Source organism: Bacillus sp. SIMBA_154, from assembly GCF_046536015.1.
Taxonomy (GTDB): Bacteria; Bacillota; Bacilli; order Bacillales; family Bacillaceae; genus Bacillus; species Bacillus pumilus_P.
Window position 1 is genome coordinate 1 of the sequence record NZ_JAWJBV010000021.1, and the last position, 54083, is coordinate 54083.

Sequence of the window (54083 nt, forward strand, 5' to 3'; positions counted from 1 at the left end):
TCAATACATTTCATTCTTCATACATACGTTAAAAATAAAAAAGATTGTAGAAAAACATGAGTTTCTCTACAATCTGACAGCCGCCCTATGAGCGGCTGTTTTTTTGTTTCATCACACCCTCTTCTGCTTCCGCCTGAATCACTCCCGCAGGAGGCATCTGAAGCATGATGAGTATAGGAATCAGTATAGTTACTTGTCGTTGAACTGTGATGTGCAGAATGCTTAGAAGATGTACGTTTATCCTTTGGTGTTAGAATGTGGGCAATGAATGCTCCTAAAGAAGCCAATATGATCATGACAACAAACATAAAAGAACCCATAATGCATCCCTCCTCTTGTTTCCTATATGATAATAGGCAAAAGTAATTGCCTGGGGTGGGGAATCCATGCTATCTCTACGTCAGGAGGAGCTCCTGAAACGATTGATGCAAGCGGAACAAGAACTGACAAGTGAAGAAATGGCCCGCGTGATTGGGGTCACATCAAGAACAATCTGAACAGATGTGAAAGCGCTTAAATTAATATTAGAAGAACATGGAGCAGTACTTCAGATGAAACGCGGGGCAGGGTATATATTGAACGTCGAGGATTATGGGGCATTTCGTACATTTTTGAAAAAGTCGATGAGAGAAAGAAATGAGAAAAAGGAACAGGTGATTCCGATTCAGCCTGAGGACCGCGTGGCTTATTTACTGAAAAGACTGCTTCTGTCAGACGACTATATCAAATTAGATGGATTGGCAGAGGAATTATTTGTGAGTGAATCCACAGTGAAAAATGATCTGAAAGCAGTCAGGCACTTGTTTTCATTACATGGACTTTCTGTATCTCATCGCCCTAAATATGGACTGCGGCTGACAGGGGATGAAATGAAATTAAGATATTGTATGGCAGAGCATGTGTTTCAGCAGGAGCATCCGAACCCTGCGCTGTTACCTGAAGAAACGTAACAATTGATTCAGGATATGGTGCGCAGATGGCTTAAGGAAAAAGAGAGCGTGGAGATCCATGAAGATGAGATCGGGTATTTGGCGCTCCATATAGTGGCTGCGATAGAGCGGACAAACTAGCAAATGAATCTTGAGCAATCGGAGGAGAGGCGGATGATGTGATTAGAGGAAATGCAGGGAGCAGCCTTTCAAATCATTGCCCATGCAGGTGAGGCGAGAAGCCATTATGTAGAAGCGATTCGTCTCGCAAGAGCAGATGATTTTGAAAAAGCGCAGCAGTTGATCGAAAAAGGGGAGGAAGCGTTTCGAAGCATCCATCACCTGCACTTGTCGCTCATTCAAAAAGAGGCGGCAGGTGAACAGCTTCCCTTTTCTTTACTGCTGATACATGCAGAAGATCAAATGCTCACAACAGAGACCATTCATCTGCTCGCCATTGAGATGATCGAAATGTGTAAAAAAATGAACACCCTTTCAAAATAGATGTCAGCTATTAACCAATTTCTGTTATAATCATTCGGTAGATAGAGAGAAAGCAGGATTGGTGAATGAAAAAAACATGTATGTTGATTGCGGTTGGTCTTCTGGTGCTGCTCATTTCGGGCTGTATGGGAAAGAAGGAGCAAGCGGAAGGAAACCAGCAAGTAGTCAAAGAGGAAAAGGGTCAATTAGCAAAAGAAACAAAACAGATTCATCAGAAAGAAGCGACTGTGATAGATACACAAAACTGGATTGAGCAAAAGGAGCCGGTTGAGCTTCCGATCTTGATGTATCACAGCATCTCCAGCGGCAACTCATTACGTGTGCCAAAGAGCGAGTTTGCGGCTCATATGAAATGGCTGAGGGACAACGACTATGTCACGCTGTCGCCGGAAGAGGCATATCGCGTCTTCACAACAAATACGAAGCCAAGTGAAAAGTGTGTCCTGATTACATTTGACGATGGATATACGGACAACTACACAAAGGCATTTCCGATTTTAAAGCAATACGGGATGAAAGCAACGATTTTTATGATTGAGCAATCCATTGGCCGTCCGCATCACTTAACAGATGATCAAATGGATGAAATGATGGCACATGGACTATCCATTGAGAGTCATACGATTCACCATTTAGAGCTCAATCGTTTATCAAAGAAGCAGCAGGAAGAGGAATTAAAAGGGTCAAAGGCATTCTTTGATCAGCGATTTTCTCAGCGTACGAGAATGGTCAGCTATCCGGTTGGGCGCTATAACGAAGACACGCTGAAGCTGGCGAAGGAAGCTGGATATCAGATGGCTGTCACCACTGAACCAGGACATGCGAAAAAAGAACAAGGCATGATGTCCTTACACCGCCTTCGCATTTCACCGGGACTTTCACCCGAAAGCTTTGGCAGGCTGGTAGAGGGGAATTCGTAGAGGTCAGATCACAGATGTTTCATGTGAAACATTTTACGACAAGTTTCACGGATTGAATAAAACTTGTTTTGGGATTTGGATAGATTAATGCAATATAAGGAATCAGCTTTTTAATATACTGATTCTTTTTTTATTTAACTAAATAAGGTCTTACAGTTGCCAATAGAAAGTAGGAGGGTATAGAAGAAAAGTACAAGTCACACTTTTATGTTATATAGATTGTTGTTCAGTCTATTTGATAAATTGAACCACAAAAAAGCTGTATCATTTATTTTAAACATTGTGCAGGAAGGAAAAATAAATTTACCTCACTCTAATTTGAAATTACTGCAACTAACAAAAAAATTAAAATTCTGCACAGTCCTTAGAGATTTACACAGAATGTTTAAAATATATTCAGTATCAATCATTTAAAATGACACATTAAGGTTAAAAAAATATGCTTATCTATGGTAACAAATTGTTACTTATGGTAACATGTAGTTGCACAAGTTTTTTGTTCAACTCGGACTAAGTTGAACTAGTTTTCAAACTGAAGCACGAGAGCTTCAAGGTGAATTTCTTGAACGTTCACCATATAACTGAAAAGAAATTTAATTTGGGCACTCGGCTGACTACCGTGTGCTTTTTCTATGTATAAATTTTTAATTTGAGGAATACACTGAAATAATATGAAAAAAATAAAGTAGCCCTCCAAAAAACAGAAACGAGATAGAACCAGCATTACCTTGACTAGGGGTAATGAAGGTGCCACTTTATTTTTCATGATAATCTTAAGGGTTAATTCAGAACGGTCTCTTATCTATAATCCATACGATGAACTGGACTAGAGTTCGGATTGAATTTAAGATAAGAAACCAAAGCTTGTACTTGCAGGTACAAGCTTCTTTCTTTTTGTTCTTGCGTCTCTCAACGCGTGAACGCACAAGTTTTGTTCTCAAACTGACCCCTCCTTTCTCGGCATAAAAACACCTTTAGTATGGAAGGGGGGAGGACTATCGCTTGCTTCACGTTTCTATGTATATTTTACCAGCTTTTCTACCAAATGACGAATAGCATCTTATTGTTTCTTCTCTGTATTTCTTTCACGATTTATCAAAAAACTCCATATGTGTTTTCTCTTGTTTGTAATAATCTATTCGATCTTTCAAGGTTCCTGTATGATACTCAAATTTATGTCCGTCAGGGTCCGTGAAGTAAATCGATCTCTGATCTCTTTCGTCTCTCGGACGGCCTGGTAAGATGTTGACATTCAAATCTTTTAGTTTGTGATACATGTGATCAACATCCTCTTCATCAATTGAAAAGGCGATGTGTGTGTAAGAGTGATGTATGTCTTGACGAGGGATATCTTTTTCAACATTGAGGGCAAGCCATAGCCCGTTCAAATCAAAGTAAGCTGTATTTTTCCCTTTTACTAATAATGTTGCGTCAAAAACTTGTGTGTAAAAATCAATAGATGCCTCTAAATCTGAAACAGAAAATAATAAATGATTGATTCCTTTCATTGACAACCTATTCACCTCAAAAATAAATCATTTGCAAAAAGCTTGTAGACCAAATCTACAAGCTTTTTTGTTTATTGATAAACGGGATAGCCAGTTATTTTGATATCTTTCCCCAGCTGTTCAATGGCGAGTTGATCCAGTTCAATTGCGTCACTCATGAGGCGTATGCCTTCGCCTCCGAAAAAGGAAGGAGAGAGTCGTCCGCCAATGAGCTTAGGTGCCATGTAGATGACCAATTTATCTACAAGCTGCAGCTCTAAAAATGAGGCGTTGACTTGGCCGCCGCCCTCAATCATGAGGGAGGAGACATTTCTTTCTCCAAGCACTTGAAGTACTTCTTGTAAAGGCACTCGCGTGTCGCCGTCTGTCATAAAGACGCTGACGCCAGCTGCTTCTAAAGCCGCTCGTTTTTCCTCATCTGCTTGCTTTGTTGTAAAAATCCATGTAGGTGCCAGCTGATCAGTGACGATCTTTGCCGTCAGTGGTGTCGAAAGCTTAGAATCTAGGACAATTCGAATTGGATGATGACCATTTGGAATCCGCGCGGTTAATGAAGGATCGTCATGAATGACGGTTTGAGCACCAACCAAAATCGCATCATTGATACTGCGGATGTGGTGAGCGTCATAACGGGAAATTTCTGACGTAATCCACTTGCTGTCAGACGTAACAAAAGCAATTTTTCCATCTAGGGTGATGCCCGCTTTGAGCGTCACGAAAGGCGTTTTTTTCGTAATAAAGTGGTTAAACACTTCATTCATGAGAATGGATTCCTGTTCAAGTACGCCCGTGATGACTTGGATACCTGCGTCTTGTAAAATGGCAATCCCACGGCCAGCGACAAGCGGGTTCGGATCAAGTGCTGCTACGACAACGGTTTCGACACCGGCTCTGACAAGTGCTTCAGCGCAAGGGCCTGTGCGGCCATGGTGGGAACAAGGCTCTAGGGTCACATAAATCGTGGCTCCTTTTGCCTTGTCTCCTGCCATTTTGAGTGCATGAATTTCAGCATGTGGTTCGCCGGCCTTCATGTGAGCACCGACTCCAACAATTTCATTATCGCGGACAATCACAGCCCCGACGAGCGGATTCGGTGATGTCTGTCCTTTCATGGCACGTGCATTTTCTAGGGCTAGATTCATATATCGCTCATGATGTGGCAATCGTATGCACCTCTTGATCCGCCTTCATGTGGCCTGAGCGGTTAATTTTTGTCTGCAAGTATTTTTCGTTGAATTCAGAGACGTCACCCCAAAGCGGAATGCGTCCAGAAAGAGAAAGACCTGCATGACTGATGGCATCTGTCTTTTTCGGATTATTGGTAATGAGTCTTACTGGCTTTGTACGAAGTGTTTGAAGAACGGCAATGGCTTCTTCATATTGACGCGTATCATCTTCGAAACCAAGCGCTTCATTTGCTTCCACTGTATCATAGCCGTTCTCTTGAAGGATGTAAGCCATGGCTTTACTGAAAAGGCCAATGCCGCGCCCTTCATGGTTGGCTAAATAAAACAGGGCACCTGCTCCATTGTCCTCAATCATTCGCATGGACTGCTTCAATTGGAAACCGCAGTCGCAGCGCTTGCTTCCGAAAATATCGCCAGTGTGGCAAATGGAATGCATGCGGATAAAGGCTTCATCAGCGTGCTCGAAATCCCCATACACAAGAACGCTTGATTGCTGATGATCGGCAAGCTCACGGGATGAGAGGCTTTCAATTAAAGCTTCATCTGACAATGGCTCTAACCCATCGTCTTTTAACCATGAATACCAGTTGAACATCACGGTTCTGCCGTCTAAATTCACTGGCAGTTTAATGGGTCCAGTGATATATATATATCCGTCTTCTTGCTGTACTCGTTTGATTTTATCTTTTAAAATGGCTGTTTTAAGATCTGTGTGTTTGTCCATATTCTGCACCTTCTTTTTTATCTGTTTCTTCAATCTGTAAACGAACGAGAACGCCAAATGGATCAACAAATTCGTTACTTTTTCCTGTCGTTTTGACAGCAACGCCTGCTTTTGTCAGACGTTCGACGACGGATTGTCTGTCCGCTTCTTCAGGGAAAACCAGTGTATAGCTTCTAATTCCTGAAAAACGTGGATCAATGGCTCCTTTTCTCCCGCGTCCCCATGCATTAAAGGCAAGGTGATGATGGTACACACCAGCAGCGACAAATAAACTTGCTTGGGGAGCCATTCGGATATGAAAACCGAGCGTGTTCACATAAAAGGAATCAGCTTCTTCTGGGTTAAGATGGAAATGCAAGTGTCCCATGACTGTATCAGCAGGGAGTCCTTCCCAGGTGGAATCAGCGGCTTCTTGCAGGAGACCATCTCCATCAAGCGGTGCATTTCCGCCACCTTTCAGTTCTCCATGCTCACCTACCCAAACGTCCTCAGGGCGATCAGCATAAATTTCTACGCCAATGCCGTCAGGATCACTTAAATAAATGGCTTCACTGAAAAAGTGATCGCTTGCTCCAATTAAAGGATAGCCTTTTTTGATCACATGTGCCAGCCATGTGCCCAGGTTTTTTCTGGTAGGTAATAAAACAGCAAAATGATAAAGTCCTGGCTCATGATTAGGTTTCTCCTTCAGCTGTGCATCTTCTTTTAACAAAAGGATCGGTTCCTTTGCATTGCTGCCAAGAGTGACGGCGGAATCCGTCTGTTCTAATATAGTAAACCCTAAAATGTCTGTATAAAAAGGTAAAGAACGCTCAAAGTTGGACACATGTAATTCTGTTACACCCAATCTTAGCTGCTCAATTGTCTTCAAGCTGGTCAGCTCCTTCATGATATATGCATCGGCATGTTCAAATGTTTTTGAAAATCTATAAAAATGTATACCTTGTTACTTTTAGTAACTAAAATATATAATAGTTAGTGACTTATTTCAAGTAATTAATTGTGTTATAATGAAAAAAAGAGAGAAAGGCAGGAGGGAGTAAGTATGGCTCAAGTGGACGGCTGCCCAATTACAGATGCCATGGAAATTCTAGGCAAGAAGTGGGTGATTCTCATCATCAATCAGCTTCTCACAGGGCCCAAGCGTTTTTGTCAGCTTGAAAATGAAATGAACATCAGCGGAAGATTATTATCAGAAAGGCTGAAGGATTTAGAAGCTGAAGGGCTCGTTGAGAAAAAAGTATACCCCGACATTCCGGTGCGGATTGAATATAAATTAACAGCGCAAGGGAAGAAAATCGAACCGATTATTCGTGAAATGTACGCATGGTCTTTAGAGCGAAAAAACAGCAAAAAAGGGGAACATGTCCCTTCCTAATCGATTTCGATCAGGTGCACCTGATCGAAATTTTTTTTTGTGATTTTCCAGAAATCTAAGACAATAGTATGAAAAATGATGTTGACAATAAATTCATCCATCATATAATATCAAGGAGAAGAGGGTTCTTTTCCCTGTAATGGAATGGAGGTTATGCCATGGTATTATGAATGGGACAGATTGCCTAAAATAAATATCGATCCATCATTTGGAAGCAGACATCTTTGACTTTTTGGAAGTAAAGATTTATTTTTTCAACACAATTGATAATGATTATCATAATCATCTATAAGTGTGATCTCAACACTTATGAAGGTTATTTTTTTTATTGTCTATTGAGAATAATTATCAATATCAATTAGGAGGGTTCACATGAAAGCACTTCGTCCAACGTCACACGTATTATTATTCTTTAGCTTTGTTCTATTATTTGCTTTAGCTCCGGTTAGCTCTGCCTCAGCAGCAGGCTTAGCAGATGGTCAATATTCAGCGCAATATGTGGTATGGAAGGCAGATAGCGATTCGACTTCAACAGCGAATACGTATTTTGAAAAACCAGCCAAGCTTGTCGTGAAGGATGGGAAAATCAAAGCGCAAGTCACGTTAACCAATAGCTCTTGGATCACAAGCTTTAAAACACTGGATCAAGGTGTTTACAAAGATACGAAGGTGATCAGTACGAACACAGCTGCCAATAAAAGAACGGTAGAATTCAATGTGTCCAGTCTGACAGAAGTCGTACCAGCAAAAGTGAGTGTGACTGTGCCGGTCATCGGATATACAGGCAATTATGACATTCGCCTCAAGTTTGATGCAGCAACTGTTCAATAAAAAGGGAGGAAATTCGCTTGATGAAAAAATGGATAAGGCTTCCAGCCTTCATAGCCGCTTTTTTATTGGCACTCATACTGCCTTTTTCAAATGCACAGGCTGCCTCTTTAAATGATGGTACATACTCCGTCAACTATACTGTGCTGAAGGCTGAAGGAAATGCGGTCTCAATGGCAAATGATTACTGGCTGAAGCCGGCTAAAGTGATCGTGAAAAATGGAAAGCTGACAGTGCAAATGACCATTAAAAATAGCAGCTGGGTGACGGAATTTAAAGTTCCGGGAAATGGCGGCTATGTCGATACAACGGTTCTTTCAACGAATAAAAAAGCCAATACAAGGCTCGTTCAATTCCAAGCACATAGCTTGTCTAAACCAATCAAGTCAAAAATTCATGTCACTGTAAAATCTGCTGACTATGATCATAATTATACAATTCAGCTGAAATTCGATGAAAGCAGCATCAAGGCACTTTCTTCTAACAGCTCAAACGAAACAGCGGGTGCAGCAGAAAGCCAGCAATCATCAAAGGAATCAACCAAAAAATCTGATTCATCCACTCATACGAAACAAGAAGAGAATCCGCAAACTGGTGATACAAGCCAGACGGGTTGGCTCCTTGTGCTTGTCTTATGTTCAGGCGGGTTTTTAGCAAGAAAGTGGATCATCAAGCATTAACGGAAGGAAGTGTCACCTTTTGAAACGTCTTTTTCATCTAAAGGCAGCCATTCTGCTCGTTTTATTCAGTTTGTTGACTGCGTTTCAGATTCCTCAAGGAACGGCTCAAGCGGCATCATTCGTTGATGGTGAATACACAGTTGGATTCACTATTTTAAAAAATGGCAGCACAGAAGCGTCCATGATGGATACTTATACAGAAAAGCCAGCTAAGCTGATCGTGGAAAATGGCAAGACGACAGCCTATGTCACGCTGAAGCAAAGCAAAGAAATCACAGATTTCAAGGTCGAACAAAATGGCGCTCTCGTCACCACTGAAACGGTCAGTGAGGATGAAACAGCCAATACACGTGTGATCAAATTTGATGTAGCCGACTTATCAGCAAAATTAAACGGCTGGGTCAAAATTTACTGGGATTTAGGCGGTTTTATTTATGACGAAGCGTATGACGTACAGCTCGCATTCGATCAAAGCAGTCTAACACTCGTCACGCCTGCAAAGCCAGACGATAACGAAACAAAACCAGATGATCAAAATGGCACAAAGCCAGACGATAGCGAAACAAAACCAGATGATCAAAATGGCACAAAGCCAGACGATAACGAAACAAAACCAGATGATCAAAACGGTACAAAGCCAGATGATTCTGCGCAAAATCAATTAAAAGATGGTGTGTATCGTGTCAATTACAGTGTGCTAAAAGGGGATGAGGACGAGGCATCTCGGATGAACCAATACTTCTCACATCCTGCATCCTTAACCGTCAAAAACGGAAAGCAAACCATTTCCTTTACGGTGAAGGACAATACGTCTGTTGCTTCTTTGAAAACAGAGAAAAACGGCTCTTATCAAGAAGTGAAGACCGTCAGCACAGATCAAGCAAAGAACACAAGAGTCGTCTCATTTGATGTGGCTGATTTGAAAAAAGCGGTTAAAGGAAAAGTACACATTGTGGTGGCAGCTGCTAATTATGACCAAACCTACGATATTCGTTTTCAATTTGATTCAAAGAGTATCTCTCCACTTAAGGACGGTCAGGTAGAGGAAGTAACACCAGCCACTCCAGAAACACCAAAACCAAATACACCAGCACCAGAAACAAATAACGGTGGAGCTGGTCAAGAGACAGCTCAGCTAAAAGATGGTGTATACAAGCTTCCTTTTTCAATGAAGAAAGCAGACAAGGATGAGCCTTCTCGTATGAACGATTACGTCGTGAGCCCTGCGACATTGGTGGTGAAAAATGGCCGCCATTTCGTTTCATATACAGTGAAGAACAGCTCAGCCATCACATCCTTCCAAGTAGGGACAGGCGGGAAATATGAAGAGACTCTTGTCGCAAAAACAGATCAAAAAGCAGATACACGAGTGATTCAATATGAAGCAAAAAGTTTAAGAGGTGACCAGGCAGCACGTGTGAAAATTGACATTCCAGCTGCGAATTACCATGAGCAGTACGATGTCAAACTTATCTATGACACGAAAGGAATCGCACATGGTGAAGGCAGCGGGATTGCGACGGTTATCGGAGACGATGAGAGTATCGGCTTTGTCAAAAATCCAAATGATCACGATTCTCAAACGAATCAGCTTGTGAATCTGGCACCAGAGGAAACGGGCGCAGAGCAGATGACATTTACGCCATCAGATGACCAAACCAAGTCTGAGACAGGCCAGCTGAATCCGAAAACAGGAGATCCCTCTCTTCTCTGGGTGTATATTCTTTTATTCGGCGGGTCGTTATTCGTGCTCGTGAGGAAGTATCAAACTAAGGAAAGATAGATGGTTTATTTTAAGTGAGATGCGCCTTTCAACTCGGCGCATCCACTCTCTTTTTTCGAAAGGAGGCTTCTGTTTTTGAAGCATCGAATGTCACGTTCCCTGATCGCTGCTTTAAGTGTGTGCGTGATCTTGTCGGGGTGCTCACAGTCGGCTGAAAGCTCAGCGAAAGGCAAGAAAAGCGCGGAATCAAATGCGCGGATTGTGGCAACGACTGTAGCTGCTGTGGAGATCATGGATGCTTTAGAGGTGGATCTTGTCGGGGTGCCAACAAGTCAAAAATCCTTGCCAGCTCGTTACAAAGGACTGCCAGAAGTCGGCAATCCAATGAGCCCGGACATGGAAATCATCCAATCACTTCAACCGACAGATGTCCTGTCTGTCACGACCCTTCAATATGATTTAGAGACACCCTTTCAACAAGCAGGTGTCCCTGCCACATACTTAAATCTTGAAAGCCTGGACAACATGGAGAAGGCCATCACGAAGCTTGGTGATCAGTATGACAGAAAGAAACAAGCCAAACGCATTGTGTCTGACTTTGAGCAAAAAAAGAAAGACATACAAGAGAGGACGAAGGGAAAGCGCAAACCGTCCGTTCTGATTCTGCTTGGTGTACCAGGCAGTTATTTGGTGGCGACAGAGAATTCATATATCGGTGATCTTGTGCGTATCGCAGGAGGAGAGAACATTGTCAAAGGTGAAAAAATGGAGTATTTGGCATCCAATACAGAGTATTTACAAAAAGCCAATCCAGATATCATTCTCCGGGCCGCACATGGGATGCCAGATGAAGTCGTCCGCATGTTTGATCAAGAATTCAAAACAAATGACATCTGGAAGCATTTTAACGCGGTAAAACAAGACCGGGTGTACGACCTAGAAGAAAGCTTATTCGGGACAACAGGCAATTTAAAGGCAGCAGAGGCATTAGAGGAATTGACACGTATGTTGTATCCGTCATAAGCGGCGAATCTTAATGATAAAAGGACGTTCAAGATGAAAAAAACAGGGATTTTATTTCTGATAGTCAGTCTCTTACTGGTTGGCGTTTTTATTTATTCTGCCATTACTGGGAGTATTCATGTCACTCCGATTGAATTATTGGAAGGGCTCATCACCGGTCAACATGCACAGGTAGAAATCATTAAAGATTTGAGAATCCCCCGCATGCTCATCGCGATGTTTACAGGGGCAGCCTTATCTGTCTCCGGTGTACTATTGCAGTCGGTCATGAGGAATCCATTAGCTGATGCCGGTGTCATTGGTATTTCATCAGGAGCCAGCTTCTTTTCTTTAATGGCGATTACAGCGCTTCCTCAATTTTATTTCTACTCTCCTTTATTTTCGGTATTAGGCGGGGCCATTGCATGTTTTCTTGTATACGTTCTGTCTTGGAAGGGTGGTTTGAGCCCAATCCGTATGATTTTGGTTGGGATCGCCATCAATGCCATGTTTACAGGGATGGCAGAAGCATTTGTTACCATTTGCAGCTATTTCAATATCACGATGAATCAGTCAGGTCAGTCGAATCTCACGATGAAAACGTGGGGAGATGTCCGTTTAATCGGCGTCTATGGCATCGTTGGCCTTGTCGTTGCACTTTTCTTTAGCAGATGGTGTAACCTCTTGGCTCTTCAGGATAAGACGGCGAAAAATTTAGGATTGCGTGTGACCAGAATGCGCCTTTTGATTTCAATGACTGCGGTTTTACTAGCAGCGGTGACAGCTGCGGTAGCGGGCGTGATTGCCTTTGTCGGCTTGCTCATTCCGCACATTTCAAGAAGGCTTGTCGGCTCGGATCACCGGGTACTGATTCCATTTTCTGCGTTAAGTGGGGCTTTGCTCATTTTGACAGCTGATACGCTTGGCAGAACGCTTGTAGCGCCAAATGAAATCCCTGCTTCTACGATCATGGCCGTCATTGGCGGGCCGTTTCTTATCTTTTTATTAAGAAGGGGGGACCGTCTCCATGGACATTCGTGAGGTGTCATTCTCCTATGACCAGCAGAAGAGCATCGTTCAATCGGTCACAACACAGATTGAACAGGGGAAAATCACAACCATTATCGGTCCAAATGGCTCGGGAAAATCCACGCTGCTTTCCTTGATGGCGAATAATCATTGTCCCAATAAAGGACAGATTCACTTAGATGGCCAAGAGCTGAGTGCGTTCAAGCCAAAGGAATTGGCAAAAAAGCTCGCTGTCGTTCATCAGCAAAATGAAGCGCCGCTTGATTTAACGATCGAACGGGTCGTGGCATTTGGGAGAACGCCGTACCAGACGATGCGCGGGGGTGACAAGGAAGAGGATGAGAGAGCGATTGAGTGGGCGCTGTCCAGTACAAAGCTAACGGAAAAACGAAAAGTGCCGCTCGCCTCACTATCAGGTGGGGAACGGCAGCGTGTATGGATTGCAATGGCACTTGCGCAAAAAACACCGATCCTTTTCCTAGATGAACCGACAACTTATTTGGATATTTACTATCAATTTGACATTCTTGAGCTCATTCGAGAGCTCAATGTTGTGCATGGATTAACGATTGTCATGGTGCTGCACGATATGAATCAGGCTGTTCGCTACAGCGATGTCATCATTGCGATGAAGGATGGACAGATCATCAGTGAAGGACAGCCGAACGATGTGTTAACTGAAGAGATGGTGCGGCACATTTATCATGTGTCCGTCACGATTAGACAGGATGCAGAAACAGGGATGTACATCGTGCCTGTTGGTATATAAGCTGTGCAAAAAGCAGGTGAGACAGTGTGAAACGAGGAAAACGGCTTTGGCAGCGGATGCTGACGATCGTCTGTTTAGGTGTATTCATTTATAGCGGTACGGCCATCGGCTTAGAACTCTTCGGCTATTATCAAAATCGTCAAGTGCTTGCAAAGGCCCAGACGATGTATGGACAAGAAGAAATGAATGAAAAGCGGGAACCGGGAAAGATTCGTACGTCATTTGATGAGCTGCGAAAGGTGAATGACGACATTGTCGGCTGGATCAATATGAAGGGCACAATGATTCAATACCCGATTGTTCAATCACGCGATAATGCATTCTACTTAACTCGCAATTATTTAAAGAACGATACCCGGGCAGGCAGTATCTTTATGGATTATCGAAACGACGTCTTACATGAAAGTCCAAATACAGTGGTGTATGGCCATCGGATGAGGGATGGATCAATGTTCGCTGGACTCACAAACTATCTAAAAAGGGATTTTTTCGATGAGCACCGGACATTTCAGTACGATACGCTGTATCAAAGCTACGAAGCGGAGATTTTTGCTGTGTATGAAACGACGGTTGACTTCGATTATATTCAAACCGATTTTCAGGATATTGGCGAATATGCGCACTACTTGCAAGCCGTGCGTAAGAAGTCGATCTATCAAACGAAGACAGACGTGTCCACGGATGACCTGATCCTCACCTTATCGACCTGTGATCATGTGCTTGCACCTAAAAGCGGGCGTCTCGTGGTACAGGCAAAGCTAAAGAAAGTTTACTAGAAAAGGAGAGACAGACGGTTGAAATTTTCACATGTGATCGTGGCGGGACTCGTTTTGATGCTTCTCCTCGGAGGATGCAGTCAAGCAGCACCGGTAGAGAAAGGGAGCACGCAAGGAGCGCTGAAGATAAAGGATTTTGCCGGCAGAACGTTGTCGTTTGATGAATCACCTCAGCGTATCGTCTCGTTATCGACTGGAGACATGAGCATTATTTATGCCTTAGGCGGTGAGGTTGTCGGCCGTCCAACGACCGAGTTACCAGACAAGTTACAGAAGGCAAAGTCCGTACAAACGATTGGCACAACGCATCAATATGATGTAGAGCTGCTCACGAGTTTAAAGCCTGATGTTGTGCTTGGGAATGAACAATTAAACAGTAAGGACATCTCTACGATAGAAGGAATTGGTTCACAGCTTCTTTTGACAAGCGCCAATTCAGTGAAGGATATTCAGCGTCAAATTTCGTTATTTGGTGATTTGCTTGAAAAGCAGCAAAAGGCAAAAGCACTCAATGAACAAATCGATCAGCGGAAAAAGCAGGTCAAGCCGCCTAAGAAAAAAGTGAAAACACTCGTTGTGTACGGTGCTCCCGGCACATATATGGCGGCACTTCCTCATTCCTTAAGCGGGGATTTGCTGCACATCGCTGGGGGTGCGAACATTGCTGAGAATGAACCGGCGCTCGAAAAATTCCCTCAATACGCTCAAATCAATGCAGAAAAGGTCATCGAAGCCGATCCTGATCTCATTCTGCTGATGACACACAGCAATCCAGAAGATGTGAAAGCGGGCTTTATGAGCGAAATGAAACAGAATGCGGCATGGCACGATGTGTCAGCTGTCAAAAATGGACACGTCGAGATTTTGCCTAGTGATCTATTTGGTACGAATCCAGGCGCAGAAGTGATAAGAGCGATTGATGAACTAGAGAAGAGATTGAAGCGATTGTCATCATGAAAATGAATGCCGAGTTAGATTTTCAAAAAAGACAGTCTAGACGAAAGTGGCTTATACCGGGACTGCTTCTCGCTTTAGGTGTGGGTGCATGTCTAGGACTTGCATTAGGTTCTATTCAATTATCGCTGCCGGATCTGATCGCTGCTTTGACGGAATCAGGGCAGCCTGTCCATGAAAAAATCGTGATGGATTTACGGCTGCCGCGTGTTCTGATTGGTTTCATCGTTGGGGCCTGTCTCGCAGCATCAGGGGCGATTTTACAAGGGGTCGTCCGAAATCCGCTCGCTGACCCCGGCATCATTGGTGTTACAGCCGGCGGGGGCTTAGCTGCTGTACTCAGCATGATTGTTTTCCCGCAATTTACGTATTTGACTCCAGCCGCAGCCTTTCTTGGCGCTTTATTAGCGGCACTCGTTGTGTATGTGCTGTCATTTGACCAAGGCGTTTCACCGCTGAAATTGATTTTGGCGGGAGTGGCAGTCAATGCCCTGCTTGGTGCGGTCATGAACGGGTTTATGGTGCTTTATAGTGAGCGGGTGCAGGCTGTTCTGCCTTTTTTATCAGGTGGATTAAACGGGCGGAGCTGGCATCATCTTAGCTTTGTGTCGCCATATGCGCTGGCTGGGTTGTGTCTTTGTTTTTTTGCAATCAAGCCGGCAAATCTTCTCCTGCTTGGCGATGAATCGGCTCAGCTATTGGGCCTGAGAGTAGAGAGAACCCGGTTTTTCTTAATTGCGCTGGCGGCGCTTTTAGCTGGTGCGGCTGTAAGCGTGAGCGGTTTAATTGGGTTTGTCGGGCTTGTCGTTCCTCATTTTATCCGTCTTTTAATTGGAGATGATTACCGGTATCTGCTGCCGATTTCGATGCTGGGCGGGGGCGTACTTGTGGTTTTTGCAGATACAGCGGCACGGGTCTGGTTTACACCGGTTGAATTGCCTGTCGGTATATTGCTAGCCTGCATCGGTGCACCTTTCTTCCTCTATTTATTAAAAAAGAAAGGGAGGGGTTAAGTTGGATGTGATTGCAATGGATGACGTGAGTCTCAGTCAAGGGGGCTTTCGGCTGTCGTCAATCTCAGCCGCTGTTCCTAAGGGAAGTGTGACCGGAATCATTGGACCAAATGGGTCAGGGAAGTCGACTTTTATCAAAGCGGCCGCACGCCTCACGTCGATAGAAAGCGGCATGATTTACATTCACGATATACCGCAAAAAGAGATGACGGCGCAGGAAATTGCAAAGGAGATCGCTGTTCTCATGCAGACGAGAACGGCCATCCCATCGATGACAGTGCGTGAGCTGATCGCACTTGGACGGAGTCCGCATCGTTCGATCTGGAAAAAGAGCTCGAAGACAGATCATGAAGCGATTGAGTGGGCGCTTGATGTGACGAACAGCCGCGGCAATGAAAACAGGATGCTGCATACATTGTCAGGTGGAGAAAGGCAAAAGGCGTATATTGCGATGGCGCTTGCTCAGAAAACAGAGACCATTATTCTGGATGAACCCACAACTTATTTAGATATTGCACATCAGCTTGAATTATTAGAGCTGCTTAAACAGCTGAATCAGACGCATGGAATCACCATTTTAATGGTTCTTCATGACCTGCAGCAGGCAGCAAAGTATTGTGACCGCCTCATTGCGATGAAGCGTGGTCACGTGCATCAAATAGGGGCACCAACAGAAGTATTAACAGAAGACTTTTTCAAAGAGGTCTTTGGGATTCAGGCAGAGGTTCACTTGAACGGAGAGCATCCGCTCATCATCCCAATCGCTTCGATCCAACAACAAAAGGGAGATGAAAAGAACATGATCATTGTAAACAACCAAGTAAGAGTAGAAAAAGGCAGTGCCGACCATCTCGTCAAACGATTTAACAAGCAGGGACAAGTAGAATTCATGGAAGGGTTTTTAGGCATGGAAGTATGGGTCACACAGCAGACAACAGATTATGATGAAGTGACCATTCATACCCGCTGGAACCGTAAGGAGGACTTTGTGAACTGGACAAAATCTCAGGCGTTTGGTGATACGCACGCTCATGGAAAAGCGAAACCTGAAGGACTATTAAAAAACAAAATTACGTACTATGAAGTACAAGTGACAAGACCAGCTTTACAGAAAAAAGCCTAAATGTCATTACAGCGCTGCCGCCGAGGTGCAGCGCTATTTTTTTTGCAGATTTTTTCTTTCCGTCACATAATTTTGACAAAGTATTCAAACAACTGACACAATACCACCCAATTTTTAGGTAAAATTTACTTTATTTTTGAAGCGTATGGGTGTAAAGTACAGGTATAAATAACTAACCGAATGAAATTCAAGAGTAAATTTTCACCGAGTGAACCGTTTCAAACAGGCTATTAATTGTGAACCATTGAACAAGTAGTGAAATTTTTGTGAAATGGTGAGCATAAAGATCTCGAATCATTCGGCATGTGAAAGTAAGGGAGGATGTAAGGCTGTGAGTGAGCTGTTTTTAGCAAGATTTCAATTTGCTTCAACGACATTATTTCATTTTATTTTTGTTCCTATGTCTATAGGTTTGGTGTTTATCGTCGCATTGATGCAGACCCTTTATGTAGTGAAGAAAAAAGACATCTACAAAAAGATGGCGAAGTTTTGGGGTCACCTTTTCTTAATTAACTTTGCAGTAGGTGTGGTGACAGGGATTCTGCAGGAATTCCAGTTTGGGATGAACTGGTCTGACTATTCAAGGTTTGTTGGTGATGTCTTTGGTGCACCGCTTGCCATTGAGGCACTGTTGGCCTTTTTCCTTGAATCTACATTTATTGGACTTTGGATTTTCGGCTGGGATCGTCTGCCGAAGAAAATTCATTTATTGTGTATTTGGCTTGTTTCCCTTGGTACGATCTTTTCGGCGTTTTGGATTTTACTAGCTAACTCATTTATGCAGGAGCCAGTTGGATTTGTCATTAAAAATGGCCGTGCAGAAATGAATGATTTTGGCGCTCTTGTCACGAATCCGCAGCTCTGGGTAGAGTTCCCGCACGTTCTGTTCGGTGCGCTGGCAACAGGTGCTTTCTTTATTGCAGGTGTTAGTGCCTATAAAATGATCAAAAAACAAGAAATCGCCTTTTTCAAAAAATCATTCCAGATTGCCATGGTACTCGCTTTAATTTCTGGCTTAGGTGTGGCGTTCTCTGGACATGACCAAGCAAAGCATTTAATGAAATCACAGCCGATGAAGATGGCAGCAAGTGAAGCCCTTTGGAAGGATAGTGGAGATCCAGCGGCTTGGACACTATTTGCCAACATTGACACAGATAAAAAAGAAAACTCTGCAGAAATCAACATTCCGTTTGCTTTAAGTTATTTGGCTTATTCGAAGTTCAGTGGAGATGTTCCAGGTATGCTGACACTTCAAAAAGAATATGAAGCAAAGTTTGGCCCAGGAGACTACATTCCTCCAGTGAAAACAACGTTCTGGAGCTTTAGAATCATGGTCGGTGCGGGAATGCTTATGATTTTTGCTAGTATGATTGGCTTGTACTTGAGCTTTAGAAAGAAACTTGAATCAAACAAATGGTATTTACGCTTCATGGTTTGGATGATTGCGTTCCCGTTTATTGCAAACTCAGCCGGCTGGATCATGACCGAAATCGGGCGTCAGCCTTGGACCGTCTTTGGCATGATGACGACCGCTCAATCAATTTCACCAAACGTATCCTATGGCATGCTATTATTCTCAGTCATTAGCTTTACGACCATTTATCTGATTCTTGCAATCTTGCTTGCCTACTTATTCATTCGAGAAATTAAAAAAGGTGCACATTCTGAAGAGGATACAGATCAAAAGGATGAAACGGACCTGTCTACAGATCCATTTGATGGAGGCGCATATCATGGCATATCTTAACGAGATTTGGTTTATTCTTGTCGCAGTATTGTTTGTTGGGTTTTTCTTCTTAGAAGGATTTGATTTTGGTGTAGGGATGTCCATGCAGCTGCTTGGAAAGGATGCGCATGAGCGCCGCATTTTAATCAATACGATTGGTCCTTTCTGGGATGCGAATGAGGTTTGGCTGATTACAGCTGGCGGTGCTATTTTCGCTGCATTTCCTCACTGGTATGCCACGATGTTCAGCGGATACTATATTCCGTTTACGGTTCTCCTATTAGCGCTCATTGGGCGGGGGGTCGCCTTTGAATTCCGAGGGAAGGTTGAGAAAGCCTCTTGGATCAAAGCATGGGACTGGGTCATCTTCTTTGGCAGTCTGCTGCCACCGTTTTTACTCGGTGTGCTATTCACAAGTATTTTACGCGGGATGCCAATTGATCAAGACATGAATATGTATGCTGGTTTTACGGATTTTGTGAACCTTTATTCAGTGATTGGCGGGTTAGCTGTGACGGTTCTTTGCCTTCTGCACGGATTGATTTTCGTCACACTTCGTACAGAGGGTGATTTAAGAGACCGTGCAAGAAAGCTTGGTCAGCGTGTCCTGCTTATTGCGCTGCCAGTGCTTGTCCTATTTGTCGGTGTGTCCATCATGGAAACAGACATTTACACAGTGCGCCCGATCATCACCATTCCTTTAACCGTGCTGATTGTGGTTTGTTATGTAGCGGCTCTATTCTTTATGAAAAAAGAACGTGATGGCTGGACATTCCTATTCACAGGTGCTGGCATCATGGTGACAGTGACGATGCTTTTCACTGCATTGTTCCCGCGCGTCATGATTAGTTCGATCAACCATGCGTTTGATCTTACCATTCAAAACGCTGCATCCGGATCTTATTCACTGACGGTCATGACGATTGTTGCCATTTCTTTGCTGCCCTTTGTGCTTGGGTATCAAATTTGGAGCTATTACGTCTTCCGTAAACGTGTAAGCGGTAAGGAGCCAATGACTTACTAATGGATAAACGTTTGCTTCAATTAAAAGGAATGAGAGGGCTTCTTGCCCTCTTAGGTATTGTGTCACTCATCCAAGGAGCAAGTATTATTTTCCAAGCACAGTGGCTGGCACATGCCATTACAACGCTGTTTGACGGGAAAACCCTCTCGCAGGCAACGCCTTATGTCCTGCTGTTTCTTGCTGCCTTTCTGGTGCGGCACGGTCTCACCTTGATTCGGGAGAAGGTCATGTTTACCTACTCTTCCCGAATTGGAGCAGACGTCAGAAAACAGCTGTTAGACCAACTCTTTCGTTTAGGTCCAGCTTTCACAAAGAAAAAAGGTACAGGAAAGCTTGTCACATTAGCGATGGAGGGAATTGTCCAATATCGTCAATATTTACAGCTGTTTTTGCCGAAAATGGTGAACATGGCTGTTATTCCGGTGATGGTCCTCGTTTATGTTTGGACATTAGATCAAACATCTGCCGTCATTTTGATTGTGACGCTGCCGATTTTAATTGTTTTTATGATTTTGTTAGGTCTTGTTGCTCAGCGTAAAGCGGCCAAACAATGGAGATCGTATGAGAAATTATCCAATCATTTTACTGATTCGCTCCGCGGCCTTGAAACGCTTCGTTACTTAGGTATTAGCAAAAAGCACTCCCGTAATATCGCAGAGGTGTCAAAGCGATATCGAAAGGCGACCATGAACACGCTGAAGGTCGCATTTCTTTCATCGTTTGCCCTCGATTTCTTTTCTATGTTATCGATTGCGACCGTTGCTGTCTTTCTTGGCCTGCGGTTAATTGAAGGGGAACTTCTGTTATTGCCAGCTTTGACGGCGCTTATGCTGGCTCCGGAATATTTCCTGCCAGTACGTGAAGTGGGAAATGATTATCATGCGACGTTAAATGGAAAAGAAGCGAATGAGGCCATTCAGGTCATTTTAGATGAAAAGGGCTTCCACGCGCAGGAGACACAATCAGTGCAGCTAAACGAGTGGAATGAACAAGCTGTGCTTACGCTGCAAGATATTTGTGTCCTGCATGATGAACATGCTCCTTATTCCATTCAGGATGTGGATTTGACTGTCAAAGGAAAGAAAAGAATCGGAATCATTGGTGCCAGTGGTTCAGGAAAATCGACGTTAACCGATGTCCTCGGCGGCTTTGTTGAACCGTCTTCAGGTCAAATGACGCTAAACGGCCATCCGCTTGTTCATTTACAGATGAAGGAATGGCAAAAGGAAGTCGTCTATATGCCGCAGCACCCCTATTTATTTCACATGACATTAAGAGAAAACATTCGTTTTTATGAACCACATGCAACAGACGAAGAAGTGGAAAGAGCTGTGCAGGCGGCTGGGTTATCTCAGCTTGTAGCGCAGCTGCCAAATGGACTGGATGAGGTCATCGGACAGCAGGGGAGAGGGCTAAGCGGCGGCCAGGCACAAAGAATTGCGCTTGCTCGGGCTGTTCTCGGCCAGCGGTCGATTATGCTGTTAGATGAACCAACGGCGCATCTCGACATTGAGACGGAGTATGAATTGAAGGAAACGATGCTTCCGCTGTTTGAAGATAAGCTCGTGTTCTTAGCGACACATAGGCTGCATTGGATGCCGGAGATGGATGAGATCATTGTCATGGATCATGGAACCATTGCAGAAATGGGGACACATGAATCATTAATGCGAAGAAAAGGTGTGTACTATCAATTGGTACAGGAGCAAATGGGGGCGGTCTCACATGGTCAGTAAAGGCTGGTTTATACCTTATATCAAGGAGAATCAAAAGCTGTTTGCCTTGGTGCTTTTTTTAGGAAGCATTGCGGTGTTCTCTGCTTCTCTGCTGATGTATACCTCGGGATTTCTGATTTCAAAAGCCGCCACAAGACCTGAGAATATATTGATGGTCTACGTCCCAATCGTGGCTGTACGCACCTTTGGTATTTCACGTTCTGCTGCTCGTTATGCAGAAAGGCTGGCGAGCCATCAGCTCATTTTGACGATGATTGAAAAAATGCGGGTGCGTCTGTATGACATGGCTGAACGAAGTGCCAAACAGACGAAGCTTGGTACAGGGGAAATGCTTGGGCTCTTGTCAGAAGATGTGGAGAGATTACAGGATGCGTATTTAAAAACAATCTTTCCATCCATCGGTGCGCTGCTTTTATATGCAGCATCGATTGGGGCACTTGGACTTTTCTCATGGCCATTTGCTGGATTGATGCTGCTCTATATGGCACTTCTCGTATTTGTTTTCCCATACGTCACAGTGCTTGTGAACCGGGCGAGACAAATTCAAATGAAAAAAGGCAGAAATGAACTGTACAGCCATTTAACAGATGCCGTCATGGGAGTTAGTGACTGGCTGTTTAGCGGCAGACAGAAAGATTTTGTTGACGGCTATGAACAGAAAGAAGCGCAGTTGTTAGCGCTTGAAGCTGCCAAGCACCGGTTTATCCGTCTGCGCCAATTTTTTGCGCAGCTGATTATTGGAGGAGCAGTTGTGCTTGTGGTGTATTGGAGCGGCTCAGTTGTTCAGTCAGGTTCTATGCCGCACACGCTCATTGCGGCCTTTGTGCTTGTGCTGTTTCCGTTAACAGAAGCCTTTCTTCCGCTTTCAGATGCGGCAGGTGACATTCCTGTTTATCAGCATACTGTTAGCAGATTACATCATTATGAAAAGCAGTCGTATGAAGGAGAATCTAAGAAGGAATTCGTTGATCAGTCAATCATTTCTCATGATCAAGCTGTCTGTTTTGAACAAGTGTCCTTTGGATATGATGCGCATCAACACGTGCTAAAGCACCTTTCGTTTTCGCTTAAGCAAGGAGAATCACTCGCTCTCTTAGGAAAAAGCGGTGCAGGCAAATCGACCATTTTAAAATTGTTAGAAGGGGCGGTCGTGCCAAATCAAGGTGCTATCAGCATTCAGGGAAAACCGGTGCAAAGCATTCAAGAGAACGTGTCAGCTTATGTGTCTGTCCTCAATCAACAGCCTTATTTATTCGATACGTCTGTTTTAAACAATATTCGCTTAGGATCCCCAGACGCGACAGAAGAGCAGGTGAAAGAAGCGGCGAGACAAGTGCAGCTGCACGATTACATTGAATCTTTACCAGAAGGCTATCACACAGGTGTACAGGAGACAGGAGTTCGTTTCTCAGGCGGAGAAAGACAGCGTATGGCGTTAGCTCGGATCTTGCTGCAAAACACACCGATTGTGGTATTAGATGAGCCAACCGTCGGACTTGATCCTCAGGCAGAGCGTGAATTGCTTCAAACAATCTTCCGTGTGTTAAAAGGAAAAACTGTCATTTGGATTACCCATCACCTGACTGGCTGCGAGACGTGTGACCGCATCATGTTTATTGAAGATGGACACATTGAGATGCAGGGGAAGCATCAGGATTTATTGAGAGAAAACCAGCGTTATCAAAGGCTATATGAGATGGATCGACCGTTTTCTACAATATAAATAAAATGAATGAAAAGAACGTTCGGACAGGTGATCTCTGCCCGAACGTTTTGTGGTTTAAGGGTTTACTTTTCCAACACCAGCATTTGATACCACTTCTGATTTGACATTGTTCACGTTAAGCAAAGAGTAGTTATAAGGAGGGTTGTACGTACCTGTTGAAGACGTTGGCAGACTGCCTGTGCTGTTAATAAAAGAGTTGTTGATGACATGCCATGTACCAACTTGACGGCTGTCCCAGCTGCCGATGGCATTGTTTGTATTTTCAAATACGTTGTGCTCAATTCTCATTTTCGCGCCCATACGAGAGTTGATTGCAGTTGTATGGATGCCTTTGTAATAGTTGTTATACACATGACCTTCCCCGTAGCGCATAGACGGTACACGTGAATTCAAGTTTTCAAAACGGTTGTTGTGGAACGTGATTTTTCGGTTGTAGTTATCGTTATCGGAGCTGCCCATAAGCATCGTTTTCCAGCTGTCATGGACATAGTTCCATGAGAACGTAATGTAATCAGAGTCATTTTTCACATCGAATAACCCATCATAGTCATCTTTCCCAGAGTTCAATGTGTTGTAGAGCTCATTATGGTCGACCCAGACGTTTTTAGAGCCGCCTTCGATTCCAATGGCGTCCTTATCACCGATTTTGCTGTGGTGAATTTTCAGGTTGCGGATGATCACGTTATTGGCCCGCCATACCTTAATGCCAATCCCGTTAAATTCGCCTTTCGTGCCTTTACCAACGATTGAGACATTGTTTGTATCTTTGACATCAATTTTATTTGCAGATGTATTAGAAGGGGTAATCGTCCCGTCTACGACGATTTTTAATTTTTCATTTGTTCCTTTAGTTTTGAGGGCGGCTAATAGTTCATTTCCGGTCTTTACTGTCACTGTTTTACCGCCTTCACCGCCTGTTGTGCCTCCATTCAATGTGGAGAATCCTTGCTGATTAAAATTGGCCATAATCGAAGGACTTTCTGGATATTTGGCTGCCGCGTTTGCCTCCCCATTTGGTGCAAATAATGAAGTCACGAGACCAACCGCTAACACACCAGCTAACATTGGAACTTTTTTCTTCAAAATCAACATCTCCATTCTATTTTGATTTAATGTAAACGTTTCCAAAATAAGCTGCGATTCAAACGCTCCTCCTTCTTTCGCCGGCATCGCCTCATTCGGAATGTAGGAAGAGCATAGCACGCAAAAAGGTATCATCGGCTAAGAATTGGCGCTGTGTATTCCATGATTTTCTAGGAAACTAAGGCGATGATTATTTCATTTTCATCTAAATGAGACAAGGACCATTGACGATAGGTATTGGGATGACATCATGATTATGGGAAAGGGGTTCTCCATTCTATGGAAAATCAAGATGATTACGAAAGCGTCATTTTGTTAGAGACAAAGAAATGTCATAATCATTACATAAGAAAAAATTGAATATAAAACGAACCGATGACCGGATCAGCAGGGGGAAAAGGAGACATTTTAAAAAAATAGGATCTATTTTAAACGATGTTATCATCCGTGTCGTCTCATAAATAAGAGAAAGAAAGGAAGGAGGGGCGTGTTTGGAGCAGACAGAGGAGACATTATTGATCGAGCGGGCAAAACAGGGAGATGATGCCGCATTTACAGCACTTTATCGGCAGCACTATTCCTTTCTTTACCGGTATATGATGAAGCTTACCCTTCAACAAGAGCTGGCAGAAGAAATCATGCAAGAGACGATGCTGAAAGCGTACATGAAACTTTCTTCATTTAGAGGAGATTCCTTATTTTCAACATGGCTCATCTCCATTGCATCGAGACAATTTTTAGATCACCAGAAGAAAAGAAAACGTGAACAAATGAGAGAAGGGAAGGCCAATCAAGAAGCCATACGCCGCTTCAAATGGGACGTTCAGCAAAAGGGCCACACATGGCATGAGATGTGGGATGCTTTAAATGAATTGAAGGCTCAGGAGAGAGCACCGATTATTCTGCATTATTATTATGGCTTTACTTACCCAGAAATTGCTTCGATGCTCGGTATGAGAGAAGGCACTGTGAAGTCGAGGGTTCATCATGGATTAAAGAAAATTCGAAAGGAGTGGTTCTTATGAAGGAAGATCGTTTCACCGAGCGTTTAAAAGAAGAGTTACAGCAGCTAGATGAACAGATTGAAGTGAAAAAACCAAGTGAGCAGGCTGTCATGATGATGCTAAAGCAGGCAAAGGAAAAAGAGAAAAGGCGTTTTAAACAAGAAATGCTTGCGTACGTTCTCATTAGTCTCACCATTCTGGCACTTTTTGCAGCTGCCATCACCCATTTGCCTATGATCTTAATTCTTCTCCAGGTGGTGAGCATCCCGCTCTGTGTAGTAGTAGGAATCAAGGAATATCAACACATTAAAGGAGGGTCTTTATGAGTCAGACGGAAATGATCATCTTATTGTGTGCATTGCCGTTATTGTTTGCACAGGGATTTCTCTTGTTTATGGATGCAAAAAAAAGAGGGCGCTATAAGTGGTTCTGGGGCATAGTCGGTTTAATTAACTTCCCATCGTCTTCAATTTTATATTGGCTTTGTGTCGTATTACCTGATCGAAAAAGAGGCGAGAATCTCCGAAAGGATTGAACGCGTTCCATCAAACTTTTGGCCTTTTTTTCGTTTTCAAACCATCTAGAAATAGATCATGATTCATCTATTTGTCAAATAAAGCGGGACGTGTAAAGTCCAATTGATCATTTCTAGCACAATAGTCATTCCTTTAGCGGTCATTTTTAAAGACGATAGCTGCTGCTGCTTGATCCATCTCAATTCGGCATCATTTTCATCTGTTATCAATATTGATCAGATTTTACAATTGGTGTTAAATTAATCTCAATATGCGTTAGAAAATCTAACAAATAAATGTGTGAAGATATCTACAAGGAGGCAGATGAGACATGTTGACCTTAGATCGAGCAGCACAAACAGCACAAAGTTACATCCACCGTGTGTTAGAGGAGGTGGAAAAGCGAAATCCAGGCGAAGAGGAATTCCAGCAAGCGGTAAAAGAAATTCTGGAATCACTCGTCCCGGTTTTTGCAAAGCACCCAGAGTATGAAAAACAGGGCATTTTAGAACGGTTAATTGAGCCTGAGCGCCTTGTTATGTTTCGCGTACCATGGGTAGACGATGAGGGCAAAGTCCAAGTCAATAGAGGGTTTAGGGTTCAATTCAATAGTGCCATCGGTCCTTATAAAGGAGGCATTCGTTTCCACCCATCCGTCAATGCCAGCATCATCAAGTTTTTAGGGTTTGAACAAATCTTTAAAAACGCACTGACTGGTATGCCGATTGGCGGAGGGAAAGGTGGATCAGATTTTGATCCAAAAGGGAAATCTGATGGAGAAATCATGCGTTTTGTTCAAAGCTTTATGAGTGAACTCAGCCGATATATTGGACCTGATCAAGATGTGCCAGCAGGTGATATTGGCGTAGGGGCACGGGAAATTGGCTATATGTTCGGCCAGTACAAAAAAATGCGCGGTGCTTATGAGGCTGGTGTGCTCACAGGGAAAAGTCCGGGGTTTGGCGGCAGCTTAGCGAGAAAAGAAGCAACGGGCTACGGACTGGTGTACTTTATGGAAGAAATGCTGAAAGCCCATGGGCTACAATTTAAAGGGCGTTCGGTTGTCGTTTACGGCTCGGGTAATGTGTCTATTTATGCGATGGAAAAGGTAGTGGAGCTAGGTGGTAAGGTTGTTGCTTGTAGTGATTCAAGCGGAGCCATTTATGACCCGCAAGGCATTTCACTTGAGACAGTGAAGCAGCTGAAGGAAGTCGACAATCAGCGGATTGGGGCATACATAGACATTCACCCGCATGCTGAATTGATTGAAGATTGCGAACAAATTTGGTCATTTCCTTGTGACATTGCACTGCCATGTGCGACACAAAATGAAATATCTGAAGCGCATGCACAGCAGCTCGTGGCAAACGGGGTCATCGCTGTAGGAGAAGGGGCCAATATGCCGTCCACTCTTAAGGCCGTCAAAGTATTTGAACAGCATGGTATTCTGTTTGCACCAGCAAAAGCCGCGAATGCTGGCGGGGTAGGTGTTTCAGCACTGGAAATGGCGCAAAACAGTGCAAGGATGTCGTGGACATTTGAAGAAGTAGATGATCAGCTGAAACAAATGATGCAGTCTATTTATCGTCAGTGTACGGAGACAGCAGACGAATATGGACACTCTGGAAACTTAATGGTAGGAGCAAATATTGCAGGATTTCGCAAAGTGGCAGATGCCATGATGGCACAAGGCGTGATTTAACTCCTGCTCTCCCGCACCTGTTTATTTCATGACTAGATGGGGAATCGTCCTGTAAGAATGACAATAAGGAGGCGCGGGAGAAAATGAAAAAATGGCTGAAACAAATTGTCAAATGGGCACCAGTGATTTATCCAGTGGTGAGGAAAATATATAAAGAGCGAAAAGCATCAAAAGGTCGTAACGTATCAGCCGGATCATCCGGCTTTTTTTTATGGAATCATATCCAGACCCTGCGATGAAAGAAAAAATAATAGATTCGAATGATCCATTTCCACTCTTACTCCGTTAAGTACATAACAAACGGAAAGAGGAGGCAATAACAGATGAACATGAAAAAAGCTATTTTAACCATCCCGCTTAGCGCAGTATTACTATTCCCAGCGACTCATATTGCAAGTGCACACGAAGGACATATGCATGGTGATGCAAAGAAGACGTCTTCATCACAAGAGGTGTCAAATAAAGCAACGGATCTTCGAGCAGCACTAGACCAGCTGTTCTCAGAGCATGCCTATTTAGCAGTGATCACGATGCAAAAGGGAATTGACGGCAGTAAAGATTTCGATCAAGCAGCGGCGGCGTTAAATGAAAACACGAATGACTTATCAGATGCGATCGCCTCTGTGTACGGAAAAAAAGCAGGGAAACAGTTCAAAGACATTTGGTCAAGCCATATTGGCTACTTTGTTGATTATGTACAAGCAACAGCGAAAAGAGATGAAGCAGGTAAAAAGAAAGCAGTCAAACAGCTTGATCAATATCGCATGAAACAAGCTGATATGCTTGACAAAGCAACGGGTGGAAGATTGAAAGCAAGTGAACTTGAAGAAGGCTTAAAGATGCACGTCAATGAACTACTGAAAGCTTTTAACAGCTACACAGAAAAGGATTTTGATACAACCTATGACACCGTTAGAAAATCCATTCATCATATGTTTGAAGTAGGCAAAGGCGTGTCATGGGCGATGACAGATCAATTTCCTGGGAAATTTGATCAAAAATCAGTGGATACACCAGCCGCAGATCTTCGTGAGGATTTAAATTACTTGTTCTCAGAGCATTTGGCACTCGCGGTAGTTGCTATGCAAAAAGGAAATGATGGCAGCAAGGACTTTGACCAAGCAGCGGCTGCTTTAAATGAAAATACAAATGATTTATCAGATGCCATTGCATCTGTTTATGGAAAGGATGCAGGAAAACAATTTAAAACCATTTGGTCAAGCCATATCGGTTACCTAGTTGATTATGTCAAAGCGGATGCATCAGGTGACGAAAAAGCGAAGGAGAAGGCCGTCAAAGATTTAGATGCTTACCGGATGAAGCAAGCGACGTTTTTAGATCAAGCGACAAATGGACGTTTGAAGGCGGCTGATTTAGAAGCAGGCTTGAAAACACATATTGATGAGCTGATCAAAACGTATACGTCTTATCATCAGGGTGAATATGATCAGCTTTATCCGACAGTGAGAGAGGCGTATGGTCATATGTTCATGGTTGGTCAAGATGTCGCAACAGCTATTGTCGATCAGCATCCTGAACTGTTCAAATCCAAAATGCCAAATGAAATGCCGAAAACGGGTATGGGAGGTACTGCCGGTCCTTTAGGCATGTCATATGAAGCTTTTGCTGGGATGATCGCTAGTCTCATCTTAGCCGGAGGTGCAGCGGGTGCGTTCTTCCTCATTCGCCGCAAGACATCAAATTCAAAATCATAAAGACAAGAGGGGAGCGTGCATAATTGTGCCGTTCCTTTCTTCAAAAGGAGGCCGACTTGCGTGAAAAAATGGCTGATGGGTATTCTCACGCTTCTCATCATCACAGGCTGTGCATCACATTTTATGGATGAATCGTCATCCTCAGAAACAACATCACCTCCTGAGAAAATGGCCACAAATCAAGCTGAGAAACAGAGCCACTCACACGATACGTTAAAAGACGAGCCGTCTGGTATTGTTCCAGCTGACATTGCTATTCCCGCTATTGATGTCAAAGCAAAAGTGGAGAAAACGGCTTTATCAAAGGGTGGCAGTATGGGTGTCCCTAAAAATACTGACAACACGGCTTGGTTTGAAGATGGTCCGAAGCCAGGGGATAAAGGGAATGCTGTCATGAATGGTCATGTTGATAATAAATGGGGGCCATCTGTTTTTTATCGACTAAAGGAGCTGAAAAAGGGAGACAAGGTGATCGTGATGTCTTCGTCAGGAAAAAAGCGAACCTTTGAAGTCATCAAAGTGCAAAGCTATCCGCGTGAAGAGAAGCCAAATGCTTTTTTCGGGTACGCCTTTACACGGAATCTCAATTTAATCACATGTACTGGGACATTTGATCATGCAGCAGGTACACATGAAAAAAGATTGGTTGTCTTTACACAGCTCATCTCCTCATAAAAAAGGCGGCTACACGAAGGTGTAACGCCTTTTTTCGTCGTTTTCAAAGAAACATCTAAGAAGGAGATTCGTAGGTCATTAGATATGGTTAGTCGTATAAATAGGGGCATTTGTCATATAAATGAATTGGCAATTTTTATTTCTTTTCAGTAGAATATGAGTAATGAAGAGAACTGCAAGCGTATACAACCTGTCCAGACAAGGCAGATTCTCCATCCTTACATAAGGAGGCCGATTTGATGCTGAGTAAAAGACTGGCGCACATCTTAAGTCAGCTGATGGCAGCTGAGACCCCACTCACAAGCGCTGCACTTTCTGTCAGCTTACAAGTGACAAGCCGCACCATTCGTACAGACATCAAGGAACTAAATGACCGCCTTGCCCCTTATCAAGCGGCTGTAGCAGCTGTTAGAGGAGCTGGCTATGAGCTGTTGATTAAAGATGAGAATGCTTTTCGCCGTTTTATGAAGGGGGAGGTCGAACAGGAAGAGCCGCTTGCCGTTCTGCCGGAGGAGCGTGTTCGGTTTATTTTAAAAAAGCTTCTTCTGGCAGAATCGTATGTGAAGCTAGAGGATTTACAGGAGCAGCTGTTTATTAGTAAATCGACAATGAGTAACGATATGAAATGGGTCAAACGCAAGCTTGAACCCTTTGATCTGAAGCTGGAAGCGAAGCCGAACAAAGGCTGCCGGATTAAAGGATCAGAGATGAAAATTCGGTATTGCATGTCAGAATATTTATTCAACGAGCGACTTTCCTGCCAAACGATGCTGAACACAGCTGTCACCATTTTGCCAAAACATGAGCTGGAATTGATTCAGAAAACAATGATTGATTATATCAATGAGGAAAGAATGAATCTATCAGACATTTACGTGAATAATTTAATTGTCCATGTCGCCATTGCCTGTAAACGAATTAGACACGGAAACTATGTATCTGTTCTTCCAGAGGAAATCAACGAAATTCCACGGGCAAAGGAATACAAGGTAGCCAAAAAAATGGTGGAACGTCTCGAAGGGCTGCTGGATGTCTCATTTCCACAAGAGGAGATCGTCTATATCGCCATTCATTTGCTAGGAACAGCCAAAATGGTACAGTCCTTTTCATCAAGCGGTCAAAAACAAATTGTGGATGATGACACGAGCCGTCTCGTTCAGTACATGCTGAAAGCCATTGACCAAAAATTGCAGCTTGATTTAGCTAGTGATGCGGAATTAATGATTGGGCTCAGTCTGCACTTAAAGCCTGCCATGAACCGGTGTAAATATGGAATGAACTTAAGAAATCCGATGCTTGATGAAATAAAAGCAGGGTATCCACTTGCCTTTGAAGCAGGGATTATTGCCAGCAGGGTCATTGAAGAAGAGGCGGGCCTATCCATTCATGAGAATGAAATCGGATATATGGCGCTCCATTTTGGTGCTGCTTTAGAGCGTAGGAAAATGGAGATTCCGCCGAAGCGATGTCTCATTGTCTGTGCATCTGGTGCAGGGAGTGCAAGGCTATTGCAGGATCGTTTGCGGTCACAATTTGGGTCAAAGCTGACCATTTTAGGAACAGCAGAGCTTTATTCACTTCCGCAAGCCTCTTTACATGCTCTGGATTTGATTATTACGACGATCCCTATTCATATAGATTTACCGATTCCAGTCATTCAAGTGAACACCATTTTAGGAGGCGGCGACTTTTTAAAAATTGAAGAAGCCCTGACGAGTGAAACAAGAGTGACATTAGCCTCACAATATATGAAAAGGGAATTGGTCTTTACAAGACGTGCCTTTCAAACAAAGGAAGAGGTCATGACCTTTCTCACGCAAAAAGTCATCGACATGGGGTTAGCACCAGCAGAGCTCACACCATCTGTGATGGAAAGAGAAGAGGCAGCACCTACCTCCTTCGGGCATTATACAGCGATTCCGCATCCGATGACCCCGCTGACAGAAGAGACGTTTTGGGCGATATGTACATTAGAAAAATCGATCATTTGGGGAGAGAAAAAGGTTCAATTTGTCTGCTTGCTTTGTGTCGAAAAAGAGAACGCCAAAGATTTAAAAGGGATGTACCGGCTGCTGGGAGAGCTTGTGCATAATGTGAAATTCATTCAGCATCTCATCGCCTGTGATACATTTGAAGACATGCTCGATATCATGTACAAAAAGGCCCCTTCGTACAAGAACTAAAAGTGTGACATTAACTTTTTCCGCTTCCTAAAGGAAAAAGTATAGGTGTTTATGAAAGCGGTTTCATAATATGATGAAAGTGTAAAGAAAAGCTTCACACTTTGAAAAGGGGGCGTTTACACATGAACATCTTATTGGTTTGCGCAGCAGGTATGTCAACAAGCTTACTTGTCACAAAAATGGAGAAAAGCGCACAAGAACAAGGAAAAGACTATCGCATTTGGGCGGTATCTGGAGATGCTGCAAAAAGTCATATTGATCAAGCCGATGTGCTTTTATTAGGACCTCAGGTTCGATATTTATTACCACAAATGAAAAAGCTCGGAGAAGAAAAAGGAATTCCAGTAGACGTCATTAATACCGTGCATTATGGCGTGTGTAATGGCGCCGAGGTTCTAAAATCTGCTGAACAGCTAGTGAACGGATAGAGGGGGCGGAAGGGATGAATGGATTCAACCGATTTCTAGAAGAGAAGGTTATGCCGTTTTCAGGAAAGATTGCCGCTCAAAGACATTTACAAGCATTGCGTGACGGAATTGTTTTAACCATGCCTCTCATTATTGTCGGTTCACTGTTTCTCATTTTAGCCAACCTTCCGATCCCAGGATACAGCGATTTTATGGCAAGTATCTTTGGAGCCGAATGGGCCACGAAACTATCCTATCCTGTTAATGCAACATTTGACATTATGGCACTTGTTGCAACCTTTGGGATTGCCTACAGGCTTGCTGAAAAGTATGCCGTTGATGCACTATCATCTGGTGCGATCGCTGTCGCGGCTTTCCTTTTGGCCACGCCATATCAAGTGCCTTTCACACCTGAAGGCTCAACAGAAGCCATCCTAGTGAATGGCGGAATTCCGGTCACACTCATGGGCAGCAAAGGGTTATTCGTCGCCATGATTATTGCCATGCTTTCAACAGAAATTTACCGCTTCATTGTACAGCGGAATATTGTCATTAAAATGCCTGATGGTGTACCGCCGGCCGTCAGTAAATCGTTTATCGCACTTATTCCAGGTTTTGTGGTGATCACGCTGATCTGGGTCACGAGACTTGTGATTGAGATGACACCTTTTGAGAGTATTCATAATATCATCACCGTCTTAATTGGCACACCGCTTTCCATTCTTGGTGGAAGCTTAGGCGGGAGTATCGTCGCCGTGGGTGTGCAAATGCTCCTCTGGGCATGCGGTATTCATGGAGCAACAATTGTCGGCGGCGTCATGGGTCCGATTTGGCTCGGTGCGATGGATGAGAACCGTCTTGCGTTTCAAGCAGGAGAAGTGCTGCCAAATATCTTCACAGCGCAATTCTTTGAAATTTTCATCAATGTCGGCGGAAGCGGCGCGACACTTGCTTTGGTGCTGACGATGATCTTACGTGCCAGAAGTAAACAAATGAAACAGCTTGGCCGACTTGCCATTGGGCCAGCCATCTTTAACATCAACGAACCGATCATTTTTGGAATGCCGATTGTGATGAACCCAATGCTTCTCATTCCGTTTATCCTCACGCCAATCATGATGATCATCACCACATATATCGGAATGAGTACAGGACTTGTGGCAAAACCGGCAGGAATCGCTGTCCCATGGACAATGCCGCCAATCATTTCAGGCTATCTCGCAACAGGCGGGAAAATCTCTGGCGCTGTTATGCAGCTGATCAACCTCGCGTTGTCATTTGCGCTATACTACCCGTTCTTTAGAATGTGGGATAAGCAGAAATGGAAAGAAGAAAGTGAGCTGGAAACAAAAGCATCAACTGATGAAAATGTCGTCAGCATGTAATAGAGGGAACAAGGGGGATGCGGCCGATGGAAATGGAACAAATTGTGTTTCAACTTATCTTACACGGTGGAAATGGCAGAAGCTCTGCAATGGAGGCCATTACATGTGCAAAGCAAGGCAACTTTGATGAGGCGAAGCAAAAATTGCAGGAAGCACAGGACGCGTTAAATGAGGCGCATCACGCACAGACAGAGCTGATCCAAGGAGAAATCAGAGGAGAAAAGGCAGGCATCAGTCTCTTAATGATTCATGCACAAGATCATCTCATGAACGCCATGACCGTCAAGGAGCTTGCAGCGGAAATCATCGAGCTCCATGAAAAAATGAAGCAACTCGGAGGTGTCAATTCATGAAAGACGGAATCAAAATTGTCACAATAGGCGGTGGCTCGAGCTATACGCCTGAGCTGGTTGAAGGTTTTATCAAACGGTATCATGAATTGCCTGTAAAGGAATTATGGCTTGTGGATATTGAAGCAGGGCAGGAAAAGCTGAACATCGTGGGTGCTCTGGCAAAACGTATGGTCGAAAAAGCCGGTCTGCCGATTGAGGTACACCTGACTCTTGACCGCCGGGCAGCCCTGAAGGACGCAGACTTTGTCACGACACAATTTCGTGTAGGACTGCTGGAAGCACGGGCAAAGGATGAGAGAATACCGCTCAAATACGGCGTCATTGGGCAGGAAACAAACGGGCCAGGCGGTTTATTTAAAGGTCTTCGCACCATTCCAGTCATTCTAGAGATCGTGAAGGATATGGAGAAGCTTTGTCCAGATGCATGGCTTGTGAACTTTACAAACCCAGCGGGCATGGTCACAGAAGCTGTTTTACGGTACACGAATCTAAAAAAAGTGGTCGGTCTATGCAATGTGCCGATTGGGATCAAAATGGGGATTGCCAAGGCGTTAGATGTGGATGTTGAACGTATTGAGGTGCAGTTTGCCGGTCTCAATCACATGGTCTATGGATTAGACGTGTATTTAGACGGGGTCAGCATTATGGATCAAGTGCTCGATGAACTAGGAAATCCGAATAGCCAGTGGTCCATGAAAAACATTGAAGCGAAAAACTGGGAGCCATCTTTTGTCAAAGGCTTAGGGGTTATCCCATGTCCGTATCACCGTTATTACTATAAAACAAAAGATATGCTGGAAGAAGAGCAAAAGGCGGCCCAAGAAAAAGGAACAAGAGCAGAGGTTGTGCAGCAAGTCGAGCAAGAATTATTTGAGCTGTATAAAGATCCTGATTTATCGATTAAACCGCCGCAGCTCGAAAAAAGAGGCGGGGCGTATTACAGCGATGCCGCATGTAACTTAATCAGCTCGATTTATAATGATAAGCATGACATTCAACCCGTGAATACAGTGAACAGAGGAGCGATTGCCAGCATTCCACCGGAATCAGCGGTGGAAGTGAACTGTATCATTACGAAGGACGGACCAAAACCTATAGCGACAGGTGATCTGCCTGTGGCAGTGAGAGGGCTCGTTCAGCAAATCAAATCATTTGAGCGCATGGCAGCTGAAGCGGCTGTGACAGGAAATTACGAGACGGCTCTTGTCGCCATGACGATCAACCCGCTTGTCCCTTCTGACGAAATTGCAAAGCAAATGTTAGATGAAATGCTCGAAGCGCACCGTGAGTATTTACCGCAATTCTTCAAATCAGTGAATGCGTAAAATGAAATGGCCCCTTTATGGGGTCGTTTTTTATGATTTGACCATATGGAAACTGGAGAAAGAAGTGTATGATAGAAAAACAGCACGTATGGCTTCGAAGAAAGGACTGTTGGAATATGGTTGCAATTGGTTTAATGCTTTACGGCTTTGTCATTCATCCTGTTATGAGTTATGGCACAGTGGTGCTGTTTTTGTATGGCATCATCGCTTCATTTATTGGTCTCATTCGGCATAAACCCTATGTGTGGCTGTATGTACTTCGCCTGCTTGTTTGTTTCAGCATCCCAGTGACCAACTTGTTGATGTATCTTGCAACAGTTGGAGGAGATGAAAGAGACTTTGATTTCCAGCCGATGCCGTTTGCTTACAATCTTGTCTTTACACTTGAAATCATCGCCATCTTTTTACCAGAAATCTTTTTGCTGATCGAAAGAAAGCGTGCCATTAAAGGGAAACAGTGGGTGTATGCAGGGGTGATTGTGTGTGTGTCGATCTTGTTTTGGTGCACGATTTGATGGAATGCTGTCTGTCCGATCAAGTGTGCAAATGAGTCTATTTCATCTTTTGATTGAGTAATCTTTTTCGTCGATACTTTACAAAAGTAATGGAAAGGGCAATGGTAGAAATCCCTAGAAACTTAAATATAAACCGGGTGAGGAACGGCGAATCCTCAAAACCTGTAGCTACTATACATGATCCAATGATAATCCCAAATATAGCTAGTAGGTAAGTAAAAAACATACCATCACTCCTTATGCGTGAAATAAGTGCCTAATTTCCATTATAAGGTATGCTGGAGGGAGAAATAAACAAAAAAAGAACCCTTCATGAAATGAAAGGTTCTCAGCGTGTAGACAAACCCTCGCATTCGGTGTCAGTCCTGCGTGCCGGTGCTCACGAATGTCAAATTCGCTCCGCTCCGGTACTCGTCCTTCCTAGACTGCAAAGGTTTTCTATCACGCTGAAAAGAAGACAAAGGGCTAAAATAAAGTTCATTTTAGCCCTTTGTCAACAATCTGAGAACCCTTCATGAAATGAAAGGTTCTTTCACATGCTTAAGCCTGCTTGACAACCGAGTCAACTTCTACTGTCCAGCCAAAGATGTCTGGCTGTGTTCCTTTTTGAATGCCAGTAATGGCTTCGTACAATTTCTTCGATACTTCGCCTGTTTGACCATTTTGAATGACATATGGCTGATCGTGATAAATTAATTCACCGACAGGAGAGATTACGGCCGCCGTCCCAGTTCCAAAGATTTCTTCAAGTTCGCCTGCTTGATGTGCTTCAATTAACTCATCAATTGAAATTTTGCGTTCTGTCACTGGAATGTCCCAATGCTTTAACAGCTCAAGTACAGAGTTACGTGTGATGCCTTCTAAAATGCTGCCGTTCAATTCAGGTGTCACGATTTCTCCATTGATTTTAAAGAAGATATTCATACTGCCGACTTCTTCAATGTACTTTTTCTCGACCCCATCAAGCCAAAGAACCTGTGAAAACCCTTTGGTTTCAGCGACTTGCTGTGCCTTCAGGCTTGATGCATAGTTTCCGGCTGTTTTGGCATTTCCTGTTCCACCCTTAACGGCACGGACAAACTCGTTTTCAACCGCAATTTTCACCGGATGGATGCCTTCTTTATAGTATGATCCCACTGGAGATAAAATAATGAGCAGCTTATACGTGCTTGACGGTGCAACGCCTAAATATGGCTCAGTGGAAATAATGAATGGACGAATATACAAGGAAGTGCCCTCTGCATCAGGTACCCAATCCTTATCAATACGAATGAGTTCATTTAAGCCCTCTAAAACCGTTTCTGTATCAATTTGCGGGATACATAGGCGGTCATTCGATCTGTTTAAGCGTTCCATGTTCTTTTCCGGACGGAATAAGAGAATTTTTTGATCCTCCGAAACATAAGCCTTTAAGCCTTCAAAAACAGATTGACCATAATGGTAGACCATAGAAGCTGGGTCCATTGGAATCGCCTGATAAGGAATAATTCTTGGATCGTACCAGCCTTTATCAATTGAATAATCCATCACAAACATGTGGTCTGTGAAGATTTTTCCGAATTCAAGTTGATCAGATTGAGGTTTTGGTTTTTTTGTTGAACTAAGTTCAACGCGGATGGGTTGTTTTGGCATCGTAAATCTCCTTGCTGTTTGATTATTTGAAAATTCTAATAATATGAAATAATTATGATTCTATTCTATACCTTCACAAAATATTAGCAATAGGTTTTCTAGAATTCAGACAAGAAAAATCTGTTAAAGCGCTTTCCTTCTCTCCCGTCAGTTTGGCTCATGTCACCCCTTTTCAAAAAAGAAATAAAAACCAAATGCATTATTAACTGATTAATCTGACAATTTAAAACGAGTGGTTCCTGTAAGATATTCTTTCAACCATACACCTTTTGACCAGTACCTTGCAAGGGGCATCGTCATATTTTAATCCTCTTTTTTTTAACCGATAAAGGAAGAAGAGAAGTGAAAGGAGCAAACAACGAGATGAAACGAATGATACCAGGTATCTTACTGATTATATTCATAACCGTGATCAGCTTTGGCTGTCAAGCGATGACAGAGGAGGCTGGCGCCAAGCAAGGCACAACTTATTACGTGGCAACAAACGGAAACGACCAAAACCCGGGAACGCAGCAAAAACCTTTCCGCACACTGAAGAAATCGGCAAGTATGGCTAAAGCTGGGGCAACGATTTACATGAGAGGCGGTACATACAAAGAGAAATTGATTGTCCGTCATTCAGGAACAAAGAAAGCACCAGTTGTCTTTCAAGCTTATGGAAAAGAAAAGCCTGTCATTAGCGGAGCATCCCTTAAAGGAAATCAAGCAGACGGCGGTCTTGTAACGATCGATCAAAAAAGCTACATCACACTCAAAGGTCTTACGGTTGGGCATATTAAGACGAATAAAGAAGATGTAACACCAGTCGGTATTTTCATCAAAGGAAGCGGCAAAGGAGTCAAGCTGCTCAACAACCGAGTGTATGACATTCAGACGACACACAAAAATGGGAATGCGCATGGTATTGCTGTCTATGGGACAAAAGCTCCTGCTGCCATTGAAGACATTGAAATCAAAGGAAATACCGTTGAAAAATTAAAACTTGGCTTCAGTGAAGCCCTTGTGTTAAACGGGAACGTCAAAAAATTTCGCGTGACACATAACACGGTCAGGCACACTGATAATATTGGCATTGATTTAATTGGTTTTGAGAATGTAGCCCCATCTAAAAAATATGATCAGGTCAGAAATGGTGTCGTATCTAGAAACAAAGTATATGAGATTACGAGTTATGGGAATCCAGCTTACGGCAAGGACATCTCCGCTGGCGGAATTTATGTGGATGGCGGGAAAGACATTGTGATCGATCATAACATCACACATCACAATGACCTTGGGATTGAAGTCACAAGTGAACATAAAGGGAAAGTGGCGGATCGCATTCGCATCGAGCACAATCAAGTGTATCTAAACCGTTATACAGGCATTTCAATTGGCGGCTATGACAAGAAGCGGGGCGGAACAACAAACACGACCATCTCACATAATATTTTGTACAAAAATGACACAGCCGGCCTAGAAGGCGGTCAATTGCTCATGCAATATCAAGCAGTGAACAATCGGATCACGAATAATATCATGACAGCTAGTAGATCGCATTACTTAGTCGTGAACCTTTATCAAGTGAACCAAAAGAATACATTTCAGAAGAACGTCTATGATGACCGCAAAGGTGCGAAAGCATCACAGTGGGTATGGCGCGGAAAATGGATGGAAGGCTACAAAACGTATCGCTCCAAAAGCGGTCAAGATAAAGGATCAGTACACCTCAATCCACATTATGTGAATGAGAAAAAATATGATTTCCGTCTGAAGAAATCTTCACCTGCCAAGAAAATCGTCGGCAGTTAATCAAATCAATGACCATGCACATATCATTTTAGAAATATTCAAAAAAGTCATTGACATTGATGGGACATCGCATTAAAGTAAAGAAGACATTTCAACTAAAACAAATTTCATAACGGATCTCTTATCAAGAGAGGCAGAGGGACTGGCCCTATGACGCCCAGCAACCGTTTCTATTTTTAGAAATTGGTGCTAATTCCTGCAAAGCTGTTACAGCTTTGACAGATAAGAGAGGAAGACTTCCCGATACATGTTTCATGCAACGGTGATCAAGCCTCTCTTCTTCAAGAGAGGCTTTTTTGTCTCTATTTTAGAAGCAATCCATTGGTTTACTGGCGTTTTCTTACTTTTTTACCTAGTTTTCTGATGTGATAAATAAAATAACTGGAGGAGGAACAGCAATGAAACGTAAATATTGGACATCATCTCTTGTATTATTGACGATCCTAACCGTCCTATTAGCAGGCTGTGGAGCAGGATCAAGCTCAGGCTCAAAGGCGAATGCGAACGAAAAAGTTTCCTTTGACAATGTACCGAAGCGCTTTGCAAAGGGACAGGGAGCAAAAATTAAAGTCATCCGCAAAATCGGCGGAGACGATCATACGGCTCAGTTTCTAGCTGGAACAAAGGCAGAAGGTGAAGCGCTAGGCTTTACGGTGGACGTGTACACAGCAAACGGGGATACAGCGAAGTTCCATGATGCGATCTCTCAGGCGCTAGAAGAAAACTATGATGGCTTTATCATCTCTCATGGGGACGACGAGGCGACAGTCGCTGATGTGAAAAAGATCACAGCGAAAGGCATTCCCGTTGTGGCGTTTGATTCGAATCCTAAGCTGAAGAACATCAAAGGGGTCACAGTGACGTCACAAGATGACGAACAATTAGCAAAAAAATCATTAGACGCTCTCGTGTCTGATTTTAAAGGAAAAGCAAATATTGCGTACCTCTGGGTAGATGGGTTCCCGCCAATGGTGAGACGAAACAAGGTGTACCAAGAAACACTCAAACAGCATGCAGGGCTCAAGGAGCTTGACCGTTTTGGCATTGCTTCCTCTGATACGTCTGTTCAAACACAAAATGCAGTGGCTGCCATGCTGAATAAGTATCCAAAGGGCAAGCTTGACGCTATTTTTGCCACGTGGGACGCATTTGCTATTGGTGCGGCAAGAGCCTTAAAGGAAGCAGGAAGAACAGAAGTGAAGATTTACGGTATTGATGTGTCAAACGCCGATCTTCAGGAAATGACAGCGAAAGACAGCCCATGGAAGTACACAGCAGCGGTTGATCCGAAGCTCATTGGTGCAGTTGACGTGAGGATTCTTGCGAAGAAAATAGCTGGAGAGAAAACACCATCTTCCTACGACCTTGAGGCCTCTCTCATTTCACAAAAGCAGCTTCAACAAGCAGGCAAGGCCATCAATATGGTCAATCTTGCGGAAGAAGTAAAGGGGTTCGGTTCATCTACTGCTTTTGAAGAAGATTGGATGAAGACCTTGAAGAAACATTATGCAAAATAAACAACGTACACTCTCTTTCCATAGAGGGTGTTTCGTTTTTCAAATGACGATCAATAGACAAGGAGGACACCTATGACTTCGCCGCTTGTTTGTATGGAGAACATTTCGATTGAATTCCCTGGGGTTAAAGCGCTGGATCAAGTGAATTTCACATTAAAAAAAGGCACGGTCCATGCGCTGATTGGAGCGAATGGTGCTGGGAAGTCAACGTTAATGAAAGTTCTTTCTGGCGTTCATTCGCATTTTGAAGGAACCATCCACATCAATGGCAAGGCTGCATCGATTCAAACACCAAAGGAAGCGGCCTCATACGGTGTGCAGACGGTCCATCAAGAAGTGGATACGGCTCTTGTTCCCTATTTAAGTGTTGGTGAGAACATGATGATGCATGAGATTGAGAAAAAATCATTTGTCCGCTGGAAAGAGCTTCATCGCAAGGCGGCTCAACTATTAAAAGAGATGGACATCGACATCTCCACAAAACGTCTTGTGAGTGATCTGACACTTGCAGAAAAACAGATGGTGCTCATTGCCAAGGCCGTTTCGATCAAATGCAGCATTTTAATTTTAGATGAACCAACCGCTCCGCTTAGTCATGCGGAAACAAGCAAGTTATTCTCAATGATTGATCAGCTGAAAAAGAATGGAACGGGCATCGTTTTTATCTCCCATCGCATGCCCGAAATTTTCAACATCTGTGATGAGCTGACTGTGATGCGAAATGGAACCGATGTGGCGGCACACCTCGTCAAAGACACCAATCCCCAGCAGATCATTGAGGAAATGCTAGGCGCGCCATTAGAGGAGCAATTCCCGCCCCGTACACCTTTGAAGGATGCACCTATTGTGCTTGAAGTGAAACAGTTATACGACCAGCATAAATTAAGCAACATTCATCTTCATGTGAAAAAGGGAGAAATTCTCGGGATTGCAGGACTTGTCGGTGCTGGTAAAACAGAGTTGTGCAAAGCCCTTTTCGGCGCCTCAGAAAAGAAGGCGGGCACTGTGCAGCTTCATGGTAAAACCATTCAAATCAAATCGCCTCATCAAGCCGTGAGAGCCGGCTTGGCACTTGTTCCCGAGGAGCGGAGAAAAGAAGGGATTCTAACGGAAGAGACCGTGGGATGGAACTTAACAGCTGCAAGTCTTCGCTCATTCTCACGGGTGCTCAGCTTCTTACATCGTCCTAAGGAAAAGCAGGCAGCAGGTGAAATCGTCAAACGGCTTGGCGTCAAAACGCCTTCTCTTGAGGCGAAGGTAAAGCATTTATCTGGTGGAAATCAGCAGAAGATTGCCATTGGAAAATGGCTGCTAGCTGAGGCGGATGTGTATCTCTTTGATGAACCAACCAAAGGCGTAGACGTTGGAGCGAAAAAAGACATTTTCTCTCTTATTGCAGAACTTGCCGCCCGGGGAAAGTCCGTGATTTATGCGTCAAGTGAGCTGGCGGAAATTGCGGGCATCGCAGATCGAGTATACGTGCTATATGATGGCAGCATTGCCCGGGAAATGACCGCACCAACGACAGAAGAAGAGCTTTTATATCATTCAACAGGAGGACAATCATGAGCGAACGACAAATTTCAGCCCCTGTGCAGCAAATCAAAAAACAGCGGCCATCATTTCACCTGTTTGATTTCTTTTATCAATACGGCACTATCTTAACGATTGTCGTTTTGATCGTGGTATTTGCGGCAGCGAATCCAGCGTTTTTGCAATCAGGGAATATCATCAACATTTTACGATCTATCTCAATTGTCACCATCATTGCGGTGGGCTTAACGATATCATTGGCAGTGAATGGCTTTGATTTATCAGTAGGCTCAGTCGCTACGTTATCGAATGCGATTGTAATCTCTATGTTTGTATGGTTCTCGCAAAATCCACTGATTGCGATCCTCTCTGCGCTAGCGGCTTCTATTATTGTTGGTTTACTGAATGCATGGATGATTGTCAAAATGAAGATTCCAGATATGCTTATGACATTAGCCATGATGTTTATCATTCAAGGGCTGGCACAAACCTATACGAAAGGTGCGACCATTTCTGAAAATATGGTGCTGCCTGATGGTACTTTCTCGACTGGTACCATCCCCGCCTTTTTCAGTAAAATCGGACAGGTGCCATATATCATTCTGATTATGGCAGCCATCGTGCTATTTGCACATGTTTTCATGACCTACACAAAGCATGGCCGATTGATGTACATCATCGGTGGGAATAAGGAAGCGGCTCGATTGTCTGGCATTCATGTGAACAAATACAAAATCGCAGCATATCTTCTCTCTGCTTTATTTGCAGCGATAGGTGGTATTGTACTGGCGTCAAGGGTGATGACAGCAGAAATTAATGCTGGAGCGCCTTATTTAATGGATGGAGTAGCGGCTGCCTTTATCGGCTTTTCTGTCATGGGAGCAGGTAAGCCAAACGCATTTGGCACTTTTATTGGTGCTGTGCTCATCGGTATTTTACAAAATGGACTTGTGATGATGTCTGTCCCTTACTATGCGATGGACATTGTGAAAGGATCGGTGCTTGCACTTGCGCTGGCGCTGACGTATTACAAGCAGCGTAGCTAAGACGTATTTTTTTAAAACCATTCGAGTCCTCTCTCCGTCTAGTAAACGGAAAGCGGTGTAACCGCCGTTTGCCAAAAGGAGATGACAAATAGAATGAATATGTCAGCAACTTATGTAGAAGATTTGAAAAGTGTCATGGAAGACTGGAAAAATGAATTATTAGTATATAAATTTGCGTTAGATGAAATGGATACAAAGTTTTCAATAATTAGTCAGGAATATAATTTAATCCATGGACATAACCCAATAGAGCATACAAAATCACGGATCAAATCCTTTGAAAGCATCGTAAATAAGCTAGCAAGAAAGGGATGCGACATCACTACACAATGTGCAAAGGAGCATATTCATGATATCGCTGGAGTACGCATCATCTGCTCCTTTATTCAGGATATCTATAACGTTATTGATGTATTGAGGCAAAGAGAAGATTTAAAGATCCTTGAAGTGAAGGATTACATTCAACATCCAAAGCCAAACGGCTACAGAAGTCTTCATTTAATTGTTGAGATTCCTGTCTACTTAACGAATCGTGTGGAGCATGTGAAGGTCGAGATTCAGGTTCGGACCATTGCGATGGATTTCTGGGCGAGTCTTGAACATAAAATCTATTATAAACTGCAAAACGATGTCCCTCATCAGCTCACCGATGAACTGAAGGAAGCGGCAGATATCGCCCATTACTTAGATGAAAAAATGCAAAATATCAAACGAGAAATTGATTAGCAGATAAAAAGAGTAGCTGTTTTTGACAGCTACTCTCAGCGTGTAGACAAACCCTCGCATTCTGTGTCAGTCCTGCGTGCTGGTGCTCACGAATCTCAAATTCGCTCCGCTCCGGTACTCGTCCTTCCTAGACTGCAAAGGTTTTCTATCACGCTGAAAAGAAGACAAAGGCTTCCATATTAAGGGTTGGTTCCGCGATCTCTCTTTTGAATGATCGTACTCTTGTCTTGAGATTGTGCAGATTGGCTGTCTTTTTGGCTAGAAGTTCCAATGAAAATACCTGTTATCAAGAGCGTAAAAATCGCACTTGTGATGAGCCATTTCTTCATCATACATCACTCCATATTCTTAACAAGTTTTTAAGGACAACGCCTTGTTCCAAAAATAAGTGGATTCTTCATGAAGCCCATTATCCGTTAAGTAAGCTGCTACATCCTGACAGATGGCTTCAAGATCGACAAGGAAATTCATTGATTCTAATTGATCACAATAAGACATGATTTGCTCGATCATGTTGTCTGGCTGAAGCATGAGTGTTTCTAAAATGGATAATTTAAGTGAAATGTTTCGTTGTTTTAAATTTTCTGCTTTTTGAAGTGAAAGCTGTACGTAATAGTGGAACAAACCAGGCTTTTTCAGCTTAAATAGTGCTTTTGTGTAGGCATACATGGCAAGTAAATAGCCGCCTGGAGAAGAAGTTTCGAATGTCTCAATGAATAAAGCTTTTTCTAGGAGCGGTACAGCTTCACTGTATTCATTTCTTAAACTTTTAATAAAGGCTGCATTGCAATACGCGTGACCAAGTAAGTCTGGGTCTTCCATCTGTTCTAGTGAATGAATCACTTCTTCAAACAACGTCACTGCCTCATCATATTTCGATTGATCAGCATAATTCAAAGCAAGCATCATTTGACAGCTGATTGATTTTTTCACATAACATGGATCTGCGTCGTAAATAGATGAAGCCATCTTTAAGTGGTGTATGGAGAGAAGCGTGGACCTAATATTATAGTATAGGCATCCAGTTTTATAATGAAATTCTGCTTTTTCAATGTCATCGTGCACGAGGTCTAATTTTTCCTCGGCCAATCTTAAATGATGAAATGCCGTATCTTGATTCCCTCTGCGCATTTCATACATGCCTTTAAAGAAATAGAAATAGTAGCTGAGCATATCATCCGTACGGATCGCATTTTCATCAACAAAAAGACTATGATCTAACGAAGCTGTATCTTCGATGAGATCCTTAAATCGGTATTCTAGTAATTGATAGTAAAGTAAGACGTCTTGATTCTCTTCCATTCGATCAAACGCTTGAAGAATGTCTTCTTTTAGCTGTATCGCTTCTTGTATCTCTCTTTTTTTCATCATGACATACCAGTCATTTAGCATATTCGCTACATCAACGGACGACAAAACCCTAGTTTCTGCCAACTCATATCCTCCTTTCTTCATCTATCCGTCTATTTCGATTTCCGGTCATTTGAATCAACTTTCCATATTAAGTATCTTCTTATATTTTAAGCGCTCTCTCGCGAATTGTAAAACATGTTTTTTGATGTAAATTCAACCAATAGTGAAAAATAAAGGGATTTAGAGGATTTTGTATACGCTTACATTTTTTTAGGTAAATAGAGGGTTTTTGAAAAAATATATTGCAATATCAATAGAGAGAGAATGGCGGTCGATGAGTGTTTTTTCGTAGAAGAGAAAGAAACGGCGATTTTCAAGGTGCAGACTCATTTTCCGTTAGATTATCTTACATCATGATTGTGAATCCCTCTTCTTTCAGAATAAAATGAGTTATTCGCAAAAAAGTAAAATTTAAAGAGACTATTGATCTAGAATTGTATAGATCTTTGGTATTGATAAAAAACATCACACACCATAGATTTAGCGTGGTATAGTAATATTGTTATTGCGAATATTTAGACAAAACTGACAATAGGGGGTCGTGTTTTATGAAGAAATCGATGTTACTGATCATGGGACTAATTGTTGTGCTTGTCATGGCAGCCTGTGGATCGAAATCGGACAGCGGTTCGGGAGAAGGCAAAGGCACATATAAAATTGGGATAGATACAACATATCCGCCATTTGAATTTGAAAAGGGCGGTAAATATGAAGGAATAGACGTTGATTTAATTAACGCGATTGCAAAGGACCAAGATTTCAAAGTGAAGCTTGAAGCAATGGACTTCTCAGGGATCATTCCAGCGATGCAAGCAGGTCAGCTTGATGTGGGAATGGGCGGGATGAGTATTACAGATGAGCGTAAAAAGAAAGTAGATTTCTCAGATCCATATTTCGACGCTGGACTGACAGTTGTCGTGAAAAAGGACAGCAGCATTAAATCAATTGATGATTTAAAGGGGAAAAAGCTAGCTGTTAAAAATGGGACAACAGGAGCAAAATTTGCATCAGATAACGCAGATAAATATGGGTATGAAGTTGTTCAATTTAATGACAGTCCATCTATGTTCCAAGAAGTATCGAATGGAAATGCAGATGCATTGATCGAGGATTATCCTGTCATTACGTATGCGATCGCCCAACAAGATTTAAAATTGAAAACAGTTGGAGACCGTTTGAATGGGGACCAATACGGTATCTCTGTGATGAAGGGGAAAAACCAAGACTTACTGAAGAAAATCAATAAAGGCCTAGAGAACCTAAAGAAAAACGGTGAATATGACAAAATCATTGATAAATATTTGAAGTCATAACACAAGCGAGGCGCGCTCCGAGCGCGCTTTCTTTATGTGTACATCGTATGTGAATTAGGGAGGGAGAAACATGGATACGATTATGAATGCATTTCCATATTTAATGGATGGTTTGCAAACCACTTTATACATCTTTGTTGTTGCTATCATTTTAGGATTTATCATCGGTTTAATTGTGGCATTATTCCGCCTGTCACCATTTAAAGTCTTGAATTTCATCGCACTCGTTTTTGTAAATGCCATTCGAGGTACGCCGTTTATCGTACAGCTATTCTTCATTTATTTTGGTTTGAATACACTTGAATTCATTTCGCTTGATCGAGTGCCGGCAGGGATTATTACAGTAGCGATTAATGCGGGGGCTTATTTCTCAGAAATTATTCGTGCAGGGATTCAGTCCATTGATAAAGGACAAACAGAAGCCGCACGCTCTCTAGGTTTTACAGGGGGACAAAACATGCGCTTTATTGTCCTTCCGCAGGCATTTCGCCGGATGCTTCCAGCGATTACAAACCAAGCCATCATCAGCTTAAAGGACACGTCCCTCTTATCTATTATCGGGATCGCCGATATTATGCAGCGAGGGCAAGTACAAGCATCGGCTACATTTGATCCTTTAAATGTCTGGCTCATTGTCGGTGTCATTTATTTCGTGATCATTTATTTACTTTCTCTACTGGCTAGCTATGCAGAAAGGAGATTTGATATCAAATGAGTATGATTACGGTGAAAAATTTAAAGAAATCCTTTGGTGAAAACGAAGTTTTAAAGGATATGAATGCAGTCATTGAGGAAAAGGAGGTAGTGTGTGTCATTGGTCCCTCTGGATCAGGAAAAAGTACGTTTCTACGATGTCTTAATAAATTAGAGGATATTACTGCTGGAGAAGTCGTTGTTCACGGACATACGATTACAGATCCAAAGGTTAACATCAATAAAGTACGGCAAGAAGTGGGCATGGTATTTCAGCACTTTAATTTATTTCCTCATAAAACGGTTTTAGAAAATATCACGATCGCACCAATTAAGGTAAAAGGTGTCGAAAAGAAGGCGGCAGTCGATAAAGCCATAGACTTGCTTGAAAAGGTCGGCTTAAAGGACAAAGCCAAAAGCTATCCTAACCAATTATCTGGTGGACAAAAACAGCGTGTCGCCATTGCAAGAGCCTTGGCGATGGACCCGAAAGTGCTATTATTCGATGAACCGACATCGGCACTTGACCCTGAGGTCGTTGGGGATGTATTAGCTGTTATGAAACAATTAGCAGTCGAAGGCATGACGATGATTGTGGTCACACATGAAATGGGCTTTGCAAGAGAGGTAGGAGACCGCGTGATCTTTATGGATGGCGGTTATATCGTCGAAGAAGACAAACCGGAAGCACTCTTTGGAAACCCGCAGCATGAGCGTACAAAATCATTCCTTAGCAAGGTGCTATAAAAAAAGAGTAAGGGCAGATATACATGCTCTTACTCTTTTTTATAAATAAATGGATCATAAGAGACATCGCCATTCATATGAAGATAGGATAGCCACCCAATTTCCTAGGAAATATTAGCGCTGGAAGAATTCAATCCATTCTTGATCTGGTCCTCTGAAAAAGAAGTAGCAATATCCATTTGGCAATGTTGTGATTTCCTCATCTATTAATTCAATTTGCAGCTTTTGAATACGGTTGAATTCAGCATGAATATTGTCTGTTGTGAAGGCGAGATGGTGGACCTTTCCTTCAGATGGCAGGTCACTGCTGTAGCCCTGAATGAGCTCAATTTCCGTTTCTGCTTCGTCTTTGAATCCAAGAAATGCAAGCTCAATCACTCCGTTTGTATGAGTGATCCGATCCTTTAATTTCATGCCCACAACTTTTTCATAAAAATCAATGGACTGATCAATATTCGTGACCATAATACCTGTATGATCTAAGCGTAATGTCGTCAAAAGAAGAGCCTCCTCTATGTCATGTTGATATTTTTCTCCTCATCTTATCATAATAGAAGTAACGTATACATTCATATGGTAGGATAGAGAGAGTCAATTTAGGATAAGGATGACACAAATGAAAAAAATCTCATTAAAACAAACATTTGCAGAACAAGTGAAAAAGGGATATCCGCTCATTTCAAAAGATGCTGTATCGCGTGTGAACGGAGTGCAGGAAGGCGAGCTCATTGAATGGGTGGATGAAAGAGGCTCCTTTTTAGGAAAAGGGTATTATGGTGTGCAAAATAAAGGAATCGGCTGGGTGCTTTCCTTTGATGCGAACGAAAAAATAGATCAGGCCTTTTTTGTCTTTAAGCTTGAGCAGGCAGCGAAAAGTAGAACGCATTTATTTCGTGATACGCAGACGACTGCTTTTCGTGTGTTCAATGGAGAGGGTGATGGAATTGGTGGAATCACCATTGATTATTATGACGGATTCTATCTCATCCAATGGTATAGCGAAGGTGTTTATACATTAAAAGCAGATGTATTGGCTGCGCTTGAGCAGGTATATCCAGACTATAAAGGAATTTATGAAAAGAAACGCTTTGATACGTCTGGACAATACATTGAGGATGATGATTTTGTGAAGGGAGAAAAAGGGGACTTTCCTCTCATCGTGAAAGAAAACGGTATGAACGTGGCGGTTTACTTAAATGATGGCGCTATGACAGGCATTTTCCTTGATCAGCGTCATGTGAGAAAAGCAATCCGAGATCGTTATGCAAAAGGAAAGACTGTGCTCAATACATTTTCTTACACAGGCGCTTTCTCGGTGGCAGCAGCGATTGGCGGAGCGAGCCGTACGACAAGTGTGGATGTCGCAAACCGCAGCTTGAAAAAAACATCCAAGCAGTTTGAAGTCAATGGAATTGATGTGGACGGACAGGATATCAAAGTCATGGACGTATTTAAATACTTCCCATTTGCAGCGAAGAAGGGATGGACCTATGATTTAGTCATCTTAGACCCGCCTTCCTTTGCACGAACGAAAAAACACACATTCAGTGCAGCGAAGGATTATAAAAAGCTATTAAAAGAAGCCATCCAAATCACGGCTGAGAACGGCGTCATTGTGGCATCAACCAATAGCAGTGCATTTGGAATGAAAAAATTTAAAGGATTTATTGCTGATGCCTTTAAAGAATCTGGACAAACGTATCGTATCATCGAAGAGTATACCCTTCCCGAGGATTTCCGTACAACTAAGAATTATCCTGAAGGAAACTATTTGAAGGTTGTCTTCATTCAAGCATAAGAAAAAGCCATTTTCCAATAAGGGGAAATGGCTTTTTTTATAAGGCGAACGACATGAGGATAGGCGCTGCACATAATGTAATAATGGCGGAAATAATCATCGATACACTTGAGATTGTACCTGAGACAGAGCTTAATTCAAAGGCTTTCGATGTTCCTGCCCCGTGTGCACCTGTACCAAGCAGGACGCCCATTGCAATGTCATTATCAATGCGGAAATAACGGATGACCATTGGACCGATGATCGAACCGAACAGTGCCGTTAAAATGACGAATACAGCCGTAACGGATGGCATGCCGCCGATCATTTCTGACACACTCATTGCCACTGGTGTTGTGATCGACCTTGGGACAAGGCTCTCAATAAGGCTTGTGTCCAAATGAAACAATTTGGCGATAAATGCCGTTGATAAGATGGCGATGACAGAACCGCAAGCCACATTCAAAATAATTTCCACTGCATGCTTCTTCAGAATGTGAAAATACTTATATAAAGGAATGGCAAAAGCAACAGTCGCGGGCTGAAGCATATTCGTGAGCCATTTCCCGCCTTGATTATAAGCATCGTAAGGAATGTTTACGATTAACAGCAGGGACACAAGGACAAGCGGAGTCACAAGTAACGGGGAAACATAGACTTTCGGATGCCGTTTGTACACCGCTTTTGATCCGAGATATAAAAGAACCGTTAAGATCAGAAATAGTCCGCCAACTAACATAGCTTTTTTCGCTCCTTTCTTTTCGCAATCATTTGCGTCATCATGCCAGTCGAGAGCATGACCACAAAGGTACTAAGTAAGACGACAAGGACAATACTTGTGCCAGATTGAGAAAGCAATTTTCCATAATCAATCACACCTACTGCTGACGGGATAAAGAAGAGCAGCAGTTCTCCGAGCAGCCATACGGCGCCAAGTTCAATCCATTTTAATTTAATGATGTTAAAATGAAGTAATAAGAAAATGACAAGAATGCCTAAGATCGTGCCCGGAATTCTTAAATGCAAAAAGGCCGCCAGCACATTCATCAATTTCGCAAAAACAAATAAAGCCATAATCTGAAGGGTAGCAATCAGCGGCGTTTTGAGCAATTGCACTTTCTGTTCACTCCTTTTTCTATATAAATTGTTCACTGTTTCACAAAAACATAACAACGTTCCAATTGATGAGCTTACTTTAAAGTGTACAGCACGCTCTATTATAGGTAAAATACATATATCGAATAGTTATTATTCCTTTTGTCTATAGAAAGGATGAGCCATGTGGACATCAGACATTTAACATATTTTTTAGAAGTGGCAAGGTTAAAGAGCTTCACGAAAGCATCGCAATCCCTTTATGTGTCGCAGCCGACCATTTCCAAGATGGTCAAAAACCTGGAGGATGAGCTGGGGGTGCAGCTGTTCTACCGGAACGGCCGGCAGGTTGAAATGACAGATGCTGGACAAACGATGTATACACAGGCAAGTGAAATCACCCAATCATTTCAGAATTTAACGAGTGAATTAAATGATTTAATGGATGTAAAAAAAGGGCATATTCGAATAGGGCTGCCGCCCATGATTGGGTCAAGTTTCTTCCCAAATGTCATGGGAGAATTCCGCCAGCAGTATCCAGATGTCACATTTCAATTGGTTGAGCACGGCTCTATTAAAGTTGAGGAAGGCGTCGAGGATGGATCGTTAGATATTGGTGTCATTGTTCTGCCTGCAAATGATAAAATTTTTCATACGTACACCATTATTAAAGAGAACATGAAGCTTGTGACGCATCCATCGCATCCGATGGCAGGGCGTGATGAGGTGCATTTAGCTGATTTGAAGGAAGAGTCTTTTATTTTCTTTAGAGAAGATTTTGTTTTGCACAGCCGAATATTGAATGAATGTATGAATGCAGGGTTCCGGCCAAATGTCATTTATGAAACGTCTCAATGGGATTTCATTAGTGAAATGGTAGCCGAGAACCTTGGGATCGGGCTTCTCCCTGAACGGATCTGTCGAGATCTTGATCCTGAAAAGGTAAAGGTTATTTCCTTACACCCATCTATCCCATGGCATTTGGGTGTTATTTGGCGAAAGGACCGCTATTTGTCCTTTGCAGCAAGAGAATGGTTAAAGCATACTAAATCTTATGTCTGGGATGCTGAGTAAAAGGGAGGACGATACTGATGAAAATAAGCTGCGCATCTAATCTACTAGAGAAAGTTCGAGCAAATAATCCACTTGTCCATAACATCACCAATCAAGTTGTGACGAATTTTACAGCCAACGGACTGCTTGCTTTAGGTGCCTCTCCTGTCATGGCAAATGCCAAAGAGGAGGTCGCCGAAATGGCGCAATTAGCGGATGCACTTGTGCTCAATATTGGCACACTGACAAAGGACACTGTGGAGGCTATGGTCATCGCAGGACAAGCGGCTAATGAAAAAGGTGTACCTGTTCTATTAGATCCTGTTGGGGTAGGTGCGACAACGTTTCGAACGAGAACGGCGAAACAGCTGTTACAGCAAGTAAAGATATCCGTTGTGAGAGGAAATGCTGCTGAAATCGCTCATTTACTCGGAGTGGATGGCTGGCAGTCAAAAGGCGTTGATGCGAAAGAGACGAATGGGGATGTATCTGCATTAGCGAAGCAAGCGGCAAAAGTATTTCAGACCGTTGTGGTGATCACAGGAAAAGTCGATGTAGTGTCAGATGGAGATGAGGTGCTGTCCATTCATAATGGACATGAATGGCTGACAAAGGTGACAGGGACTGGCTGTTTACTCACATCTGTCATCGGCACATTTTGTGCAACGGGTGAACTGCCACTTCATGCGTCGGCAGCTGCTCTGCTGTTTTATGGTGTCGCAGCTGAAAAGGCTGCTCAGCAGACAAAAGGGAGTGGACCAGGAACCTTTCAAATAGAATTGTTAAACGCATTATCAAACACAAATAGCGATGATGTGATCACGTTAGGGAAAATAGGGGGAGTTTCGCATGACAAAGGATGATCAACAGCAAATCAAACAGCAATTATCGGTTTATTTTATTATGGGAACAACGAATACAAGCAGGCATCCGCTTGATGTCGTGAAAGAAGCCATTCAAGGCGGGATCACCATGTTTCAATTTCGTGAAAAGGGTGAAGGAGCCCTGCAAGGTGAAGAGAAGAAACAATTGGCCCGGGACATACAAGCCCTGTGCCAAGAAGCGAATGTCCCTTTTATCGTAAATGATGATGTACAGCTAGCGGTAGATCTTGATGCAGATGGTGTCCATGTTGGTCAGGAAGATACAAATGCACAAGACGTGCGGCAGAGGATCGGAAATAAACTATTAGGCGTGTCCACTCATCATATAGATGAAGTGAAACAAGCGATGAAGGACGGGGCAGATTATGTCGGGATGGGTCCGGTCTACCCAACAGAGACGAAAAAGGATACACGCAGTGTCCAAGGTGTGTCTTTGATCACCGAAGTACGTCATCATGGTCTTCATATTCCGATTGTTGGGATTGGCGGCATCACATATGAAAATGCTGCACCAGTCATACAAGCAGGAGCAGATGGCATTAGCATCATTAGCGCCATTAGCCAAAGCACGGATCCAAAAAAAGCGGCAGAAGAACTAAAATCACTTGTTGTATCAGAAAAAGCATCTCTTTAATCTGTAGAAGACATGAATGACTCCATTCATGTCTCAGCGTGTAGACAAACCCTCGCATTCGGTGTCAGTCCTGCGTGCCGGTGCTCACGAATGTCAAATTCGCTCCGC

57 protein-coding genes and 1 riboswitch are annotated in these 54083 nt (G+C 43.0%); of the genes, 45 read left to right on the forward strand and 12 right to left on the reverse strand.

Annotated features, from left to right (window positions below; genetic code table 11):
* Positions 1-17: 17 nt before the first annotated feature.
* Positions 18-320 carry a hypothetical protein gene (locus R0K30_RS19055; protein WP_410612279.1) on the reverse strand — a complete coding sequence of 101 codons (303 nt, stop codon included), beginning with the start codon at positions 318-320 and terminating at the stop codon, positions 18-20.
* Between the two features lie 66 nt (positions 321-386).
* Here R0K30_RS19055 and R0K30_RS19060 point away from each other — a divergent pair, with 66 nt between their 5' ends.
* The 5 genes from R0K30_RS19060 to R0K30_RS19080 all read left to right on the forward strand — a co-directional run bounded on the left by R0K30_RS19060 (position 387) and on the right by R0K30_RS19080 (position 2353).
* A complete protein-coding gene (locus R0K30_RS19060; RefSeq protein ID WP_230031616.1) occupies positions 387-497 on the forward strand; it encodes an HTH domain-containing protein in 111 nt (36 codons plus the stop codon).
* Positions 498-551: 54 nt separating this feature from the next.
* Positions 552-950: a helix-turn-helix domain-containing protein gene (locus tag R0K30_RS19065; RefSeq protein WP_249705646.1), complete on the forward strand. Its 399-nt coding sequence runs from the start codon at positions 552-554 to the stop codon at positions 948-950.
* 15 nt (positions 951-965) lie between these two features.
* The gene (locus tag R0K30_RS19070) at positions 966-1070 is read left to right on the forward strand and encodes a PRD domain-containing protein (RefSeq protein WP_410612333.1); all 105 of its coding nucleotides are present in this window, start codon (positions 966-968) and stop codon (positions 1068-1070) included.
* Positions 1071-1121: 51 nt separating this feature from the next.
* Positions 1122-1433, forward strand: coding sequence for a PTS sugar transporter subunit IIA (locus R0K30_RS19075; protein ID WP_230031613.1), 312 nt, complete (start codon positions 1122-1124; stop codon positions 1431-1433).
* A gap of 65 nt (positions 1434-1498) precedes the next feature.
* Positions 1499-2353 carry a polysaccharide deacetylase family protein gene (locus R0K30_RS19080; protein ID WP_099727184.1) on the forward strand — a complete coding sequence of 285 codons (855 nt, stop codon included), beginning with the start codon at positions 1499-1501 and terminating at the stop codon, positions 2351-2353.
* Between the two features lie 1085 nt (positions 2354-3438).
* Here R0K30_RS19080 and fosM read toward each other — a convergent pair.
* The 4 genes from fosM to R0K30_RS19100 form a co-directional block, all read right to left on the reverse strand.
* Positions 3439-3861 (reverse strand): FosM family fosfomycin resistance protein, encoded by a 423-nt coding sequence (gene fosM, locus R0K30_RS19085; RefSeq protein ID WP_370461145.1) that lies wholly within the window; start codon positions 3859-3861, stop codon positions 3439-3441.
* 71 nt (positions 3862-3932) lie between these two features.
* A complete protein-coding gene (ribD, locus tag R0K30_RS19090) occupies positions 3933-5024 on the reverse strand; it encodes a bifunctional diaminohydroxyphosphoribosylaminopyrimidine deaminase/5-amino-6-(5-phosphoribosylamino)uracil reductase RibD (protein WP_410612283.1) in 1092 nt (363 codons plus the stop codon).
* Positions 5011-5772 (reverse strand): GTP cyclohydrolase II, encoded by a 762-nt coding sequence (locus R0K30_RS19095; protein WP_099727181.1) that lies wholly within the window; start codon positions 5770-5772, stop codon positions 5011-5013. The genes ribD and R0K30_RS19095 overlap by 14 nt, the downstream gene beginning before the upstream one ends.
* Positions 5750-6643 (reverse strand): VOC family protein, encoded by an 894-nt coding sequence (locus tag R0K30_RS19100; RefSeq protein ID WP_249705644.1) that lies wholly within the window; start codon positions 6641-6643, stop codon positions 5750-5752. Before R0K30_RS19100 ends, R0K30_RS19095 begins: the two co-directional genes overlap by 23 nt.
* A gap of 174 nt (positions 6644-6817) precedes the next feature.
* Between R0K30_RS19100 and R0K30_RS19105 the strand changes: the two genes are divergently transcribed.
* The 15 genes from R0K30_RS19105 (at position 6818) to cydC (ending at position 23256) form a co-directional block, all read left to right on the forward strand.
* A complete protein-coding gene (locus R0K30_RS19105) occupies positions 6818-7150 on the forward strand; it encodes a winged helix-turn-helix transcriptional regulator (protein WP_230031607.1) in 333 nt (110 codons plus the stop codon).
* Positions 7151-7522: 372 nt separating this feature from the next.
* Positions 7523-7981 (forward strand): NEAT domain-containing protein, encoded by a 459-nt coding sequence (locus tag R0K30_RS19110; protein WP_099727178.1) that lies wholly within the window; start codon positions 7523-7525, stop codon positions 7979-7981.
* Between the two features lie 20 nt (positions 7982-8001).
* Entirely contained in the window at positions 8002-8658 is a 657-nt protein-coding gene (isdC, locus tag R0K30_RS19115) for a heme uptake protein IsdC (RefSeq protein WP_410612287.1), read from the forward strand.
* Positions 8659-8677: 19 nt separating this feature from the next.
* A complete protein-coding gene (locus R0K30_RS19120; RefSeq protein ID WP_410612289.1) occupies positions 8678-10441 on the forward strand; it encodes an NEAT domain-containing protein in 1764 nt (587 codons plus the stop codon).
* 75 nt (positions 10442-10516) lie between these two features.
* Complete coding sequence (isdE, locus tag R0K30_RS19125; protein WP_099727176.1) at positions 10517-11404, forward strand: heme ABC transporter substrate-binding protein IsdE; 888 nt, start codon at positions 10517-10519, stop codon at positions 11402-11404.
* A 33-nt stretch (positions 11405-11437) separates the two neighbouring features.
* Entirely contained in the window at positions 11438-12424 is a 987-nt protein-coding gene (locus tag R0K30_RS19130; RefSeq protein WP_249705641.1) for a FecCD family ABC transporter permease, read from the forward strand.
* Complete coding sequence (locus R0K30_RS19135) at positions 12411-13181, forward strand: ABC transporter ATP-binding protein (RefSeq protein ID WP_099727174.1); 771 nt, start codon at positions 12411-12413, stop codon at positions 13179-13181. The genes R0K30_RS19130 and R0K30_RS19135 overlap by 14 nt, the downstream gene beginning before the upstream one ends.
* A 26-nt stretch (positions 13182-13207) precedes the next feature.
* Positions 13208-13957 (forward strand): class B sortase, encoded by a 750-nt coding sequence (gene srtB / locus R0K30_RS19140; protein ID WP_410612293.1) that lies wholly within the window; start codon positions 13208-13210, stop codon positions 13955-13957.
* 18 nt (positions 13958-13975) lie between these two features.
* The gene (locus R0K30_RS19145) at positions 13976-14914 is read left to right on the forward strand and encodes an ABC transporter substrate-binding protein (RefSeq protein ID WP_099727172.1); all 939 of its coding nucleotides are present in this window, start codon (positions 13976-13978) and stop codon (positions 14912-14914) included.
* Positions 14911-15924 (forward strand): FecCD family ABC transporter permease, encoded by a 1014-nt coding sequence (locus R0K30_RS19150; RefSeq protein WP_249705638.1) that lies wholly within the window; start codon positions 14911-14913, stop codon positions 15922-15924. The genes R0K30_RS19145 and R0K30_RS19150 overlap by 4 nt, the downstream gene beginning before the upstream one ends.
* A gap of 1 nt (position 15925) precedes the next feature.
* Positions 15926-17047, forward strand: a complete 1122-nt coding sequence (gene isdG, locus R0K30_RS19155; protein WP_410612296.1) for a heme oxygenase — start codon at positions 15926-15928, stop codon at positions 17045-17047.
* 331 nt (positions 17048-17378) lie between these two features.
* Positions 17379-18794: a cytochrome ubiquinol oxidase subunit I gene (locus R0K30_RS19160; RefSeq protein ID WP_327924905.1), complete on the forward strand. Its 1416-nt coding sequence runs from the start codon at positions 17379-17381 to the stop codon at positions 18792-18794.
* On the forward strand, positions 18781-19797 hold the full coding sequence (gene cydB, locus R0K30_RS19165) for a cytochrome d ubiquinol oxidase subunit II (protein WP_099727168.1): 1017 nt from the start codon (positions 18781-18783) through the stop codon (positions 19795-19797). Before R0K30_RS19160 ends, cydB begins: the two co-directional genes overlap by 14 nt.
* The gene (cydD, locus tag R0K30_RS19170; protein WP_249705636.1) at positions 19797-21533 is read left to right on the forward strand and encodes a thiol reductant ABC exporter subunit CydD; all 1737 of its coding nucleotides are present in this window, start codon (positions 19797-19799) and stop codon (positions 21531-21533) included. Before cydB ends, cydD begins: the two co-directional genes overlap by 1 nt.
* On the forward strand, positions 21523-23256 hold the full coding sequence (cydC, locus tag R0K30_RS19175) for a thiol reductant ABC exporter subunit CydC (RefSeq protein ID WP_410612299.1): 1734 nt from the start codon (positions 21523-21525) through the stop codon (positions 23254-23256). Before cydD ends, cydC begins: the two co-directional genes overlap by 11 nt.
* A gap of 57 nt (positions 23257-23313) precedes the next feature.
* Here cydC and R0K30_RS19180 read toward each other — a convergent pair whose 3' ends face one another.
* On the reverse strand, positions 23314-24351 hold the full coding sequence (locus R0K30_RS19180) for a pectate lyase family protein (protein WP_410612335.1): 1038 nt from the start codon (positions 24349-24351) through the stop codon (positions 23314-23316).
* Between the two features lie 482 nt (positions 24352-24833).
* On the opposite strand from R0K30_RS19180, the gene sigY reads away from it, so the two are divergent.
* The 13 genes from sigY to R0K30_RS19245 all read left to right on the forward strand — a co-directional run bounded on the left by sigY (position 24834) and on the right by R0K30_RS19245 (position 36121).
* On the forward strand, positions 24834-25367 hold the full coding sequence (gene sigY / locus R0K30_RS19185) for an RNA polymerase sigma factor SigY (RefSeq protein WP_230031596.1): 534 nt from the start codon (positions 24834-24836) through the stop codon (positions 25365-25367).
* Positions 25364-25672 (forward strand): YxlC family protein, encoded by a 309-nt coding sequence (locus R0K30_RS19190; protein ID WP_099727164.1) that lies wholly within the window; start codon positions 25364-25366, stop codon positions 25670-25672. Before sigY ends, R0K30_RS19190 begins: the two co-directional genes overlap by 4 nt.
* Positions 25669-25881, forward strand: coding sequence for a hypothetical protein (locus R0K30_RS19195; protein ID WP_034321872.1), 213 nt, complete (start codon positions 25669-25671; stop codon positions 25879-25881). The genes R0K30_RS19190 and R0K30_RS19195 overlap by 4 nt, the downstream gene beginning before the upstream one ends.
* Positions 25882-26192: 311 nt before the next feature.
* Entirely contained in the window at positions 26193-27563 is a 1371-nt protein-coding gene (gene gdhA / locus R0K30_RS19200) for an NADP-specific glutamate dehydrogenase (RefSeq protein WP_410612302.1), read from the forward strand.
* A gap of 83 nt (positions 27564-27646) precedes the next feature.
* The gene (locus R0K30_RS19205) at positions 27647-27802 is read left to right on the forward strand and encodes a hypothetical protein (protein ID WP_180275506.1); all 156 of its coding nucleotides are present in this window, start codon (positions 27647-27649) and stop codon (positions 27800-27802) included.
* Between the two features lie 84 nt (positions 27803-27886).
* Entirely contained in the window at positions 27887-29278 is a 1392-nt protein-coding gene (locus R0K30_RS19210) for a copper amine oxidase (RefSeq protein WP_410612305.1), read from the forward strand.
* A 60-nt stretch (positions 29279-29338) separates the two neighbouring features.
* Entirely contained in the window at positions 29339-29953 is a 615-nt protein-coding gene (locus R0K30_RS19215) for a class F sortase (RefSeq protein ID WP_099727161.1), read from the forward strand.
* Positions 29954-30192: 239 nt separating this feature from the next.
* Positions 30193-32136, forward strand: a complete 1944-nt coding sequence (locus tag R0K30_RS19220) for a BglG family transcription antiterminator (protein ID WP_410612308.1) — start codon at positions 30193-30195, stop codon at positions 32134-32136.
* Positions 32137-32258: 122 nt separating this feature from the next.
* Positions 32259-32564 carry a PTS sugar transporter subunit IIB gene (locus R0K30_RS19225; RefSeq protein ID WP_008355465.1) on the forward strand — a complete coding sequence of 102 codons (306 nt, stop codon included), beginning with the start codon at positions 32259-32261 and terminating at the stop codon, positions 32562-32564.
* Between the two features lie 14 nt (positions 32565-32578).
* Entirely contained in the window at positions 32579-33928 is a 1350-nt protein-coding gene (gene celB / locus R0K30_RS19230; RefSeq protein ID WP_410612311.1) for a PTS cellobiose transporter subunit IIC, read from the forward strand.
* A gap of 26 nt (positions 33929-33954) precedes the next feature.
* Positions 33955-34281, forward strand: a complete 327-nt coding sequence (locus R0K30_RS19235; protein ID WP_230031591.1) for a PTS lactose/cellobiose transporter subunit IIA — start codon at positions 33955-33957, stop codon at positions 34279-34281.
* A complete protein-coding gene (locus R0K30_RS19240) occupies positions 34278-35606 on the forward strand; it encodes a 6-phospho-beta-glucosidase (protein WP_099727157.1) in 1329 nt (442 codons plus the stop codon). The genes R0K30_RS19235 and R0K30_RS19240 overlap by 4 nt, the downstream gene beginning before the upstream one ends.
* A 116-nt stretch (positions 35607-35722) precedes the next feature.
* Positions 35723-36121, forward strand: coding sequence for a hypothetical protein (locus R0K30_RS19245; protein WP_327924954.1), 399 nt, complete (start codon positions 35723-35725; stop codon positions 36119-36121).
* A gap of 540 nt (positions 36122-36661) precedes the next feature.
* Here R0K30_RS19245 and R0K30_RS19250 read toward each other — a convergent pair.
* Positions 36662-37753 (reverse strand): branched-chain amino acid aminotransferase, encoded by a 1092-nt coding sequence (locus R0K30_RS19250; protein ID WP_099728049.1) that lies wholly within the window; start codon positions 37751-37753, stop codon positions 36662-36664.
* A 363-nt stretch (positions 37754-38116) separates the two neighbouring features.
* Between R0K30_RS19250 and R0K30_RS19255 the strand changes: the two genes are divergently transcribed.
* The 5 genes from R0K30_RS19255 to ywaC all read left to right on the forward strand — a co-directional run bounded on the left by R0K30_RS19255 (position 38117) and on the right by ywaC (position 44366).
* Entirely contained in the window at positions 38117-39544 is a 1428-nt protein-coding gene (locus tag R0K30_RS19255) for a right-handed parallel beta-helix repeat-containing protein (protein ID WP_410612314.1), read from the forward strand.
* A gap of 118 nt (positions 39545-39662) precedes the next feature.
* Positions 39663-39773, forward strand: a riboswitch (SAM riboswitch).
* A gap of 169 nt (positions 39774-39942) precedes the next feature.
* Entirely contained in the window at positions 39943-41061 is a 1119-nt protein-coding gene (locus R0K30_RS19260; protein WP_410612316.1) for a sugar ABC transporter substrate-binding protein, read from the forward strand.
* Between the two features lie 72 nt (positions 41062-41133).
* On the forward strand, positions 41134-42630 hold the full coding sequence (locus R0K30_RS19265) for a sugar ABC transporter ATP-binding protein (protein WP_410612318.1): 1497 nt from the start codon (positions 41134-41136) through the stop codon (positions 42628-42630).
* Positions 42627-43640 carry an ABC transporter permease gene (locus R0K30_RS19270; RefSeq protein ID WP_410612320.1) on the forward strand — a complete coding sequence of 338 codons (1014 nt, stop codon included), beginning with the start codon at positions 42627-42629 and terminating at the stop codon, positions 43638-43640. The genes R0K30_RS19265 and R0K30_RS19270 overlap by 4 nt, the downstream gene beginning before the upstream one ends.
* Before the next feature lie 93 nt (positions 43641-43733).
* Entirely contained in the window at positions 43734-44366 is a 633-nt protein-coding gene (gene ywaC / locus R0K30_RS19275) for a GTP pyrophosphokinase YwaC (RefSeq protein WP_410612322.1), read from the forward strand.
* Between the two features lie 179 nt (positions 44367-44545).
* On the opposite strand, the gene R0K30_RS19280 is transcribed toward ywaC, so the two are convergent.
* Together R0K30_RS19280 and R0K30_RS19285 are read right to left on the reverse strand one after the other, a co-directional pair.
* Positions 44546-44695, reverse strand: a complete 150-nt coding sequence (locus R0K30_RS19280) for a hypothetical protein (RefSeq protein ID WP_180275538.1) — start codon at positions 44693-44695, stop codon at positions 44546-44548.
* Positions 44696-44714: 19 nt separating this feature from the next.
* On the reverse strand, positions 44715-45800 hold the full coding sequence (locus tag R0K30_RS19285; RefSeq protein WP_410612325.1) for a response regulator aspartate phosphatase: 1086 nt from the start codon (positions 45798-45800) through the stop codon (positions 44715-44717).
* Positions 45801-46327: 527 nt separating this feature from the next.
* On the opposite strand from R0K30_RS19285, the gene R0K30_RS19290 reads away from it, so the two are divergent.
* From R0K30_RS19290 to R0K30_RS19300, 3 genes are all read left to right on the forward strand, one after another.
* Positions 46328-47092 carry a transporter substrate-binding domain-containing protein gene (locus R0K30_RS19290; protein ID WP_034660424.1) on the forward strand — a complete coding sequence of 255 codons (765 nt, stop codon included), beginning with the start codon at positions 46328-46330 and terminating at the stop codon, positions 47090-47092.
* A 70-nt stretch (positions 47093-47162) separates the two neighbouring features.
* Complete coding sequence (locus tag R0K30_RS19295; RefSeq protein WP_099728043.1) at positions 47163-47807, forward strand: amino acid ABC transporter permease; 645 nt, start codon at positions 47163-47165, stop codon at positions 47805-47807.
* Entirely contained in the window at positions 47804-48532 is a 729-nt protein-coding gene (locus R0K30_RS19300) for an amino acid ABC transporter ATP-binding protein (protein WP_099728042.1), read from the forward strand. The genes R0K30_RS19295 and R0K30_RS19300 overlap by 4 nt, the downstream gene beginning before the upstream one ends.
* A gap of 114 nt (positions 48533-48646) precedes the next feature.
* On the opposite strand, the gene glxA is transcribed toward R0K30_RS19300, so the two are convergent.
* Positions 48647-49030 (reverse strand): glyoxalase GlxA, encoded by a 384-nt coding sequence (gene glxA / locus R0K30_RS19305; protein ID WP_008345541.1) that lies wholly within the window; start codon positions 49028-49030, stop codon positions 48647-48649.
* Positions 49031-49148: 118 nt separating this feature from the next.
* On the opposite strand from glxA, the gene R0K30_RS19310 reads away from it, so the two are divergent.
* Positions 49149-50330 (forward strand): class I SAM-dependent rRNA methyltransferase, encoded by a 1182-nt coding sequence (locus tag R0K30_RS19310; RefSeq protein WP_410612329.1) that lies wholly within the window; start codon positions 49149-49151, stop codon positions 50328-50330.
* A 37-nt stretch (positions 50331-50367) separates the two neighbouring features.
* Here the strand turns inward: R0K30_RS19310 and R0K30_RS19315 are convergent, their stop codons facing one another.
* On the reverse strand, positions 50368-51048 hold the full coding sequence (locus tag R0K30_RS19315) for a CidB/LrgB family autolysis modulator (protein ID WP_099728040.1): 681 nt from the start codon (positions 51046-51048) through the stop codon (positions 50368-50370).
* Positions 51042-51425 (reverse strand): CidA/LrgA family holin-like protein, encoded by a 384-nt coding sequence (locus R0K30_RS19320; RefSeq protein WP_099728039.1) that lies wholly within the window; start codon positions 51423-51425, stop codon positions 51042-51044. Before R0K30_RS19320 ends, R0K30_RS19315 begins: the two co-directional genes overlap by 7 nt.
* 165 nt (positions 51426-51590) lie before the next feature.
* Here R0K30_RS19320 and cidR point away from each other — a divergent pair, with 165 nt between their 5' ends.
* The 3 genes from cidR to thiE are packed head-to-tail and all read left to right on the forward strand — an operon-like array spanning position 51591 to position 53975.
* Entirely contained in the window at positions 51591-52478 is an 888-nt protein-coding gene (gene cidR, locus R0K30_RS19325) for a cidABC operon transcriptional activator CidR (protein ID WP_099728038.1), read from the forward strand.
* A gap of 17 nt (positions 52479-52495) precedes the next feature.
* A complete protein-coding gene (gene thiM / locus R0K30_RS19330; protein WP_099728037.1) occupies positions 52496-53320 on the forward strand; it encodes a hydroxyethylthiazole kinase in 825 nt (274 codons plus the stop codon).
* The gene (gene thiE, locus R0K30_RS19335; RefSeq protein ID WP_249705349.1) at positions 53307-53975 is read left to right on the forward strand and encodes a thiamine phosphate synthase; all 669 of its coding nucleotides are present in this window, start codon (positions 53307-53309) and stop codon (positions 53973-53975) included. The genes thiM and thiE overlap by 14 nt, the downstream gene beginning before the upstream one ends.
* Positions 53976-54083 lie beyond the last annotated feature (108 nt).

Excerpts from the sequence above, each read along its gene's own strand:
- R0K30_RS19240 (WP_099727157.1), top strand. The coding sequence starts at position 34,278 with ATGAAAGACGGAATCAAAATTGTCACAATAGGCGGTGGCTCGAGCTAT.
- fosM (WP_370461145.1), bottom strand. The coding sequence starts at position 3,861 with ATGAAAGGAATCAATCATTTATTATTTTCTGTTTCAGATTTAGAGGCA.
- thiE (WP_249705349.1), top strand. The coding sequence starts at position 53,307 with ATGACAAAGGATGATCAACAGCAAATCAAACAGCAATTATCGGTTTAT.
- R0K30_RS19300 (WP_099728042.1), top strand. The coding sequence starts at position 47,804 with ATGAGTATGATTACGGTGAAAAATTTAAAGAAATCCTTTGGTGAAAAC.
- R0K30_RS19260 (WP_410612316.1), top strand. The coding sequence starts at position 39,943 with ATGAAACGTAAATATTGGACATCATCTCTTGTATTATTGACGATCCTA.
- R0K30_RS19295 (WP_099728043.1), top strand. The coding sequence starts at position 47,163 with ATGGATACGATTATGAATGCATTTCCATATTTAATGGATGGTTTGCAA.
- R0K30_RS19110 (WP_099727178.1), top strand. The coding sequence starts at position 7,523 with ATGAAAGCACTTCGTCCAACGTCACACGTATTATTATTCTTTAGCTTT.
- R0K30_RS19075 (WP_230031613.1), top strand. The coding sequence starts at position 1,122 with ATGCAGGGAGCAGCCTTTCAAATCATTGCCCATGCAGGTGAGGCGAGA.
- gdhA (WP_410612302.1), top strand. The coding sequence starts at position 26,193 with ATGTTGACCTTAGATCGAGCAGCACAAACAGCACAAAGTTACATCCAC.
- isdC (WP_410612287.1), top strand. The coding sequence starts at position 8,002 with ATGAAAAAATGGATAAGGCTTCCAGCCTTCATAGCCGCTTTTTTATTG.
- R0K30_RS19310 (WP_410612329.1), top strand. The coding sequence starts at position 49,149 with ATGAAAAAAATCTCATTAAAACAAACATTTGCAGAACAAGTGAAAAAG.
- R0K30_RS19210 (WP_410612305.1), top strand. The coding sequence starts at position 27,887 with ATGAACATGAAAAAAGCTATTTTAACCATCCCGCTTAGCGCAGTATTA.
- R0K30_RS19150 (WP_249705638.1), top strand. The coding sequence starts at position 14,911 with ATGAAAATGAATGCCGAGTTAGATTTTCAAAAAAGACAGTCTAGACGA.
- R0K30_RS19315 (WP_099728040.1), bottom strand. The coding sequence starts at position 51,048 with ATGTTAGTTGGCGGACTATTTCTGATCTTAACGGTTCTTTTATATCTC.
- R0K30_RS19250 (WP_099728049.1), bottom strand. The coding sequence starts at position 37,753 with ATGCCAAAACAACCCATCCGCGTTGAACTTAGTTCAACAAAAAAACCA.
- R0K30_RS19270 (WP_410612320.1), top strand. The coding sequence starts at position 42,627 with ATGAGCGAACGACAAATTTCAGCCCCTGTGCAGCAAATCAAAAAACAG.
- R0K30_RS19190 (WP_099727164.1), top strand. The coding sequence starts at position 25,364 with ATGAAGGAAGATCGTTTCACCGAGCGTTTAAAAGAAGAGTTACAGCAG.
- R0K30_RS19080 (WP_099727184.1), top strand. The coding sequence starts at position 1,499 with ATGAAAAAAACATGTATGTTGATTGCGGTTGGTCTTCTGGTGCTGCTC.
- ywaC (WP_410612322.1), top strand. The coding sequence starts at position 43,734 with ATGAATATGTCAGCAACTTATGTAGAAGATTTGAAAAGTGTCATGGAA.
- R0K30_RS19065 (WP_249705646.1), top strand. The coding sequence starts at position 552 with ATGAAACGCGGGGCAGGGTATATATTGAACGTCGAGGATTATGGGGCA.
- R0K30_RS19105 (WP_230031607.1), top strand. The coding sequence starts at position 6,818 with ATGGCTCAAGTGGACGGCTGCCCAATTACAGATGCCATGGAAATTCTA.
- cydB (WP_099727168.1), top strand. The coding sequence starts at position 18,781 with ATGGCATATCTTAACGAGATTTGGTTTATTCTTGTCGCAGTATTGTTT.
- R0K30_RS19135 (WP_099727174.1), top strand. The coding sequence starts at position 12,411 with ATGGACATTCGTGAGGTGTCATTCTCCTATGACCAGCAGAAGAGCATC.
- celB (WP_410612311.1), top strand. The coding sequence starts at position 32,579 with ATGAATGGATTCAACCGATTTCTAGAAGAGAAGGTTATGCCGTTTTCA.
- R0K30_RS19070 (WP_410612333.1), top strand. The coding sequence starts at position 966 with ATGGTGCGCAGATGGCTTAAGGAAAAAGAGAGCGTGGAGATCCATGAA.
- R0K30_RS19060 (WP_230031616.1), top strand. The coding sequence starts at position 387 with ATGCTATCTCTACGTCAGGAGGAGCTCCTGAAACGATTGATGCAAGCG.
- R0K30_RS19255 (WP_410612314.1), top strand. The coding sequence starts at position 38,117 with ATGAAACGAATGATACCAGGTATCTTACTGATTATATTCATAACCGTG.
- R0K30_RS19095 (WP_099727181.1), bottom strand. The coding sequence starts at position 5,772 with ATGGACAAACACACAGATCTTAAAACAGCCATTTTAAAAGATAAAATC.
- R0K30_RS19130 (WP_249705641.1), top strand. The coding sequence starts at position 11,438 with ATGAAAAAAACAGGGATTTTATTTCTGATAGTCAGTCTCTTACTGGTT.
- thiM (WP_099728037.1), top strand. The coding sequence starts at position 52,496 with ATGAAAATAAGCTGCGCATCTAATCTACTAGAGAAAGTTCGAGCAAAT.
- R0K30_RS19290 (WP_034660424.1), top strand. The coding sequence starts at position 46,328 with ATGAAGAAATCGATGTTACTGATCATGGGACTAATTGTTGTGCTTGTC.
- R0K30_RS19235 (WP_230031591.1), top strand. The coding sequence starts at position 33,955 with ATGGAAATGGAACAAATTGTGTTTCAACTTATCTTACACGGTGGAAAT.
- cydC (WP_410612299.1), top strand. The coding sequence starts at position 21,523 with ATGGTCAGTAAAGGCTGGTTTATACCTTATATCAAGGAGAATCAAAAG.
- R0K30_RS19180 (WP_410612335.1), bottom strand. The coding sequence starts at position 24,351 with ATGTTGATTTTGAAGAAAAAAGTTCCAATGTTAGCTGGTGTGTTAGCG.
- cydD (WP_249705636.1), top strand. The coding sequence starts at position 19,797 with ATGGATAAACGTTTGCTTCAATTAAAAGGAATGAGAGGGCTTCTTGCC.
- R0K30_RS19220 (WP_410612308.1), top strand. The coding sequence starts at position 30,193 with ATGCTGAGTAAAAGACTGGCGCACATCTTAAGTCAGCTGATGGCAGCT.
- R0K30_RS19055 (WP_410612279.1), bottom strand. The coding sequence starts at position 320 with ATGGGTTCTTTTATGTTTGTTGTCATGATCATATTGGCTTCTTTAGGA.
- R0K30_RS19280 (WP_180275538.1), bottom strand. The coding sequence starts at position 44,695 with ATGAAGAAATGGCTCATCACAAGTGCGATTTTTACGCTCTTGATAACA.
- R0K30_RS19225 (WP_008355465.1), top strand. The coding sequence starts at position 32,259 with ATGAACATCTTATTGGTTTGCGCAGCAGGTATGTCAACAAGCTTACTT.
- R0K30_RS19245 (WP_327924954.1), top strand. The coding sequence starts at position 35,723 with ATGGTTGCAATTGGTTTAATGCTTTACGGCTTTGTCATTCATCCTGTT.
- R0K30_RS19265 (WP_410612318.1), top strand. The coding sequence starts at position 41,134 with ATGACTTCGCCGCTTGTTTGTATGGAGAACATTTCGATTGAATTCCCT.
- R0K30_RS19205 (WP_180275506.1), top strand. The coding sequence starts at position 27,647 with ATGAAAAAATGGCTGAAACAAATTGTCAAATGGGCACCAGTGATTTAT.
- R0K30_RS19195 (WP_034321872.1), top strand. The coding sequence starts at position 25,669 with ATGAGTCAGACGGAAATGATCATCTTATTGTGTGCATTGCCGTTATTG.